Annotated in this window: 49 protein-coding genes (2 of these 49 cut by a window edge); 25 read left to right on the forward strand and 24 right to left on the reverse strand. The window is 65.1% G+C overall.

All coding sequences use genetic code 11. From position 1 onward, the window contains the following. From hglS to GFD32_RS14045, 3 genes are all read right to left on the reverse strand, one after another. A protein-coding gene (gene hglS, locus GFD32_RS14035) for a 2-oxoadipate dioxygenase/decarboxylase HglS (RefSeq protein WP_163577229.1) crosses the window boundary here: on the reverse strand, nt 1-208 show its start. 1,154 nt of this gene lie to the left of the window's left edge; the window shows 208 of its 1,362 coding nt (coding positions 1-208); its start codon is at nt 206-208; its stop codon lies beyond the left edge, outside the window. Between the two features lie 54 nt (nt 209-262). Then, nucleotides 263-1,567 (reverse strand): 2-aminoadipate transaminase, encoded by a 1,305-nt coding sequence (locus GFD32_RS14040; protein ID WP_163577230.1) that lies wholly within the window; start codon nt 1,565-1,567, stop codon nt 263-265. 162 nt (nt 1,568-1,729) lie between these two features. Then, nucleotides 1,730-2,689, reverse strand: coding sequence for a LysR family transcriptional regulator (locus GFD32_RS14045; protein ID WP_163577231.1), 960 nt, complete (start codon nt 2,687-2,689; stop codon nt 1,730-1,732). 121 nt (nt 2,690-2,810) lie between these two features. On the opposite strand from GFD32_RS14045, the gene amaB reads away from it, so the two are divergent. From amaB to GFD32_RS14090, 9 genes are all read left to right on the forward strand, one after another. After that, nucleotides 2,811-4,304, forward strand: a complete 1,494-nt coding sequence (gene amaB, locus GFD32_RS14050) for an L-piperidine-6-carboxylate dehydrogenase (RefSeq protein WP_163577232.1) — start codon at nt 2,811-2,813, stop codon at nt 4,302-4,304. A gap of 41 nt (nt 4,305-4,345) precedes the next feature. Next, nucleotides 4,346-5,626: an L-pipecolate oxidase gene (gene amaA / locus GFD32_RS14055; RefSeq protein WP_163577233.1), complete on the forward strand. Its 1,281-nt coding sequence runs from the start codon at nt 4,346-4,348 to the stop codon at nt 5,624-5,626. Between the two features lie 78 nt (nt 5,627-5,704). After that, a complete protein-coding gene (gene nhaC, locus GFD32_RS14060) occupies nt 5,705-7,261 on the forward strand; it encodes a Na+/H+ antiporter NhaC (protein ID WP_163577234.1) in 1,557 nt (518 codons plus the stop codon). Nucleotides 7,262-7,387: 126 nt separating this feature from the next. Further along, nucleotides 7,388-8,341, forward strand: a complete 954-nt coding sequence (locus tag GFD32_RS14065) for a LysR family transcriptional regulator (RefSeq protein WP_163577235.1) — start codon at nt 7,388-7,390, stop codon at nt 8,339-8,341. Nucleotides 8,342-8,444: 103 nt separating this feature from the next. Continuing rightward, complete coding sequence (gene dctP / locus GFD32_RS14070) at nt 8,445-9,476, forward strand: TRAP transporter substrate-binding protein DctP (protein WP_163577236.1); 1,032 nt, start codon at nt 8,445-8,447, stop codon at nt 9,474-9,476. A gap of 55 nt (nt 9,477-9,531) precedes the next feature. Further along, a complete protein-coding gene (locus tag GFD32_RS14075) occupies nt 9,532-10,023 on the forward strand; it encodes a TRAP transporter small permease (protein ID WP_163577237.1) in 492 nt (163 codons plus the stop codon). After that, a complete protein-coding gene (locus GFD32_RS14080) occupies nt 10,020-11,297 on the forward strand; it encodes a TRAP transporter large permease (RefSeq protein ID WP_163577238.1) in 1,278 nt (425 codons plus the stop codon). Before GFD32_RS14075 ends, GFD32_RS14080 begins: the two co-directional genes overlap by 4 nt. A 25-nt stretch (nt 11,298-11,322) precedes the next feature. Further along, nucleotides 11,323-12,090, forward strand: a complete 768-nt coding sequence (locus GFD32_RS14085) for a M15 family metallopeptidase (RefSeq protein WP_205599135.1) — start codon at nt 11,323-11,325, stop codon at nt 12,088-12,090. A gap of 39 nt (nt 12,091-12,129) precedes the next feature. Beyond that, nucleotides 12,130-13,101, forward strand: a complete 972-nt coding sequence (locus tag GFD32_RS14090; RefSeq protein ID WP_163577239.1) for a GlxA family transcriptional regulator — start codon at nt 12,130-12,132, stop codon at nt 13,099-13,101. Nucleotides 13,102-13,130: 29 nt separating this feature from the next. Here GFD32_RS14090 and GFD32_RS14095 read toward each other — a convergent pair whose 3' ends face one another. Beyond that, on the reverse strand, nt 13,131-14,051 hold the full coding sequence (locus tag GFD32_RS14095) for a LysR family transcriptional regulator (protein ID WP_163577240.1): 921 nt from the start codon (nt 14,049-14,051) through the stop codon (nt 13,131-13,133). 174 nt (nt 14,052-14,225) lie between these two features. Between GFD32_RS14095 and GFD32_RS14100 the strand changes: the two genes are divergently transcribed. From GFD32_RS14100 to GFD32_RS14135, 8 genes are all read left to right on the forward strand, one after another. Next, nucleotides 14,226-15,569, forward strand: coding sequence for an aspartate aminotransferase family protein (locus GFD32_RS14100; protein WP_163577327.1), 1,344 nt, complete (start codon nt 14,226-14,228; stop codon nt 15,567-15,569). A gap of 38 nt (nt 15,570-15,607) precedes the next feature. Continuing rightward, entirely contained in the window at nt 15,608-17,098 is a 1,491-nt protein-coding gene (locus GFD32_RS14105) for a CoA-acylating methylmalonate-semialdehyde dehydrogenase (RefSeq protein ID WP_163577241.1), read from the forward strand. Between the two features lie 738 nt (nt 17,099-17,836). Next, entirely contained in the window at nt 17,837-18,712 is an 876-nt protein-coding gene (locus GFD32_RS14110) for a nitrilase-related carbon-nitrogen hydrolase (RefSeq protein WP_163577242.1), read from the forward strand. A gap of 72 nt (nt 18,713-18,784) precedes the next feature. Further along, on the forward strand, nt 18,785-20,314 hold the full coding sequence (locus GFD32_RS14115; RefSeq protein WP_163577243.1) for an NCS1 family nucleobase:cation symporter-1: 1,530 nt from the start codon (nt 18,785-18,787) through the stop codon (nt 20,312-20,314). Between the two features lie 10 nt (nt 20,315-20,324). After that, nucleotides 20,325-21,764 (forward strand): dihydropyrimidinase, encoded by a 1,440-nt coding sequence (hydA, locus tag GFD32_RS14120; protein ID WP_163577244.1) that lies wholly within the window; start codon nt 20,325-20,327, stop codon nt 21,762-21,764. Nucleotides 21,765-21,911: 147 nt separating this feature from the next. Beyond that, nucleotides 21,912-23,174 (forward strand): cytosine permease, encoded by a 1,263-nt coding sequence (gene codB, locus GFD32_RS14125; RefSeq protein ID WP_163577245.1) that lies wholly within the window; start codon nt 21,912-21,914, stop codon nt 23,172-23,174. A gap of 88 nt (nt 23,175-23,262) precedes the next feature. Next, nucleotides 23,263-23,703 carry a DMT family transporter gene (locus tag GFD32_RS14130; protein ID WP_163577246.1) on the forward strand — a complete coding sequence of 147 codons (441 nt, stop codon included), beginning with the start codon at nt 23,263-23,265 and terminating at the stop codon, nt 23,701-23,703. A gap of 216 nt (nt 23,704-23,919) precedes the next feature. Then, nucleotides 23,920-24,570 carry a TetR/AcrR family transcriptional regulator gene (locus GFD32_RS14135; protein ID WP_163577247.1) on the forward strand — a complete coding sequence of 217 codons (651 nt, stop codon included), beginning with the start codon at nt 23,920-23,922 and terminating at the stop codon, nt 24,568-24,570. Nucleotides 24,571-24,616: 46 nt separating this feature from the next. Here GFD32_RS14135 and GFD32_RS14140 read toward each other — a convergent pair whose 3' ends face one another. The 11 genes from GFD32_RS14140 to cofG form a co-directional block, all read right to left on the reverse strand. Further along, entirely contained in the window at nt 24,617-26,011 is a 1,395-nt protein-coding gene (locus tag GFD32_RS14140; RefSeq protein ID WP_163577248.1) for an NAD(P)(+) transhydrogenase (Re/Si-specific) subunit beta, read from the reverse strand. Nucleotides 26,012-26,017: 6 nt separating this feature from the next. Then, on the reverse strand, nt 26,018-26,302 hold the full coding sequence (locus GFD32_RS14145; protein WP_163577249.1) for an NAD(P) transhydrogenase subunit alpha: 285 nt from the start codon (nt 26,300-26,302) through the stop codon (nt 26,018-26,020). Beyond that, entirely contained in the window at nt 26,302-27,465 is a 1,164-nt protein-coding gene (locus GFD32_RS14150; protein ID WP_163577250.1) for a Re/Si-specific NAD(P)(+) transhydrogenase subunit alpha, read from the reverse strand. The genes GFD32_RS14145 and GFD32_RS14150 overlap by 1 nt, the downstream gene beginning before the upstream one ends. Nucleotides 27,466-27,496: 31 nt before the next feature. Further along, the gene (locus tag GFD32_RS14155; protein WP_163577251.1) at nt 27,497-28,729 is read right to left on the reverse strand and encodes a Zn-dependent hydrolase; all 1,233 of its coding nucleotides are present in this window, start codon (nt 28,727-28,729) and stop codon (nt 27,497-27,499) included. Nucleotides 28,730-28,863: 134 nt separating this feature from the next. Further along, a complete protein-coding gene (locus GFD32_RS14160; RefSeq protein WP_163577252.1) occupies nt 28,864-29,868 on the reverse strand; it encodes a TIGR03842 family LLM class F420-dependent oxidoreductase in 1,005 nt (334 codons plus the stop codon). Between the two features lie 51 nt (nt 29,869-29,919). Beyond that, the gene (gene npdG, locus GFD32_RS14165) at nt 29,920-30,585 is read right to left on the reverse strand and encodes an NADPH-dependent F420 reductase (RefSeq protein WP_163577253.1); all 666 of its coding nucleotides are present in this window, start codon (nt 30,583-30,585) and stop codon (nt 29,920-29,922) included. Continuing rightward, entirely contained in the window at nt 30,582-31,418 is an 837-nt protein-coding gene (gene cofE / locus GFD32_RS14170; RefSeq protein ID WP_240455663.1) for a coenzyme F420-0:L-glutamate ligase, read from the reverse strand. Before cofE ends, npdG begins: the two co-directional genes overlap by 4 nt. Next, nucleotides 31,355-32,056 (reverse strand): 2-phospho-L-lactate guanylyltransferase, encoded by a 702-nt coding sequence (cofC, locus tag GFD32_RS14175; RefSeq protein WP_163577254.1) that lies wholly within the window; start codon nt 32,054-32,056, stop codon nt 31,355-31,357. Before cofC ends, cofE begins: the two co-directional genes overlap by 64 nt. Continuing rightward, complete coding sequence (gene cofD / locus GFD32_RS14180) at nt 32,053-33,012, reverse strand: 2-phospho-L-lactate transferase (RefSeq protein ID WP_163577255.1); 960 nt, start codon at nt 33,010-33,012, stop codon at nt 32,053-32,055. Before cofD ends, cofC begins: the two co-directional genes overlap by 4 nt. Beyond that, nucleotides 33,009-34,229, reverse strand: coding sequence for a 5-amino-6-(D-ribitylamino)uracil--L-tyrosine 4-hydroxyphenyl transferase CofH (gene cofH / locus GFD32_RS14185; RefSeq protein ID WP_163577256.1), 1,221 nt, complete (start codon nt 34,227-34,229; stop codon nt 33,009-33,011). Before cofH ends, cofD begins: the two co-directional genes overlap by 4 nt. Nucleotides 34,230-34,257: 28 nt before the next feature. Then, a complete protein-coding gene (gene cofG / locus GFD32_RS14190) occupies nt 34,258-35,385 on the reverse strand; it encodes a 7,8-didemethyl-8-hydroxy-5-deazariboflavin synthase CofG (RefSeq protein WP_163577257.1) in 1,128 nt (375 codons plus the stop codon). Nucleotides 35,386-35,615: 230 nt separating this feature from the next. On the opposite strand from cofG, the gene hutC reads away from it, so the two are divergent. Beyond that, nucleotides 35,616-36,332, forward strand: a complete 717-nt coding sequence (gene hutC / locus GFD32_RS14195) for a histidine utilization repressor (protein ID WP_163577258.1) — start codon at nt 35,616-35,618, stop codon at nt 36,330-36,332. Nucleotides 36,333-36,409: 77 nt separating this feature from the next. Here hutC and GFD32_RS14200 read toward each other — a convergent pair whose 3' ends face one another. Continuing rightward, nucleotides 36,410-37,732, reverse strand: coding sequence for a YjiH family protein (locus tag GFD32_RS14200; protein ID WP_163577259.1), 1,323 nt, complete (start codon nt 37,730-37,732; stop codon nt 36,410-36,412). A 315-nt stretch (nt 37,733-38,047) separates the two neighbouring features. Here GFD32_RS14200 and hutI point away from each other — a divergent pair, with 315 nt between their 5' ends. The 5 genes from hutI (at nt 38,048) to GFD32_RS14225 (ending at nt 45,078) form a co-directional block, all read left to right on the forward strand. After that, nucleotides 38,048-39,265 (forward strand): imidazolonepropionase, encoded by a 1,218-nt coding sequence (gene hutI / locus GFD32_RS14205; protein WP_163577260.1) that lies wholly within the window; start codon nt 38,048-38,050, stop codon nt 39,263-39,265. Then, complete coding sequence (hutG, locus tag GFD32_RS14210; RefSeq protein ID WP_163577261.1) at nt 39,255-40,205, forward strand: formimidoylglutamase; 951 nt, start codon at nt 39,255-39,257, stop codon at nt 40,203-40,205. Before hutI ends, hutG begins: the two co-directional genes overlap by 11 nt. 49 nt (nt 40,206-40,254) lie before the next feature. Next, the gene (hutU, locus tag GFD32_RS14215) at nt 40,255-41,949 is read left to right on the forward strand and encodes a urocanate hydratase (protein ID WP_163577262.1); all 1,695 of its coding nucleotides are present in this window, start codon (nt 40,255-40,257) and stop codon (nt 41,947-41,949) included. 174 nt (nt 41,950-42,123) lie between these two features. Then, nucleotides 42,124-43,656, forward strand: coding sequence for a histidine ammonia-lyase (hutH, locus tag GFD32_RS14220; RefSeq protein WP_163577263.1), 1,533 nt, complete (start codon nt 42,124-42,126; stop codon nt 43,654-43,656). 75 nt (nt 43,657-43,731) lie between these two features. Continuing rightward, nucleotides 43,732-45,078, forward strand: a complete 1,347-nt coding sequence (locus GFD32_RS14225) for a Na+/H+ antiporter family protein (protein ID WP_163577264.1) — start codon at nt 43,732-43,734, stop codon at nt 45,076-45,078. 72 nt (nt 45,079-45,150) lie between these two features. Here GFD32_RS14225 and GFD32_RS14230 read toward each other — a convergent pair whose 3' ends face one another. The 3 genes from GFD32_RS14230 to GFD32_RS14240 all read right to left on the reverse strand — a co-directional run bounded on the left by GFD32_RS14230 (nt 45,151) and on the right by GFD32_RS14240 (nt 49,739). Continuing rightward, the gene (locus tag GFD32_RS14230) at nt 45,151-46,059 is read right to left on the reverse strand and encodes a LysR substrate-binding domain-containing protein (RefSeq protein ID WP_163577265.1); all 909 of its coding nucleotides are present in this window, start codon (nt 46,057-46,059) and stop codon (nt 45,151-45,153) included. A gap of 94 nt (nt 46,060-46,153) precedes the next feature. Beyond that, nucleotides 46,154-48,172 carry a CocE/NonD family hydrolase gene (locus GFD32_RS14235; RefSeq protein WP_163577266.1) on the reverse strand — a complete coding sequence of 673 codons (2,019 nt, stop codon included), beginning with the start codon at nt 48,170-48,172 and terminating at the stop codon, nt 46,154-46,156. Nucleotide 48,173: 1 nt separating this feature from the next. Next, nucleotides 48,174-49,739, reverse strand: coding sequence for a BCCT family transporter (locus GFD32_RS14240; protein WP_163577267.1), 1,566 nt, complete (start codon nt 49,737-49,739; stop codon nt 48,174-48,176). Between the two features lie 290 nt (nt 49,740-50,029). Between GFD32_RS14240 and GFD32_RS14245 the strand changes: the two genes are divergently transcribed. Beyond that, nucleotides 50,030-50,965 carry an ABC transporter substrate-binding protein gene (locus GFD32_RS14245; RefSeq protein ID WP_163577268.1) on the forward strand — a complete coding sequence of 312 codons (936 nt, stop codon included), beginning with the start codon at nt 50,030-50,032 and terminating at the stop codon, nt 50,963-50,965. Between the two features lie 12 nt (nt 50,966-50,977). Here GFD32_RS14245 and GFD32_RS14250 read toward each other — a convergent pair whose 3' ends face one another. The 5 genes from GFD32_RS14250 to GFD32_RS14270 all read right to left on the reverse strand — a co-directional run bounded on the left by GFD32_RS14250 (nt 50,978) and on the right by GFD32_RS14270 (nt 56,507). Next, complete coding sequence (locus tag GFD32_RS14250; protein WP_163577269.1) at nt 50,978-51,286, reverse strand: hypothetical protein; 309 nt, start codon at nt 51,284-51,286, stop codon at nt 50,978-50,980. Then, nucleotides 51,286-51,744, reverse strand: coding sequence for a thioesterase family protein (locus tag GFD32_RS14255; RefSeq protein ID WP_163577270.1), 459 nt, complete (start codon nt 51,742-51,744; stop codon nt 51,286-51,288). The genes GFD32_RS14250 and GFD32_RS14255 overlap by 1 nt, the downstream gene beginning before the upstream one ends. After that, nucleotides 51,744-52,700 carry an L-carnitine dehydrogenase gene (locus GFD32_RS14260; protein WP_163577271.1) on the reverse strand — a complete coding sequence of 319 codons (957 nt, stop codon included), beginning with the start codon at nt 52,698-52,700 and terminating at the stop codon, nt 51,744-51,746. Before GFD32_RS14260 ends, GFD32_RS14255 begins: the two co-directional genes overlap by 1 nt. Next, nucleotides 52,697-53,617, reverse strand: coding sequence for a BKACE family enzyme (locus GFD32_RS14265; protein ID WP_163577272.1), 921 nt, complete (start codon nt 53,615-53,617; stop codon nt 52,697-52,699). Before GFD32_RS14265 ends, GFD32_RS14260 begins: the two co-directional genes overlap by 4 nt. Nucleotides 53,618-53,708: 91 nt before the next feature. Further along, on the reverse strand, nt 53,709-56,507 hold the full coding sequence (locus GFD32_RS14270; protein ID WP_163577273.1) for an EAL domain-containing protein: 2,799 nt from the start codon (nt 56,505-56,507) through the stop codon (nt 53,709-53,711). 417 nt (nt 56,508-56,924) lie between these two features. On the opposite strand from GFD32_RS14270, the gene GFD32_RS14275 reads away from it, so the two are divergent. Then, nucleotides 56,925-57,078, forward strand: the start of a protein-coding gene (locus GFD32_RS14275) for a sulfite exporter TauE/SafE family protein (protein WP_240455664.1). It continues 617 nt past the right edge of the window; only the first 154 of its 771 coding nucleotides appear in the window; its start codon is at nt 56,925-56,927; the stop codon falls past the right edge of the window.

Raw genomic sequence — 57,078 nt, forward strand, 5'->3', positions numbered from 1 at the left:
GGCGCTCGACGCCGAGCCGCTCGAACTCGTCGTATCTGGCGAGTCGCTCGGCCAGGGCCGGGTCGTGTGCCAGGGTGTCCCGGTTCACTTGGTCGACCAGGTCGAGCAGCGTCTCGTACTGGGGGACCTCGGCCTGGTACATGGCCGACATGGCGCGTGAGAAGCGGTCGCGAATGACATCGGCCGAAACGTAGAGCGAGAGATTCATGCTTCCTTCCTCATAGCTGGAAAAGGTCGGTGGATGCGCTGAAACGCGGTGATTCTACTGGGGCCCGGCGCCTTCGCGTACGCTTGGCGGCAGGTCAGGGTCATGCCGGCTCGATGCCCACGGCATCTCCAGAGCCTGTTCGAGTCGCGCCAGGCCTTCGCGCATCACCTCGGGTTCCGTCGTCAGCGGTGCAAGCAGGCGCAGCACGTTGCGCCGGCGGCCGCTGGGCATCAGCAGGACCCCCGCCTCGCGAGCGGCACTCAGCAGGGCCGCAAGATGCTGGGTTCCACTGGCGCCGGCGCTGTCCTCGAAGACGATACCGCGCATGCAGCCCAGCCCGGTCAGCGCGCCGACCATCGGGAAGCGCTCGCGCAAGCGCTCATGGGCCTCGACGATGGCTGACTCCTGGGCCGCCCCCATGCGTTGCAGGCTGCCCTCGCTCATCAGGTCCATCACTGCCAGGGAGGCCGCGCAGGCTACGGGATTACCCGAATAGGTGCCGCCCAGGCCGCCCTTGGGCGGGGCATCCATCAGCTCGGCCCTACCCGCCACCGCCGCCAGCGGCAGCCCCGCCGCCATGCTCTTGCCCATCAGCAGCAGGTCGGGCTCGACGCCGAGGTGGGAAAAGGCGAATCGCTGGCCGGTACGCCCGAAGCCGGACTGGATCTCGTCGAGGATCAGTACGATGCCGTGAGCGTCGCACAGCGCCCGCAGGCGCCTGGCGAAATCGCTGCGCAGCCGACGAAAGCCCCCCTCGCCCTGCACCGGCTCGACGATGATGGCCGCCACCTCGTCGGCGGGAATCTCGACCTCGAACAGGCGCTCGAGCGCGGCCATGGCGTGGTCCGTTTCGACGCCGCCGTCGGGGCTGGGGAAGGGCAGGTGATGCACCGGGCCCGGCAGGGCACCGAGCCTCTCCTTGTAGGGCTTGACCTTGCCGTTGAGGTTCAAGGCAGCCAGGGTGCGGCCATGGAAGCCGTCGTCGAAGGCAATGATCGCCTGACGCCCGGTGGCGGCCCGGGCCACCTTGAGGGCGTTCTCGGTCGCTTCGGCGCCGCTGTTGGTCAGCATGCAGGCGAGCGGGTAGGTGACCGGCACGAAGGCATCCAGCGCCCTGGCGACCTCGAGGTAGCCGCGGTGTGGCAGGGCGTTGAAAGCGGAGTGCATCAGGCAGTCGATCTGCGCCTTGACCGCCTCGACGACCGCCGGATGGCCGTGGCCCAGGTTGAGCACGCCGATACCGCCGATGAAGTCGACATAGTGCCTGCCCTGTTCGTCCCAGACCTCGGCGTTGTATCCCCGCTCGATGCACAGCGGATGGACGACGTTCAGCGAGGCACTGATGTGCGGAAGATCCATGTCACGACCCCTTGCGTTCTCATTCGAGGAGAGCTCGTCAAGCATGTAAGCAGAGGCGAGCGACACGCCTCAAACGAAAAAAAGGGGCAAAAACATTCCAAAAAGTGATGCCTTCTCGTTTTAGGCGCTAGCCCTGTGCAAAGTGGTCGTAAATCATGCCTTTTAGGCATGAACTTCGGCGCTCGTGCCGGCCGTGGCGCCGCCTTGGTGCTGCGCCGCGTCATCCGTCGTGGGCCGTTCGAGGTGCTCGAGGATCCAGTCGACGAAGCCCTTCACCTTGGCCAGCTCCGCCTTGTATTCCGGGAAGGCCAGGTAATAGGCATCGCGGCTGGTCAGCGAGAGCGCCCAGGGAATTACCAGTTGCCCCGCCGCGAGTTCCTCCTCGGCAAGGAAGCGGGGTACCAGCGCCACGCCACAGCCCGCCCGGGCAGCACGCAGGGTCATGGAGTAGGTATCGAAGCGTGGACCGTGATAGCTGTGCTCGGTGTAGAGACCTTGGGCAGCGAACCAGTCGTGCCAGGCTTCCGGCCGAGTAGCGCTCTGCAGCAACACGAGTTGAGTCAGGGCCAAAGGATCGTCGACGCCGCCAGCCGGCATGACCGAGGGCGAACAGACCGCCACCACCTCCTCGTCCAGCAGCTTGATGCACTCGGCTTTCGGCCAGGCGCCGTGGCCGAAGAAAAAAGCCACGTCGACGTGCTGTTCTTCGAGATCGAAGGGCTCCACGCGGTTGCTGATGTTCAGATAGACGTCGGGATGACGAAAGCGAAAGCCCTTGAGCCGGGGAATCAGCCAGCGGGCGCCGAAGGTGGGCAGAGTGGTGATGTTGAGCACCTCGCTCTGGCCACCGTAGGACTGCATGTAGCGGGTGGACATCTCGACTTGGGCGAGGATCTTGCGCACTTCGGTCAGGTACAACGACCCCTCGGGGGTGACCTGGAGGCGCTTGCGCACCCGCCGGAACAGGGGGTGCTCGAGCACCGACTCCAGCTGAGCCACCTGTTTGCTGACGGCGCTTTGGGTCAGATTCAGCTCTTCGGCAGCGCGCGTGAAGCTGAGGTGGCGTGCCGAGGCCTCGAAGCACTGCATGGCGGTCAGGGTGGGCAAGTGACGACGGTTCATGGAATAGCCTTGCAAGAAAAAAAGGAATGATCTTCGTATAAAACGTCGTTTGAGGCGGGTCAAGTGCCGTAGCAATACTGCTTGTGTTCTCAACGCAGGTATATCAGCAGTCGGAGGAAGAATGATCGATTCCATCATGCAGCGGCTAGGCGTGGCCGAGTCCCAGTACCGCGGCGGCGATTATGCCGTGGCCTCTCCCACCGATGGCAACGCGATCGGCCAAGTTCGCCTGGAGAGCGGCAACGAGGTCAAGTCGCGCATCGATCGTGCCCAGGCGGCCTTCGAGGCCTGGCGTCGGGTACCGGCGCCGCGCCGCGGCGAGCTGGTGCGCCTGTTCGGCGAGCAGCTGCGCCGCCACAAGGAGGATCTCGGCACCCTGGTGACCCTGGAGTGCGGCAAGATCTACCAGGAGGGCCTCGGCGAAGTGCAGGAGATGATCGACATCTGCGATCTCGCCGTCGGCCAGTCGCGCCAGCTCTACGGCCTGACCATCGCCTCCGAGCGTCCCGGCCACCACATGCGCGAGAGCTGGCACCCGCTGGGGCCGATCGGCCTGATCACCGCGTTCAACTTCCCCGTAGCACCGTGGGCCTGGAACGCTGCCCTGGCGCTGGTGTGCGGCAACAGCCTGCTGTGGAAGCCCTCCGAGAAGACGCCGCTCTGCGCCCTGGCCTGCCAGGCACTGCTCGAGCGCGCCATGGATGAGTTCGGCGGCGAGGCGCCGCGAGACCTCAGTCAGGTCGTCATCGGCGAGCGCGAGGCCGGCGAGATGCTGGTCGACGATCCGCGCGTGCCGCTGATCAGCGCCACCGGCAGCACCCGCATGGGCCGCGAGGTCGCTCCCCGGGTGGCCGCGCGGTTCGGCCGTAGCATCCTCGAGCTGGGCGGCAACAACGCCATGATTCTCGCCCCCAGCGCCGACCTGGACATGGCGGTGCGCGCCATCCTGTTCTCTGCGGTGGGTACCGCCGGCCAGCGCTGCACCACCCTGCGCCGGCTGATCGTGCATGAATCCGTGCGCGACGAAGTCCTCGAGCGAGTCAAGAAGGCCTACGCCAACGTCAGCATCGGCGATCCCATGGCGGGCAATCTGGTCGGTCCGCTGATCGATGCGCAGGCCTACGGCCAGATGCAGTCCGTGCTCGACAAGGCGCGCAAGCAGGGCGCCAAGGTCTACGGCGGTGAGCGCCGTCTGGCCGAGGAGTATCCCAACGCCTACTACGTGGCGCCCGCCATCGTCGAAGTCGAGCAGCAGGACGAGCTGGTCGAACACGAGACCTTCGCGCCGATCCTCTACGTGATGACCTACCGCGACTTCGACGACGCCATGGCGCTGCAGAACGACGTGCCGCAAGGACTCTCCTCCTGCATCTTCACCACCGACGTGCGCGAGGCCGAGGCCTTCGTCTCGGACACCGGCAGCGACTGCGGCATCGCCAACGTCAACATCGGTCCCAGCGGCGCCGAGATCGGCGGTGCCTTCGGCGGCGAGAAGGAAACCGGTGGTGGCCGCGAGTCGGGGTCCGACGTGTGGAAGAGCTACATGCGGCGCCAGACCAATACCGTGAACTACTCCCGCGAGCTGCCGCTGGCGCAGGGCATTCGCTTCGATTGATGAGGGCCCCGTCGCGAGCTGCGCAGCCATGAGGAGGTGTCATGAAGGAACAGTGCCTGTGGCACGAGACGTCACCTGAGCCGGCGCCGGAGTTGCCTGCCCTGGAGGGTGCCCAGTCCGCCGAGGTGGTGGTGGTCGGCGGGGGTATCACCGGGCTGAGCACGGCGCTGCACCTCGCCGAGGCGGGCACCGTCGTGACGCTGATCGAGGCCGGCGAGGTCCCCAGCGGCGGCTCGGGCCGCAGCGTCGGCCTGGTCAACGCCGGGTTGTGGATTCCTCCGGATGACATCGCCGAGGCCTTGGGTAAGGAAGACGGCGAGCGGGCCAATGCCATCCTCGGCGCCGCGCCTGCCGAGGTCTTTGCGCTGATCGAGCGTCACGGCATCGAGTGTCAGGCCACCCGCAGCGGTACGCTGCACCTGGCGCATAACGCCAAGGGCGAACAGGAGCTGGCGCGGCGCGCCGAGCAGTTCCAACAGCGCGGCGCGCCGGTGGAACTGCTCGAGGACGATGCGTGCTGGCAGAAGGTGGGCACGCGGCGTATCCGTCGTGCGCTGCTGGATCGCCGGGCGGGTACGCTCAACCCTGCCGCTTATACCCGAGGCCTGGCCCGGGCGGCGGCCGGCGCCGGTGCGCTGCTCTACGCTCGCAGCCCCGCCCTGGGCGTGGCGCGCGAGGGGGAGGATTGGCGGGTCACGACGCCGCACGGCAGCGTTGTGGCGCCGCGCCTGGTGCTTGCCACCAATGCCTATACCGAGGAGGAGTGGAACCAGGTCCGCCAGCACTTCTTTCCCGGTCACTTCTTCCAGGTCGCTTCTCCCCCGCTGCCGGAGGAGGTCGCCGGCGACATTCTGCCCGAGCGGCAGGGAGCCTGGGACACCCGCATGGTGTTGAGCAGCATGCGGCGTGACGCCGAGGGTCGCTTGATCCTGGGCAGCCTGGGGCGTGGCGACGGGCGCCCGCAGGCCTACGTGCGCTGCTGGGCAGAGCGTATCCAGCGTCACTACTTTCCCCAACTGGGGCGTGTCGACTGGGCGTGCACCTGGACGGGGCGGATCGCCTTCACGCCCGACCACACGCTGCGCCTGTTCGAACCAGCCCCCGGCATTCTGGGTGCCACTGGCTACAACGGGCGCGGTATCACCACCGGCACGGTGGTGGGCAGCGGCCTTGCCCGTTATCTGACCCATGGCGACGACGCCCTGCTGCCGCTGCCGATCCGTTCGCCAAGGCCCATCCAGGCCAAGCCCCTGTGGAGTTCGTCCTACGAAGGCGGCTTCACCCTGTATCACACCGGCCAGTGCCTGCGGGTGCTGATCTGACGGGATTGCCCATAACTACCAACGATTCTCGAGCCAACGACAGCAAACAATGCCAATTACAGCGCTGAGGACCACAACATGACCGACCCAGCAGTATCCAAGCCATATCCCAAGCCGAGCCTTCTCCTTGCTCTGACACCTGTCGTGCTGACGCTTATCGCCATCGGCGTGCAGATCTTCTATTTTGGCGATTTCACGCCGCATATCCCTCTGGCCATCGGCCTGGCCATCACCTCGCTGGTGGGGCTCAAGCTCGGCTTTAGGTGGAAGCGCATCGAGGAGGGAGTCTTCCACGTCATCCACATCTCCCTGCCCTCGGTCTCGGTGCTGATCTGCGTTGGCATGATCATCGGCGTGTGGATCGCCAGCGGCACCGTACCGAGTCTCATCTACTATGGCCTGACCCTGCTCTCGCCGGCCTTCTTTCTTGCCGCCGCCATGCTGCTATGCTCGGTCGTTTCCCTGTCGCTGGGGACCTCCTGGGGCACCGTCGGCACGGTGGGCCTGGCGCTGATGGGGATCGGCGCAGGGTTCGACATCCCGATGTACTGGACGGCGGGTGCCGTGGTCTCTGGGGCCTTCTTCGGCGACAAGGTCTCGCCGTTGTCCGACACGACCAATCTGGCCCCGGCCGTGACGGGCACGGACGTGTTCTCGCACATCAAGAACCTGATGCCGACCACCATACCGGCGATGCTAATCGCCCTGGCCATCTATCTGGTGGCGGGCTTCACGCTGATCGACGACCAGGCGGCCTCCTTCGAGAGGATCAATGCCATCACGTCCTCGCTGAACGAGAACTTCACGATCTCCGGCTGGCTGCTGTTGCCGGCACTGCTGGTCATCGCGCTGGCCGTGAAACGCATGCCGCCCATTCCCTCGCTGTTTGCCGGCGTCCTGGCCGGTGCGGCGACCGCCATGCTCGTGCAGGGAGTCGGCCTGCATGAGGTAGTGACCTACGCCAACTACGGCTACACCATCGAGACTGGCGTCGAAGCGATGGACAGCCTGCTCAACCGCGGCGGAATCCAGTCGATGATGTGGACCATCTCGCTGATCCTGATTGCGCTGGGCTTCGGCGGCGCGCTGGAGAAGACCGGCTGCTTGGAGACCATCATCAAGGCGATCATGGCCAAGGTGACGAGCTTCCGGGGCGTGCAGACCTCGGCCATGCTGACGTCACTGTCCACCAACCTGGTCGCCGGCGACCCGTACCTCTCGATCGCCCTGCCGGGGCGCATGTATGCGCCGACGTATCGCGGCCTGGGCTATTCGACGCTGAACCTCTCCAGAGCCATCGAGGAGGGCGGTACGCTGATGTCGCCGCTGGTGCCCTGGAACGCCGGTGGTGCCTTCGTCATCAGCGCCCTGGGGCTCGGCATCGTCGAGGGCAATGTGGAAAACCTGCTCTACATCCCGCTGGCCTTTGCCTGCTGGATTTCACCGCTGATCGGCATCTTCTACGCCCAGTTCGGCCTATTTTCGCCCAAGGCCAGCGAGGCCGAGCAGCGGCTATGGCAAGAACAGCAGGAAGCCATTGCCACACGCGAGGATCTTGGCGCCGCCGCCGATGCCGCCGTTGTGGCCGAGGAGCCAGATTCTGGTTCGGCTCCTTCCGCGACGTTGGGCCGCTAGGCTGGTGTATTCACCACCGACGGCGATGCCCAGGAAGTGCGCTCCATGAACATGACCGGGGGTTGAGCTTGCCGCCATGACGAAATTTCCCGATTCTTGGGGCTTTGCGACCTGTCGGGAGAAACCATGCTCAACCCGCGTGCTCTGGCCTATCTGGGTGAGGTGATCCGGCGCGGTTCGCTGCGCAAGGCGGCGACCCACCTGGCCATCGACGCCTCGGCGATCAGTCGTCAGCTGAAGGGGCTCGAGGAGGAGCTCGGCGTGGCGGTGGTCGAGCGTCACGGCAGCGGCGTGCGCGCCACGCCGGCCGGTCGCCTGCTGGTCGATCACTACCATGCCCAGCGCACCGCCGAAGAGGCGGTGCTGTCTCAGCTCATGGCTCTGCAAGGGCTGGAGCGCGGTGAGGTGCGCATCGCCGTGGGCGAAGGCTTCATCAGCGATCTCATTTCGGCGCCCCTGCAATCCTTCATGGCGGCCTTTCCCGGCATCGAGCTCGAAGTGTTGATGGCCGGCGTCAACGAAGCCATGGCCCTGGTCAAGGAAGGGGAGGTGGAACTGGCGCTGCTCTACGCGCCCCCCGTCGATCCGCTGCTCCAGCCCCATGTCGAGACTCGTCAGCCATTGGACCTGATCGTCCCGCCGGCGCATCCACTGCTGGCGCTCGGGCGGCCAGTGGGGCTCGCCGACCTGGCCGAGTGGCCGCTGGGGCTCATGGACAACTGCTTCGGCATGCGCCAGATGGTCAACCAGGTGGCCCAGCAGGAGCGGGTGCACCTGCGCGCGCGGCTGCGCACCAATTCGGTGGCGGTGCTCAAGAATTTCGTGCGTTCCGGCATCGGCATCACCTTCATGCCGGAGCTGACGGTAATGGAAGAGGTGCGCCAGGGCGACATCCGGGTACTGCCGCTATCCCATCCGGCGCTCAGCGGCGCCCGGGCCCAGATCGTCAGCCGGGCCGGGCGTGAGTTGACGGTGGCCGCCCAGGCCTGCGTCGACCATCTGCGACGCGGCATGCGCTTTCTCAATGCCGATGCGCCGCGGCTGCTGGACGAGCAAGCGTTGTCGTCAATGCAACGCTAAGCGAATTGCATCGTCAACGGATCAATGGCTAGCCTGCACAAGGCGATATCTTCCACGGTCAGGCGCCCTGAGTGCGCCGCCCGACAACAACAAGGAGTTGCCGATGACCCGTTTCATGCCCAAGTCCCTCCCCGCTGCCTGCCTGCTCGGTGCCATGACCCTGGCCGCTCAGGCCCAGGCGGCGACCACCGTCAACCTCAGCTACAACGGCGCCCCCGACCCGGACAAGAACGCCGTTCACGTCTTCGCCACCAATCTCCAGGAGCTGGTGGCGGAAAAGACCGACGGCGAAATCGAGCTCGAGCTCTACCCCAACAGCCAACTGGGCGACGAGGAGGAGCGCATGGAGCAGACCATGAACTCTCCGAGTCTCAACGTGGCTTCCTTCGCTGGGATGTCGCCGCTGGTGCCGGAGATCTTCGTCAGCGCGATTCCCTTCCTGTTCGAGGATTTCGAGGACGCGCGCACTTTCTTCGACGAAGGCGAGTACTGGCAGGAGGTCGAGGCGGCCCTGCAGGAGCGCACCGGCATGCAGTTGCTGGCCGTGGTCGAAGAGGGCGGTTTCCTGGCCTTCACCAACGATGAGAAGCCCATTCACTCGCCGGCCGATTTCGAGGGGCTGCGCTTCCGCGCCATGGACCCCAGCCAGGTGGCGCTCTACGAGGCCTTCGGTGCCTCCGGCACGCCGATTCCCTGGACCGAGGTGTACATGGCCCTGCGCACCGGGGTCGCCGACGGCCAGATGAACCCGCCGATGTACATCATCCTCGGCAGCCTCTACGAGGTACAGGACTACCTGACGCTGGCCAACATCCAGTACTCCGATCAGTTCCTGGTCGGCAACGGCGCGATGATCGACGGCTGGGGCGAGGCGACCCGCGAGGCCTTCATGGAGGCGGTCGAGGAGGCCAACGTCATGGCCCGCGAGCACAACGAGGCGAGGGTGGACGAACGCATCGCCTACCTCGAGGAGCAGGGCATGGAGATCATCCGCCCATCCGAGGAAAACCTCGCGGCGTTCCGCGAGCAGGGCCAGCCGGCCTACCTGGAGTGGCTCGTCGAGGAGCAGGGCATCGAGCAGCGCTGGATCGACATGGCGCTGGAAGATGCCGGCATGACGCACCTCACCGAGTGATCCTGCCCGCCCGGCCCTTCGCGGCCGGGCACTTCCTACGAAGGGACAGCTTCCCATGACGCGATTTCGTCAACGGGTGCTGGCGGTCAGCCGTCCCGTGACGCTGACCTTGGCCAGCGCCCTGCTGCTGATCAACCTGGCGGTGATCCTGTATGGCGTCTTCATGCGCTATCTGGTCGGCGGTGCACCGATCTGGACCGATGAACTGTCGCGGTTTCTGATCATCGGCAGCGTGATGCTCGCCGCCGGCGCCGTGTGGGTGGAGGGCGGCCACATGCGCGTGGCACTGATCGAACGGTTGCTGCCGGCCCGGCTCACGCGCCTGCTACACCTCTACCAGTGGCTGCTGACCCTGTTGCTGGCGGTAGCCGGCGCGCTGTTCAGCTATCGCTACGCCCTGTCGGTGGCCATGTTCACCACCTCGGGGCTGGGCATCAGCCGCACCGCGCCCATGCTGTCGCTGCCCATCGGCTTTGCGCTGCTGGCCTGGCAGGCGCTGTGGTACGGCCCCGGCCCCTTGCCGTCCCAGGCGGAGGAGGCTGCATGACGTTCACCATGCTTGCCGTCTTTCTCGTGCACGTGCTGCTCGGCCTGCCGCTGTTCGTGTCGTTGCTGGCCACGGCAGTGGTGGGCTTTCTGTTCGTGGACCCGACCATGATCCCGCGCATGATGCCCCAGCAGTTCTTCGGCGGCATCAACGTCTTCTCGCTGATGGCGATACCGCTGTTCATCCTGGCCGGCAACCTGATGAACGCCAGCGGTTTGACCGACCGCCTGATGGGCCTGGCGCGGCTGCTGGTGGGCCACCTGCGCGGCGGCATGGGCCATGTCAACGTGGTCTCCAGCGTGTTCTTCGCCGGGGTCAATGGCTCGGCAGTGGCGGATACCTCGGCGCTGGGGTCGTTGCTGGTGCCTTCCATGCGCAAGGCGGGTTATTCGACGGCGTTCGCCGCCGGCCTGACCGCCGGCAGTTCGCTGATCGGGCCGATCATACCGCCCAGCATCTTCATGATTCTCTACGCTTCGCTGACCAATACCTCGGTGGGCGACCTGTTCCTGGCCGGCGTGGTGCCGGGGCTGATCCTCGGCGTGGCGTTCATGGCCATGAATGCCTGGTACGCCTGGCGCCAGGGCATGGCGACCACGGGGCGCTGGCCGCAGGCCGGCGAGCTGGCCTTGGCGGCGTTTGCCGCGCTGCCAGCGCTGGTCGCTCCGGTGATCATCGTTGCCGGCATCGTCATGGGCTTCGTCACGCCCACCGAGTCCGGTGCACTCACCGCCCTCTACGTGGCGCTGTGCGGCGTGGCGCTTGGCCAACTGCGGCTGGCCGATTTCTGGGATGCCATCGTCACCACCACGCGGCTGACTGCGGCGATCTTTCTGATCATGGCGGCGGCGGCCACCATCAGCTGGCTGCTCTCCTACGCTCAGGTGCCCGAGCGCTTCGTCGAGCTGCTGGCGCCCTATGTCGACCGGCCAGTGGTGATCCTGCTGCTGCTCAGCGCCATCACCTTCGTCACCGGCATGTTCATGGAGGAGGTCTCGGCGCTGATGCTGCTCACGCCAATCTTCTCGCCGGTGGCGATGATGGCGGGCATCGACCCGGTGCATCTCGGCATCATCATCACGCTGAACATCACCATCGCACTCATCACGCCGCCCATGGGGGCCTGCGTGTTCGTCGCTGCGGCGGTCAGCCGGCTCGAGATCACCGCGCTGTTTCGCACCATTTGGCCTTTCGTGCTGATGGCAGTGCTGGTGCTGCTGTTGCTGATCGCGTTTCCCGGCTTGACCCTGTGGCTGCCGGCGGCGCTCGGCTAGCCATGACTGAACGACTGGAATGCCCATGACGCTCGAATCCCCTTCCGACCCGCGGTGCCTGACACCGATTCCGTCCCTGGCCGAGCCGCCCTGGGAGGCGCTCTCCCGTCTGCCCATTGCGGTCGGCGACGAGCCCTTGCTGCCGTTGAGCCTGGCGCCCCAGCCGGTCAAGACGTTTCCCGCCTATGCACGCCTGGGAATTCCCGGCGCGGTGCTCGAGTGCTACGTGCGCGAAGGCGTCTATCGACGCTTGCTGGCCGCGGCTCGCTCATTGCCGGCCGGGCTGGGCCTGGTGGTGCTCGATGGCTGGCGACCCTGGCGGGTGCAGCAGTACCTATTCGATACCCTCTATGAAGCGCTGCAGAGCCGTTATGCCGATCTTGACGAGACGGCGTTGCTGGCGCGCACTCGTGAGTTCGTGGCCATGCCCAGCCGCGATCCGGTGGCTCCCAGCCCGCATCTCACCGGTGGGGCGGTGGATGTGACGCTGTGCGACGCCGATGGCGTGATGCTCGACATGGGTTCGCTGTTCGACGAAGCCAGTGCGGCCTCGCACAGCGATCACCTGGAGCGACTCGGCTCGCTCAGCGAAGCGCAGCGCCGGGCTCGCGACCGGCGGCGTCTGCTCTACCACGCCATGGCCGAGCAGGGCTTCACCAACCTGCCCAGCGAGTGGTGGCACTATGACTTCGGCGACCAGCTGTGGGCCCACTACGGTGGTCATGAGGGCGCTCGTTACGGGCCCACCGAGCCCGAAACCCTCGAGCATCGCTGGCGGCAGTCGTTGGCGTGAGGCATCGTGTATGCCCACGACGTTGAGCGAGGCGTTGCCATGCGATTGAAGCTTCAGGGGGCCTTTCCCGAATGCGTCGGCTTTCTGCTGCTGCCGCGTTTCTCGATGATGGCTTTCTTCTCGGCGGTGGAACCGCTGCGTATCGCCAACCGCATCAGCGGCCGCGAGCTGTTCGACTGGCAACTGATCAGCGAGGATGGTGGCCCGGTCACCGCCTCCAATGGCATGACGCTGCTTGCCGACCGTGCCATCGGCGACGTGCACTCGCTGCCTTCACTGGCGGTATGCAGCGGCTTCGCCCCGGAGGCACACCACAGCCGGCCGTTGATGGCCTGGCTACACCGGCTCGACCAGGCCGGCTGCGTGCTGGGCGGGCTCGATACCGGTGGGTTCGTGCTCGCCGCTGCGGGGCTGCTCGATGGCGAGCGGGTGACGCTGCACTGGGAGAGCCTGCCGGCCTTTCGCGAGCGTTTCCCCGCGATAGAGACCTCTGAAGAGCTCTTCGAGCTTGGCGAGCGCCGCTTCTCCTGTGCCGGTGGCGCGGCGGCCATGGACATGGCGCTGGAGGTGATCGCTCGGCGCCATGGGGCGCGCCTGGCGATCGACGTCTCGGAGCAGCTGATCCACGAGCGCCTGCGCAGCCGCAGCGATCGACAGCGCATGACGCTGGTGCGTCGTCTGGGCACGCACAACCCGCGCTTGATCGAGGCGGTGGCCACCATGGAGCGTCATCTGGAGGCGCCACTGTCGCTGGGCGAGCTGGCCCGGCGCAGCGGCGTATCGCTGCGCCAGCTGCAGCGCCTCTTCGAGGGGGAGCTGGGCGTCTCGCCGCAGCAGTGGTACCTGCGCCTGCGTCTGGAACGCGCCCGCCATCTGCTCGCCGAGACCGATCTCGATATCCTGGCCGTGGGCCTGGCCTGCGGCTTCGCCTCCAGCTCGAGCTTTTCCCGCGCCTTCCGCGCGTACTATGGCCACTCGCCGCGGGAGGAGCGTCGGCAGGCTGGCGGCTGACGGAACGAAGCGTCCGCGGCGTAACGGCTTCACGCCGTCACCAGCCGCTCCAGTTCCTCGAGATAGCTCTCCAGCACCAGATTGGGGGGTGCCCCCTTGCGGGTGATGGCGCTGTAGTGGGTGAAATAGTGCCAGCGCTGAGGGTTCAGGGCGCGCATCCGGCCGTCGCGGACCCATCGCTCGGCGTAGTGGGTCGGCAGGTAGCCGATATAGCGCCCAGACAGGATCAGGAAGGCGATGCCCTCGCGGTCGGTCGCCGAGGCCGAGGCTCTGAGCGGCTCGTGGACTGCTTTGATCTCCGGCGTCTGGGCGTAGGCGGGCACCACGGCGTCACAATCCGCGAGTTGCTCCTGTGTCACCGTTTCGGCATCGAACAACGGGTGGCCTGCGGCGCAATAGAGCTGCGAGGCCTCCTCGTATAGCGAAAGGTACTGCAATCCTGGCAAGGTCTTGAGCGCCGGAACCACTCCCGTGTGCAGGCGTGCATCCAGTACGGCCAGCTCGATGTCGCTGGGCGGAATCATGCGGATGTTGATGCGCACATCCGGCCCACGCTCCTTGAGCGCGCTGAGCGCATGGGTGATGTGCATCTCGGGCATGGTCACCAGGTTGTCGGTGATACCGATGTTGAGTTCGCCCTTGAGCCGGGCATGCAGGCCGTTGACCCGGGTGCGGAAGCCTTCCACCGCGGCCAGCAGTTGCAGCGTCGATTCGTAGACCTCAGCGCCTTCGTCGGTCAGGGCGAAACCGCTGCGGCCGCGCTGGCACAGGCGCAGGCCGAGGCGCGTCTCCAGGTCGTTCATCGCCATGCTGATGGCGGCCCGGCTGATGCCCAGCTCCACCTCGGCGGCAGAGAACCCGCCGCACTCCACGACCTTGCGATAGACCCGCAGCAGGCGCAGGTCGGCGTCGCTGGGCTGTCCCATCGGCGTGGCTTTGCGGTGTGACATGCGACTCCTCCTTGGCGGGCACCCCAGGCGGCAGCGAAAGAACCTGCGCAGGGCCCATAAAGTTAAGCAGGAGCTTGCCTGAAATTAAACACCTTTTGATTTAACTGATTGAAGGCGGGGACTAGCCTGAATCGAAAGAGATCGTCGATGGCCATAATAACGGAGGCCAATGCCATGACCGCTCAGGAATTCCCTCATGCCGCTGGGCTCAGCGCCGAGCAGCTCGATGCCTACTGGATGCCCTATACCGGCAACCGTCAATTCAAGCGCGACCCGCGTATCATCGTGGGCGCCAAAGGCAGTTACCTCACCGATGCCCAGGGGCGGCAGGTCTTCGATGGCCTCTCGGGCCTGTGGACCTGTGGCGCCGGACACTCCCGTCCGGAAATCGCCGATGCGGTCGGCAAGCAGCTGCGCGAGCTGGACTATGCCCCCGCCTTCCAGTTCGGTCATCCCAAGGCCTTCGAGCTGGCCCACCGGCTGCGTGAGCTGACGCCGGCCGGCCTGGACTACACCTTTTTCACCGGTTCCGGCTCCGAGAGCGCCGATACCTCTCTGAAGATCGCCCGCGCCTACTGGCGCAAGAAAGGCAAACCGACCAAGACCAAGCTGATCGGCCGTGCCAAGGGCTACCACGGCGTGAACTTCGGCGGTTTCAGTCTGGGCGGCATCGGGGCCAACCGTGCGCTGTACGGCCAAGGCGTGGATGCCGATCACCTGCCGCACACCCTGATGCCGGAGAATGCCTTCACTCGCGGCATGCCCGAGCGCGGTGCCGAGAAGGCCGATGAGCTACTGGAGCTGATCGCCCTGCACGATGCCTCCAACATCGCGGCGGTGATCGTCGAGCCGCTGGCCGGCTCCGCCGGGGTGATTCCGCCGCCCAAGGGGTACTTGAAGCGGCTGCGCGAGATCTGCGATGCACACGAGATCCTGCTGATCTTCGACGAGGTGATCACCGCCTTCGGCCGCATGGGGTCGATGACCGGCGCCGAGGAGTTCGGTGTCACCCCCGACATCATGAACTTCGCCAAGCAGCTGACCAACGGGGCCGTGCCCATGGGCGGCGTGACGGTCAAGCGCGATATCTACCACACCTTCATGGAGCAGGGCGGGCCCGATTACATGCTCGAGCTTCCCCACGGCTATACCTACTCTGGCCATCCGGCGGCCTGTGCCGCGGCCCTGGCCTCGCTGGACATCCTGGAGCAGGAGCGCCTGATCGAGCGCGTGCGCGAGATGAGCCCGATCTTCGAGGAGGCGCTGCACGGCCTCAAGGGCACCCGCTATGTCAGCGACATCCGCAACTACGGGCTCGCCGGGGCACTGACGATCGAACCCCATCCCGGCGAGCCGGCGCGGCGGCCCTACGAGATTGCCATGAAGTGCTGGGAGAAAGGCTTCTACGTGCGTTTCGGCGGCGACACCATCCAGCTTGGCCTGCCATTCATCGTCGAGCGCGAGGAGATCGATCGGGTCGTCAATGCACTTGGCGATGCGATCGGCGAACTGGACTGAACATCTCAACATCCGACAGACCCATCGAGAGGCGACACATGACAACACTCGGCCATCTGATCAACGGCGTGCGCGTCGCTCGCGAAGGGCGCACCCAGGCCATCTACAACCCCTCCGTCGGCGAGGTCGGCGGCCAGGTGAGCCTGGCCAGCAAGGCTACGGTCGAGAAGGCCATCACTGCCGCCCAGGCTGCCTTTCCGGCCTGGCGGAACACCCCGCCGGCCAAGCGTGCCCGCGTGATGTTCCGTTTCAAGCAGCTGCTGGAAGAACATGCCGACGAGATCGTCCGTCTGGTCGGCCAGGAGCATGGCAAGATCGTCCACGATGCCCAGGGCGAACTGGCGCGCGGCATCGAGAACGTGGAGTATGCCTGCGGCGCCCCCGAGCTGCTCAAGGGTGAGTACAGCAAGAACACCGGCCCCGGCATCGACTCCTGGAGCGATTTCCAGCCGCTGGGCGTGGTGGCCGGTATCACGCCGTTCAACTTCCCGGCCATGGTGCCGCTGTGGATGTACCCCATGGCCATCGCCTGCGGGAATACCTTCGTGCTCAAGCCCTCCGAGCGGGATCCGACCTCGGCGCTGTTCATTGCCGAGCTGGCGCTCGAAGCGGGTCTGCCCGCCGGTGTGCTCAACGTGGTCAATGGCGACAAGGAAGCCGTCGATACCCTGCTCGACGATGCTCGCGTCCAGGCCGTCAGCTTCGTCGGTTCCACGCCCATTGCCGAGGCCATCTACTCCCGCGCCAGCGCCAACGGCAAGCGCTGCCAGGCCCTGGGCGGGGCCAAGAACCATGCCATCGTGATGCCCGACGCCGACATGGACAACGTGGTCAATTCCCTGACCGGAGCGGCCTTCGGCTCCTCGGGCGAGCGCTGCATGGCACTTTCCGTGGCGGTGGCCGTGGGTGACGAGGCCGCCGATACCCTGATCGCCAAGATGCAGGAGTCGATGAAGTCCCTCAAGGTCGGCCCCTTCTCCGACAAGAGCAATGATTTCGGCCCGGTGATCACCAAGGCTCATCAGGAGAAGGTCTGCGGCTACATCGACAGCGCCGAGCGGCAGGGCGCCACCATCGTGGTGGACGGTCGCGACGTACAGGTACCGGGGCATGAGCACGGTTTCTACGTGGGCGGCACCCTGATCGACCGCGTGACGCCCGATATGACGTGCTACCGGGAAGAGATCTTCGGGCCGGTGCTGCTGGTGGTGCGTGCCGGCTCCATGGAAGAGGCCATGCAGCTGATCGACGATCACGAGTACGGCAATGGCACCTGCATCTATACCCGCGACGGTGAGGCTGCTCGCTACTTCAGCGACAACATTCAGGTCGGCATGGTGGGCATCAACGTGCCACTGCCGGTACCGGTCTCCTATCACAGCTTCGGTGGCTGGAAGCGTTCGCTGTTCGGCGACCTGGCCGCCTACGGGCCGGATGCCGTGCGCTTCTACACCAAGCGCAAGACCGTCACCCAGCGCTGGCCGTCGGCCGGGGTGCGCGAGGGCGCCCAGTTCTCGTTCCCGTCATGAGCGTACCGGGGGGACGTGGCCATCGTCCCCCCCCTCCCTTCTCAAGGCACCGACCGTGAGCATCGGGTGATCGGTGGCCGTATCCCTCTCAGCAAGTATCCCCGACTTCCCCTATCTAGTGTCTGGAGGCGTTCCGGCGTCTACGTGAAATGCATGACCGTGAGTGCCGACGCCGGTATCTTCACTATGCCTCGGAAAGCCAGAGAAAGAGCGCCCGTATTATGGCAACCATTGCCAACGATAGCGTCGTGCATGGACGGGTAAAGGTGTGGCATGGAAAGGCATGACGGACCGATCCTTCCTATCAGGAACGGCAGTTATCGGCCTGTGAATTCCTGCACTTTCCGAGTGCATGATCCAGCATTATGAAGCATTGCAGTGCAGCGTAAATCGACTTTACCGGATGGCAAAAAAGTCCTTGACCAACCCGGGCATGGCTTTTACCTTTACCAGTAGGTAAAAAATAAACACAATATGGCTGATACCTGATATGTCAATCAATGTCGATTTAATTCAGTTTTTTACAGGCATTAGGCATGGCTGGCAGCCGTGATGGTCGTGCGGCGAACCGCCATGCCTGGTAGGGCTTGATCCCCAGTCCGGCATTCGCTCTATTCATCAAGTCGACTTGTCCGAATGATTCGATTTCGGGCGATAGGGCGATGTCGTGCCCGGAATAAACGGGGGTTATCGATAGCGCGATAATTGAACTCAACAACACAACAATGAGGTTGCGATATGTCGAATAAAGTGAAATGCGGTCTGATTCAAATGTCGCTAAAGGGCGATACGTCGATGAGCCCGGAGGAGATTCGGGAAAAGATGATAGAAGCGCATCTTCCCTTGGTTGACGATGCGGCGAATCAGGGCGTGCAGGTGCTCTGTTTCCAAGAGGTGTTCACACAACCCTATTTCTGTCCGAGCCAAGACAAGAAGTGGTATGACTCGGCGGAAAAGATTCCCGACGGGCCGACCACCAAGTTGATGCAGGAGTATGCCAAGAAGCATCGCATGGTCATCGTGGTGCCGATCTACGAAGAAGACATGCCGGGCGTTTTCTACAACACCGCCGCGGTCATCGATGCGGACGGCAGCTATCTCGGAAAATATCGCAAGAATCACATTCCGGACACTGCGCCGGGTTTCTGGGAAAAGCTCTACTTCAAGCCAGGAAACTGCGGCTACCCCGTCTTCGATACCGCTTACTGCAAACTTGGCGTCTATATCTGCTACGACCGGCATTTCCCGGAAGGGTGGCGCGCGCTTGCACTCAATGGCGCGGAGTACATCGTCAACCCCTCTGCCACCGTAAAGGGCAAGAGTCGTTATCTCTGGGAGCTGGAACAGCCGGCATCGGCCGCCGCCAATGCCGTGTTCATCGGCGCGATCAATCGCGTGGGGCGCGAAGCGCCATGGGACGAGCAAATGGGTGACTTCTACGGTTCCAGCTACATCGTCAATCCCATGGGGAAGATCGAAGCGCAGGCCAGCGAGGACAAGGACGAACTTCTCGTTCACGAGATCGATCTGGACATGATTCGCGAGGTTCGCAAGGGCTGGCAGTTCTTCCGGGATCGGCGGCCTGAGTCCTATGACGAATTGGTGGACTATTGATACCGCCTGCGAGTCGAGGGCGGGGCTGGAGATTGCCCCGGAAATCACAATAACAATACAGCGAGCTGAGTCATGAGCGAAACGACACAAAAAACCAAGATGAAAGCCGGTTATAGCGCCGAGCTATGGAATGCCGACCTGGCACCGGTCGAGCGAGAAGAACGTACCTGGTCCTGGTTGAACATTGCCAGCCTGTGGGTATCGATGGTGGTCTGCGTTCCGGCCTACATGCTGGCAGCGAGCCTGATACCCGAGGGGATGTCGTGGTGGCAGGCGGTGCTCACCGTCTTCCTGGCCAACACCATCATTCTCATACCCATGCTGTTGCTGGGCCATGCCGGTGCCAAACACGGCATTCCGTTTCCCGTTCTGCTGAGGGCCTCCTTCGGTACCTCCGGTGCCAAGCTGGCGGCCATGATGCGCGGCGTCGTCGGCTGTGGCTGGTTCGGCATCCAGACGTGGATAGGCGGCTCGGCCATCTACGCGATTCTCAACATTCTCACCGATCGAGCCCTGGTGGGAGAGCCGATACCGGCGCTGGGCATCGACCTGGCGCAGCTTCTCTGCTTCCTGGCTTCCTGGGGCATGCATGTCTACTTCATTGCACGCGGTACCGAGTCCATTCGTTTCCTGGAGACCTATGCGGCTCCCTTCCTGATCGCCATGTGTTTCGGCCTGCTGATCTGGGCGGTCACGAGGGCCGGTGGCTTCGGCCCCATGCTGTCGACGCCTTCCGAGTTCGTAGAAGGCGGGGCCCGAGAAGGCGAATTCTGGCAAGCCTTCTGGCCGGGCCTGACCGCCATGGTCGGTTTCTGGGCAACCTTGGCATTGAACATTCCCGACTTCACCCGGTTCGCCAAGAGCCAGCGCCATCAGCTCGTCGGCCAGGCGCTGGGGCTGCCGATCCCCATGGGGATTCTGGCCTTCATCGCCGTGGCCGTGGCCTCTGCCACCATCGTGATCTATGGCGAGGCGCTGTGGGATCCGGTGGCGATTACCGAGCGCATGGGCGGCTTCGCCGTCGTCATTGCTCTGCTGGCGCTGGTCATCGCCACGGTGACCACCAACCTGGCGGCCAACGTCGTCGCCCCCGCCAATGGCTTCGCCAACCTGGTGCCGGGCAAGATCTCCTTCCGCATGGGCGGCTACATCACGGCCGGCCTGGGCATTGCCATCATGCCCTGGAAACTGCTCGAAACCACCGGCGCCTACATCTTCACCTGGCTGATCGGCTATTCGGCCCTGCTGGGCCCGCTGGCGGGGATCATGCTGGCCGACTATCTGCTGCTGCGAAAGACCGATCTGTCTCACGACGATCTGTTCAAGAGCAATGGCAGGTACAGCTACGGCAATGGCTGGAATCCCATGGCCTGGATCGCTTTCGTCATTGCGGTATTGCCCAACCTCCCCGGTTTCCTGGCGGCGGCAGGCCTGCTGGACAGCGTGCCTGGCATCTTCTCGGCCCTCTACAACTATGCCTGGTTCGTCGGGGTCGCCATCGGGGCCATCGTCTACCTGGCATTGATGCGCATGACGAGTCCCGTGCCAGCCGGTGTGACGCCGGAATTGCAACCGCAAAGCAACAATCCACAAGAAAGGTAAGGAGAGATCCATGTCCGTCTTGATCAAGGGTGGCACCGTCGTCACCGCCGACCATACCTTCCAAGCCGATGTCTACTGTGAGAATGGCAAGATCGCCGCCATCGGCGAGAACCTGGAGGTTCCCTCCTCCGCGGAAGTGGTGGATGCCAGTGGCCAGTACGTGATGCCGGGAGGCATCGATCCGCATACGCACATGCAGTTCCCCTTCATGGGTACCGTGGCCAGTGATGACTTCTACACCGGCACCGCTGCTGCCCTGGCGGGCGGTACTACCAGCATCATCGACTTCGTGATTCCCCAGCCGGGTCAGCGTCTCCTGGACGCTTACAATCAGTGGCGCGAATGGGCCGAGAAAGCGGCGGCCGACTACACCTTCCATGTGGCGATCACCTGGTGGAACGACTCCGTCCATGAAGACATGCAGACCCTGGTGCACGAGCATGGCGTGAACAGCTTCAAGCACTTCATGGCCTACAAGAACGCCATCATGGCCGACGACGAGACGCTGGTGAAAAGCTTCCGGCGCTGCGTGGAACTGGGGGCCATGCCTACCGTTCATGCGGAAAACGGTGAGCTGGTCTACCAGCTGCAGCAGGAGATGCTGGAAAAGGGCCTGACCGGCCCCGAGGCCCACCCCCTGTCGCGTCCCCCCTTCGTCGAGGGAGAAGCGGCCAACCGGGCGATCCAGGTTGCCCAGGCCATGCACACGCCCATCTATATCGTGCATGTCTCCTGCAAGGACTCGCTGGATGCCATCACCAGGGCCCGCTCGGCAGGACAGCGGGTCTACGGTGAGGTGCTGGCGGGGCATCTGGTCATCGACGACAGCGTCTACCGCAGCGAGGACTTCGACGTCGCGGCAGGCCACGTCATGAGCCCTCCCTTCCGCTCCAAGGAACACCAGGCAGCGCTGTGGAACGGTCTGCAGGGCGGTAACCTGCATACCACGGCGACGGATCACTGCTGCTTCTGCCGGGATCAGAAGGCCGCCGGGAAAGACGACTTCACGAAGATTCCCAACGGTACCGCCGGGGTGGAGGATCGTCTGGCGATTCTCTGGGACGAGGGGGTCAACAACGGAAAGTTGACCCTGAACGAATTCGTGGCGATCACCTCGACCAATACCGCGAAACTGTTCAACATCTATCCGCGCAAAGGCAGCATCTCGGAGGGTGCCGATGCCGATATCGTCGTCTGGGATCCGCAGGGCACCCGGACGATTTCCGCCGACACCCATCACATGAACGTCGACTTCAACATCTTCGAAGGCCGAACCGTGAAGGGTATTCCCACCCATACCCTGAGTCACGGAAAGGTGGTGTGGAGAAACGGCGAGCTGAACGCGGAACGTGGCGCCGGCCGCTACGTCAAGCGGCCAGCCTTCGCCCCGGTTCTGGAGGCCGTGGCCCGCCAAACGGCGCTCAACGAGCCACAACCGGTAAAACGCTGAGTGCAGAGAGCCAAGCTGGCGGGACGAGGTCCCGCCAGCTTGCTTTATGCCGGTGTGATACGGTCTCGTCTTGCCGTCCGGCGGCGGCACCTTACCCTGACTCGCCGAGAACCGGATCGATAACAACAACGACAGGAGATGACAGTCATGAAGCATTCCGATTACCCGCTGAGCGAGGTGCCCTGGGAGTCACGCAAGGGGCTCCTTTCCACCTCGGTCGTGCTGCTCGGTTTTACCTTCTTCACGGCCACCATGTGGGCCGGTGGCAGCATCGGAACCGCCTTTCCTTTCGACGAGCTGCTATGGGCGATCGTGGTGGGCAATCTGCTGCTGGGGGCCTATGCCTCGGCACTGGCCTACATCGCCTGCAAGAGTGGACTCAATTCCGTGCTGATGGGGCGCTTCTGCTTCGGTGAGCTCGGCAGCAAGCTCTCGGACATCCTGCTGGGCTTCACCCAGATCGGCTGGTATGCGTGGGGCACCGCCACGATCGCCATCGTGCTGGTCAAGACCACCGGCCTGCCCGCCTGGTCCGAAACGCCGCTGATGGTCTTCTTCGGCATCGCCTTCTGCCTGACCGCCATGATCGGCTATCGCGGCCTCGACTGGCTGTCACGCTTCGCCGTGCCCGCCATGCTGCTCTTCATCCTGATCAGCCTCTACACCGGTCTCGCCGATGCGGGCGGCTTCGCCGGCCTGCTGGGGCAGACGCCGAGCGAAGAGATGACCTTTGCCGCTGCGGTGACGGTGATCATCGGTACCTTCGTCAGCGGCGGAACCCAGGCGACCAACTGGAGCCGTTTCGCCAAATCTCCCGCCACTGCGGTGATCGCCACCATGCTGGCCTTCTGCGTCGGCAATGGTCTGATGGTGGTCACCGGGGCCTTCGGGGCGCTCGTCTATCAGCAGGCCGACATCGTCGACATCATGCTCGCGCAAGGGTTCGTCGTGCTGGCCGTGCTGATGCTGTTTCTCAACATCTGGACGACCCAGGACAACACCATCTACAACTTCGCGGTAGCGGGCTGCAATCTGGTCAGAACCCGGCATCGCCGCCTGGTGACCCTGCTGGGGGCCGCGATCGGGACGCTTCTGGCCGTGTTCGGCATGTACGACATGCTGATCCCTTTCCTGGTGTTGCTGGGCACCTTCATCCCGCCCTTCGGTGGCGTCATCATGGCCGACTTCTGGCTGCGTCATCGCGGCCATTATCCACCCATCGCGGAAGTGCAGTTGCCGAACTTCAATCGGATCGGTCTGGGCGCCTATGCGTTGGGGTCGGGCGCGGCGTACTTTTCGCCGGTGCTGCCGCCGGTGGTGGGCGTGGGGGTTGCCGTTCTTGGTTATGCCGTGCTGTTGGCCAGCTTCGACAAGGCGGCCGTCGCTCAAGCTGCCAGAAGGACGGGATGATCGCTTCACCATGAACCGGGGCTGAAGGGTGCCAGGTGGAGCGACACCTGGCATCCCCCCGAGACGAGGCTTCAAGGGAGTGAGTCGCATGTGGTTCCACTTCATCATCGTGCTGGCGGCCGGGGCCATGCTGCCCATGCAGGCCGGGATCAACGCCGGTCTGGCACGTGGCTGGGGGCATCCGCTGTGGGCGGCGGCCATCTCCTTCGGGGTGGGAACCCTGGCACTGCTGGGGGCGGCCGTGACGGCTCGTCTCGCCGTGCCCAACTGGCAGCAGCTTGCCGACATTCCTGCCTGGAGCTGGTCCGGCGGCGTACTGGGGGCCTTTTACGTCACCGTCATGGTGATCTTCGCGCCCAAGCTGGGTGCTGCCACCCTGCTGGCGCTCGTCGTGGCCGGACAGATGCTGGCGTCCACGCTGCTCGATCACTTCGGTGCGCTGGGCTTTCCCCAGCACTCCATCTCCCTGCCCAGGCTGTTGGGCGTGGTGCTCCTGTTCCTGGGAGTGCTTCTCATCCGCCGCTACTAGGGTTGTCGCCAGATCAGCTCATGACTGCGAAGCCCTGCCGCCGCTACTGAGCGGCTGGACGCGGCGCTAGGGCGACGGTATCCTGTCGGCCGTTTCAGCCCCCCTGGTGTGCCCCTCCTTGCGGAACTCTGGCAGAGTCGTGAGCGGCGATCCGTGCTTGCGATGGCGTCTCGTCCGCTGGGTGCGATGGCACACGACAACCCGGTCGAGAGCCACATGAGTCAACCAGCCGACGGGCGCAAGCCGCCTCGCCGTTCCGCCAATCGCAAGGCCCTCGAGCAGCGCATTCTCGATGCCGCAGAGGTCGTTTTTGCGGAACAGGGTTTCAGTGGAGCCTCGCTGGAAGCGATTGCCGAAAGGGCCGGTCTCTCCAAGCAGAACATGCTGTATTACTTTCCCTCCAAGGAAAGTCTCTACCAGAACGTCTTGAAGCACGTGCTCGATCTATGGATCGAGAAGATGGCCCTGATGGAGCAGGCCGGCGACACGCCCGCCGTGATGCTGGAGAACTACATACGGGGCAAGCTCGAACTGTCCCGCACACGCCCCTACGGCTCCAAGGTGTTCGCCAACGAAGTGATCAGTGGCGCCACGCACCTGCAGGTCTATCTCGAGGAGGATCTGCTGCCCCAACTGGAGGCCGATCTGGCCCTGGTGCGGCAATGGATCGCCGATGGGCGGATGGATGAGGTCGACCCGGAGCATCTCTTCTTTACCATCTGGGCGTCCACCCAGACCTACGCCGACTTCTCGTCCCAGGTCAGCCTGGCGCTGGGAAAGCGGGAGCTCGACGAGGAAGACTTCCAGCGTGCCGGAGACTTCCTGACCCACGTCTTCCTGAAAGGGCTGGGGCTGGAGAAGCGCTGAGAGGGGGCGCTTCAACGCCCCCTTTCGACGCTTTGGCTGCCGACGATCAGGCGGCTTCGTTCAGAGAGCCGGTCAGGTCGAGGATCGCCTGCTTGCCGTCGCCGAACAGCATCAAGGTGTTGTCCTTGGCGAACAGCGGGTTGGGCAACCCGGCGAAGCCGGGACTCAGGCTGCGCTTCACCACCACCACGGTGCGCGCCTGGTCGACATCCAGGATCGGCATGCCGTAGATCGGGCTGCCCTTGTCCTCCCGCGCCATCGGGTTGGTGACGTCGTTGGCGCCGATGACGATGACCACGTCGGTCTGGGCGAAGTGCGGGTTCACCTGTTCCATGGGTTGCATCTTGTCGTAATCCACCTCGGCCTCGGCGAGCAGCACGTTCATGTGTCCCGGCATGCGGCCGGCCACGGGGTGCAGGCCATAGATCACTTCCACGCCGCGCCGCTCCAGGGTATCGGCCAGGTCTCTCACCGCATGCTGGGCCTGGGCCATGGCCAGTCCGAAGCCCGGCACGATCACCACCCGCTGGGCGGTCTCCAGCAGCATGCCGATCTCCTCGGCGGAAGAGGACTTCACCTTGCCGGCGTAGACTTCGTCGGCATCCATGCCCTCGCCGCTCTCCTCGGATAGCGAACCGAACAACACGCCGGCCAGGGAGCGATTCATGGCCACGCACATGATCCGGGTCAGGATCAGCCCCGAGGCCCCGACCAGAGCGCCGGAGACGATCAGCACGGTATTGCCCATGATGAAGCCGGCGGCGGCGGCGGCGACGCCGGAGTAGGCGTTGAGCAGGGCGATGACGACGGGCATGTCGGCGCCGCCGATGGGGATGACCAGCGTCACGCCCAGCACCAGAGCGATGGTCGCCAGCAGCAAGAGCGAGCCGATGCCGCCGTTGCCGCCGGCCAGGGTGGCCACGATCACCACGGCTAGGGCCAGCAGGGCGGCATTGAACAGCGTAATGCCCTTGAACCCCATGGGATTGCCGGGCAGCAGTTCCTGCAGCTTGCCGAAAGCCACCGCGCTGCCGGTCAGAGTGACCGCGCCGACCAGTACGGTCAGGCCGATGGCCAGCAGGCCGATGGTGCCCGTGGCGGCAACGGGGCCGCTCGTCGACAGGAAGCTTGCCATGGCCACGGCCAGCGAGGCGCCGCCACCGAAGCCGTTGAGCAGGGCGACCATCTGCGGCATGGCGGTCATCTGGATGCGCGTGGCCAGCAGCGCCCCGATGGTGCCGCCGAGGATGACTCCGGCAAGAATCCAGCCGTAGGAGAGGATCGACCGATCCAGCAGGGTCACCACGACCGCGACCAGCATGCCGATGGCGGCCAGCAGATTGCCGCGCACCGCCGTGCGCGGCCGGGTCAACCCCTTGATGCCGGTGACGAACAGCACCGCGGAAGCCAGATAGAACAGATTGACGAATGATAGGCTCATCGCGCATCACCTCTTGTGGAACATGCGGAGCATGCGGTTGGTGACCAGGAAACCACCCACGACATTGATGGTGGCCAGGGTGACCGCCACCATGCCGAGGACGGAGACCCACAGGCCGCCGACGTCGCCGGAACCGGCGGCCAGCAGGGCCCCGACCAGGGTGATGCCGGAGATGGCGTTGCTGCCCGACATCAACGGCGTGTGCAGCGTGGCCGGTACCTTGGTGATCAGCTCGACCCCCAGGATGACGGCCAGCACGAAGAGCGATATCTGCATGATCAGCATGTCCATCAGGCCGTCTCCTCTTCGCGCGTGGGGGCCGGAGCCAGACGCTCGCGGATGCGCGCCGCGCGCACGTCCCCGCCATGGGTCACCACCGTTTCGTCGAGAATCTCGTCCTCGAAGTCGAGCGCCAGCCTGCCTTCCTCGTCGAGCAGATGGCGCAGCAGGTTCTCCATGTTGCGGCCATACATCTGGCTGGCATGGTGAGGCAGGCTGGCCGCGATGTTGGTCGGGCCGATGAGGGTGACGCCGTAGGCCTCGAGCATTTCGCCGGCCTGGGTCAGCTCGCAGTTGCCGCCCCGCTCGGCGGCGAGGTCGACGATGACCGCCCCCGGCTTCATCCGTTTCACCATCGCTTCGGTGATCAGTATCGGGGCCTTGGCACCGGGGATGGCCGCCGTGGTCACCACCACGTCCTGCTGGGCGAGGACGTCGGCCATCTGCTCGCGCTGGCGTCTCAGGAAGTCGTCGTCCTGCTCGCTGGCGTAGCCGCCCTGGCCCTCGCTCGAAGAGGTGTCCAGATCGAGCTCGATGGGCTTGGCGCCCACGGACAGGATCTGGTCGCGCGCGGCGGGGCGCACGTCGTAGGCTTCCACCACGGCGCCCAGACGCTTGGCGGTGGCGGCCGCCTGCAGACCGGCCACCCCGGCCCCCATGATGAAGACGCGCGACGGATTCAACGTGCCCGCCGCCGTCATCATCATGGGAAAGAGCCGCGGAGCCTGGCAGGCCGCGAGCAGCACGGCCTTGTAGCCGGCCAGGGTGGCGATGGAGGAGAGTGCGTCCATGCTCTGGGCGCGACTGATGCGTGGCACCAGCTCCAGCGCCAGGCTGGTGATGCCGCGTTCGGCCAGCCCGCGAAAACGCTCGGGGCGGCTCAGGGGGTCCAGCATGCCGATGCCGATGTGGCCCGCGCGCAGGTCGGCGAAGGCCTCCTCGTGGGCACCGTCGACGCACAGGACGATCTCGCCCGCGTCGAGCAGCTGGGCGCGCGTTTCGAGAATCTCGGCGCCCGCCTCGCGATAGCCGTCGTTGGCGAAGCCGGCGGCGTCGCCGGCGCCGGTTTCCACGAACACCGCGCAGCCGAGGCCGGTGAGGGTCGATACGTTGGCGGGGGTCAGGGCCACCCGGGTCTCCCCGGGGTGGCGTTCCCGCATCACCGCTAGTCGCATTGTCGTTCTCCTGGGCTCGATCGAGTGGCCATCACGCCTGGGCACGTTCCAGCACCGCCTGGAGCAGGACGTTGCAGCCGGCGGCCAGATCGTCGGCGTCGGCGCGTTCCAGCTCGTTGTGGCTGATGCCCTTTTCGCAGGGGACGAAGATCATCGAGGTGGGGGCCACCCGGGCGATGTAGCAGGCATCGTGGCCGGCGCCGCTGACCATCTCGCGATGGCTGAGTCCGAGCGCCTCCGCCGCCTTGCGCACCGAGGCCACGCAGTCCTCAGCGAAGGGCACGGGCGGCGAGTACCAGATCTGCTCGAAGTCCATCTCCAGCCCGATGTCCTCGGCGATGCGCACCGCTCCCTCGCGCAGCGCGGCGTCCATGGCCTCCAGCACCTCGGCATCGGGGTGGCGGAAGTCCACGGTGAAGAACACCTGCCCGGGAATGACGTTGCGCGAGTTGGGGAAGACCTGCATCAGGCCCACCGTGGCGCAGGCGTTGGGCTGGTTGTCCATGCCGATACGGTTGACCATGTCGACGATGCGCGCGGCGCCCAGCAGGGCATCGCGGCGGCTGGGCATCGGCGTGGGACCGGCATGCGATTCCTGACCGGTGAGGGTGATCTCGTACCAGCGCTGACCCTGGGCGTCGGTGACGACACCGATCTGCTTGCCTTCGTCCTCGAGGATCGGCCCCTGCTCGATGTGCGCCTCGAAGAAGGCCTTGAAGGGGCGTCCGCCCACCTCGGCGCTGCCGGCGTAGCCGATGCGCTCGAGTTCCTCGCCCATGGTCTTGCCGTCGAGGTCGGCGCGGCTCAGGCCGTACTCCAGATCGAAGGCGCCGGCGAACACGCCAGAAGAGACCATGGCGGGCGGGAAACGCGAGCCCTCTTCGTTGGTCCACATCACCGTCTCCAGCGGCGTCCGGGTCTCGATGCCCCGTTCGTTGAGGGTGCGGAAGATCTCCAGGCCGGCCAGCACGCCGAAGACGCCGTCGAACTTGCCGCCGGTGGGCTGGGTGTCCAGGTGGCTGCCCACGGCCACCGGGGGCAGCGAATCGTCCTGACCGGGACGGCGGGCGAAGATGTTGCCCATCTTGTCCACGGTGATGCTGCAGCCGGCGTCTTCGCACCATTTCACGAAGAGATCGCGGCCCTGCTTGTCCAGGTCGGTCAGCGCCAGGCGGCAACAGCCGCCCTTTTCGGTGCCGCCGATCTCGCCCATTTCCATCAGGCTGTCCCACAAACGCTGTTTGTCGATGCGGATGTCGTTCATGTCGTCCTCGTCTGCGTCATTAGCGTGCCGGAGTGACGTGATGGGTACACAGGGGCCCTGAGGGGCTCACGCTGGGTAGCCCGTGCACGTCGTCTTGGAAGGGGAGCCGGTGGCGCAGCCACCGGCTCGGTGGATCAGCGGCGGAAGCGCGGAATCACATGCTCGCCGTACTGGGCGATGATGTTCTCCTCGTCGCCGTTATCCAGGTAGATGTTGAAGTGGGTCATGCCCGCTTCTTGAAGCTTCTGCAGCTTGGCCACATGGTCTTCGGGCTGGCCCAGGACACAGAAACTCTCCACGATCTCGGGGGTGATGAAGTCGAGATAGGGGTTGTCGCTCTGGCCATGCTTGGAGTAGTCGTAGCCCTTGCGCTTCTCGATGTAGTCGGTGAGGCTCTTGGGCACCAGGCCGCTGTCGGTGCCGTACTTCTCGACGATATCGGCCACGTGGTTGCCGACCATGGCCGGGAACCACTTGGTGGCCTCGATGCAGCTCTCCTTGTCGCCGAAGTACGCGGGAGCCGCGACGACGACCTTGTAGTCCGACATGTCGCGACCGGCTTCCTTGCCCGCCTTGAGCGCCTGGTTGCCCAGCCATTCGACCAGGTAGGTGTCGCCGATCTGCAGGATGACGCCGTCGCCCACTTCGCCGGCCGTCTTCAGGGCCTTGGGGCCGTAGGCGCCGATGTGCACGGGCAGCTCGTAGCCCTCGGCCCAGGGGAACTTGACCGGTTCCGGGCACTCGCCGTAGATCACTTCCTCGCCGCGCACCATCGCCTTGACCTTGTGGGTGAACTCGGCGACGCGCGCCAGCGGGGCGGGTTTCTTGCCCATGACGCGCACCGAGCTGTCGCCGCGCCCCAGGCCGATATCGAAGCGGCCGCCGCTCTGCTTGGCCAGGCTGCCGAACAGGCTGGCCGCCAGCGACCAGTCCCGAGCATTGGGATTGGTGACGCAGGGCGCGAAACGCATCTTCGTGGTGTGCTCCATGCACATGGCGATGGCCGGATAGCACTCCCGCCACAGGATGTGCGAGTCGTAGAACCAGCAGTAGTCGAAACCGACCTCCTCGGCCTGCTTGACCAGCTTGCGGGCGCGATCGGGGCTGACGAAGCCCTTGAAACAGATGCCGAATTCCATGGTTGTCTCCTCGTGTTGTGCTTGTTGGATGTTGCCGTTTCGAGGGGTATCTCAGGCGCTGGGCGCCCAGATACGGATACCCGCATGGGTAAAGGGAACCTTCTTGGAGATGTTGAGGCGGATCAGGATCGGGGTGATCGCTTCGATGCAGCGCGCGTTGACGGCAGGGCCGGCGTTGTAGGCGGCGACATCGAGCTGGCGGATCAGCTCGATCACCTTTTCCTTGGCTGCCAGGTCGTTGCCGCACACCAGGACGTCGCAGTTGATGGGGTGATCCAGTTGATTGAGGGTCGCCGCCGAGACGTTGTGCAGGGCGCCGACCACGGGGATCGCCTCGCCGAGCAGGGCCTGGGCGGCCTCGGTGGCCGAACCGGCGTCGGGCATGTTCACCTTCTTCGGGTCGCCATCGGCCAGTGGCACCACGATGTCGATCAGGATCTTGCCGGGCAGCAGGTCGCGGATCGCCTCGAGGGTGGCATCGTGGGCGGCGTAGGGAACGGCCAGGATCACCATCTCATCGGCGGCCGCTACCGCGTCGCGTAGTGCCTTGCCGCTGATGCCGGCCCCTCCGTCGAGCTGCACATTGAGCTCGTCGGCAATGCCCTGAGCGCGAGCCGCATCGCGGGAACCGAGCACCACCGGCGTGCCGGCACGGGCGAAACGCAGGGCGAGCCCTCGGCCCTGGGGGCCGGTACCGCCAAGAATTGCAATGCTCATCGAAACAGATCCTCTTGTTTTGGTCTGATCAGTTCGTTTGCCGAACTCTCTTCGGGTTGCCAGTCGATGCCGCGGAACAGCACGACCGGGGTCTTGTCGCTCTTGCCCATCGCCAGGCCCGAGGCGGCGGCCAGCTCGTCGGCCAGGGCCGGCATGGTCACCGAGAGCACGCGGCCGAAGGCATCGCGCTCGCCCACCATGTCGATGCGGGCGGGGACCCGGGCCAGGCCAATGGCCACGTTGACCAGCCCCATGCGCCAGGGGCGGCCGAAGGTGTCGGTGACCACGATGCCCAGGCGTACCCCGAAGGCGGCCTCCAGGCGTTCGCACAGCCGGCGCGCACTGGCGTCGGGATCCTCGGGCAGCAGAATGACGGTGTCCGCGGCGCCGACGTTGGATTCATCCACGGCGGCGTTGGCGCAGATGAAGCCCAGGCGGTGTTCGGCGATCAGGGTGCCCTCCTCCTGATCGGGACGTTTCATGGCGCGCACCACGCGCGTCGATTCGCCGAGGATGGCCTGCACCTTGCGCGGATCCTTGTTGACCCGCTCGGCAAGCTCGTGGGCCTCGGCGCTCGGGGTGATGTCGGCCAGGGCCACGACGCGCCCTTCGGCCTTGGAGATCACCTTGTGGGCGACGGCGAGGATGTCCCCGTCGCGCAGGGTCATGGCGCGGCGCCGCAGGCTCTCGATCAGCACCTCGGCCAGGTCATCGCCCGGCTGGATGTCGGGAATGCCCGGCAGCGCACGGAGGGCGATGCCGCCGTCCATCAAAGCGTCGTCGGCCAGGCCGGCCATGACGTCGTCCCGGTGGGTGTCGTGCACAGTTTCCATAGCGTCTTGAGCTCCTGCGGCGTCTCGCCGCCGTGATGCCGGATCAAGGTGTCCAGGGTGTCGAGGTCCGTGGGGGTATCCAGATCGAAGCGCAGGTGGGGCAGTGTCAGTACCCGACAGTCCAGCCCCCGACGCAGGGCCGCCTCGCGATGCGCCTCGGCGGAGCGGGGGCCGAAACGGAACGGCAGGGCATCCGGCGGCGAGGTCAGCAGGGCATTGGTGCCGCCGTCGCTGGCCGGGCAGATCACCGCGTACGGGCGCACCTGGTGGGCCGCCAGCAGCCGACGGATTTCCCGCGCGTCGAGTTGGACGATGTCGGCGGGGATCAGCAGCTGGGCCGCATAGCCGCGCCGGCGGGCCCATTCGGCAGCACGACCTGCCGCCCGGGAGAGTCCATCGGCTGCCGGTTCCTCGAGGACCATGGCGCCGTGGTGCTTCGCCAGTCGGCCGATCGCTGCTGAGGCCGTGACCACCAGCCGGTCGTGTTCGGGGAAGTGCCGGGCGAAAAAGGACAGGGTGCGTTGGCACAGACGCTGCGCCAGGGCCGAGCGGCGGTCCGGTGACAGGGTGTCCCCCAGTCGGCTCTTGGCCAGGCCGAAGGCTTTGACCGGAATGACGATCAGCGGTTTCGTGGTCATGCCTCGACCTCCTCGCGGCGCAGAGCGGCGGCGAAGGCGAGGGTTTCCTCGGCCAGGCGCGCCTTCTCGTCGGCGTGGGTCATCAGCGTGTCCGTGGTCAACACCGTCACTCCCTCGGTCTCCAGGGCGGTGCGGTCGGCGCGGTCGCTTTCGTCGATCACCAGGCCGTCGATCAGTCCCGCGTAACAGGCGGCAACGCCCCGGTTGCTGCAGGCATGGCCCATGGCGGTCAGCATGCGGTCCGCCGGTCCCTTGACGGTGCGTCCGCCGATCAGCGGCGAGACCGCGAGCCGCAGTGCGCGCGAGGTTTCGACGGCACGCCGGATGCCCGGCACGGCGAGGATGGGGGCGATGCTGACCACGGGGTTGCTGGGGGCGATCAGCAGTACCTCGGCCGTCTCGATGGCTGCCAGGGCCTCGGGGGTCGGGCGTGCCGCGGCGGCACCCTCGAAACGCACCTCGAGAACCTCGGGCTGGCAGCGCTCCCTGACGAAGTACTCCTGAAACGCCAGCCAGCCCTGCTGCGTTTTCACCGTCGTCTGCAGCGGATCGTCCGTGGGCAGCAGCAGGTCGATGCCCACGCCCAGCGACTCGGCGATGCGCTGGGCGATGGCGCTGGGGCGAACGCCCTGGCGTCGCAGCTGGGTGCGGAAGATGTGGGTCGCCATGTCCCGGTCGCCCAGCGACATCCAGGTTTCGCAGCCGAGGCGCTCGAGACCCGCCAGCACCCGGTGGCTCTCGTCGGCCAAGCCCCAGCCCTGCCGTCGGTCGATCAGGTTCGCCAGGCTGTAGGTCAGGGTGTCGATGTCCGGCGATACCCACAGGCCGTGGAACTCCTGGTCGTCGGCCACGTTGCCGATGATCGACAGCCGCTCGGGCGAGCAGACGGCCGCCAGCCCTTCGGCCAGCTTGGCGCCGCCCACGCCGCCGGCCAGCAGGGTGACGCGGGGCGTCATGCCAGGCCTCCAACGGCGCGGCGAAGGGGTGGCGTGGCGGCGAGTTCGTCGAAGGTCTCTACCGTCTGGTAGAGGGTGTTGCGGCGAACCGGGCGGCGACCCATCTCGCGGATCATGTCGGCCATCTCCTCGGGCAGCATCTCCTGGCCGTGCTGGCCGCCGGCGGCTCGCGAAATGCTCTCGTTCATCAGGGTGCCGCCCAGGTCGTTGACCCCGGCCGCCAGCATCTGGCGGGCGAGCTCCGGGCCCAGCTTCACCCAGGAGGCCTGGATGTTGTCGATCCAGCCGTCGAGCATCAGGCGTGCCACTGCATGCATGCGAATGTGCTCGAGCCGTGTCGGGCCCGGGCGCACGCCCTCGTGCTCGAGGAACAGGGCCGTCTTGTAGTGCACGAATCCGAGCGGCACGAATTCGGTGAATCCACCGGTGCGCTTCTGGATGTCGCGGAGCAGGGCGATGTGCGCCGCCCAGTGCTCGGGACCGTCGATATGGCCGTACATGATGGTGGAGGTGGTGGGCAGGCCTTCCTCGTGGGCCGTGGAGATGATCTCCACCCACTGGTCGGTGGTCAGCTTGTCGCGGGTCAGCTGCTTGCGTACCTCGGTATCGAGGATCTCGGCGGCAGTACCCGGCATCGAGCCCAGGCCGTTGTCCACCAGATCGCGAATGAAATCGCGGTAGGAGAGACGGCTCTTGTGCGCGCCGAACCAGATCTCGAAGGGCGAGAAGGCGTGGATGTGCATGTCCGGCAAGGCTCGCTTGATGGCCTTGAGCATGTCCCGGTAGAAGTGGCCCGGCACGTTCGGATGCAGGCCGCCCTGGATGCACACTTCGGTGGCGCCCCGGTCCCAGGCCTCCTGAGCGCGGCGCACGATCTCGTCGAGGTCGAAGAACTCCGCCTCGGGGTCGTCCTTGCGCTTGGCGAAGTTGCAGAAACGACACCCCATGTAGCAGACGTTGGTGTAGTTGATGTTGCGGGTGATGACGAAGGTCGCATCGTCGCCCACCCGGCGCCGGCGAATCTCGTCGGCGGTGGCCGTCAGGGCGTCCAGGTCGGCTCCTTCGGCCCGGAAGAGGTGTACCGCGTCAGCCTCGCTGAGCTCCTGCCCCGCCAGAACGCTCTCCAGCATGTGCCGCGTCTGGCGACTCACTCGGTGGCTGGCCAGTTCTGCCGGTTGGCGATCGAACGCTCGGAGCTGTGCTGTCGTTGTCGTCATTGGGTGTCTCCTGTTCTGGGTCGCGGTCTTAGACGCACTGCTGCAGTGCCAGGCCGTCGTCGCGAGCGATGTCGTCGAGCCGTTCGGCGAGGGGGGCGGCCAGGAAGCGCTGCGGCTCCTTCAGGTAGCGCGGATAGACGGCCAGGCGCTCCTCGAGGTCGTAGCCGCAGCGCGCGGTGGCCTGGCGCAGAGCCTCGATCTGGGGCCAGGCGCGTTCCGGGTTGATGTGGTCGATGGTCACCGGCGAGATGCCGCCCCAGTCGTTGATGCCGGCACCGATGTAGGCGGCGAACCGCGACTCGAGATTGGGAGGCGCCTGCAGGCTGATGGCGGGGTCCAGCATCAGGCGGGCCAGAACCAGGGTGCGCACCATGTCATCCAGGTCGGGCTCGGGATGATTGGCCATGGCCGTTCCCGGCTTGGCGCGGAAGTTCTGCACGATCACTTCCTGGACATGGCCGTAATGGCGATGAAGGGAGTGGATGGCTTGCAGGCTGTCCACGCGCTCTTCCCAGGTCTCGCCGATGCCGATGAGGATGCCGGTGGTGAAGGGGACGTCGTGCTGGCCGGCCCGCTCCAGCGTGCGCAGGCGCTGGGTCGGCACCTTGTCGGGGCAGGCGTAATGGGCCTGGCCGCGCTGCAGAAGTCGGCGGCTGACGTTCTCCAGCATCATGCCCATGCTGACGCTGACCGGCTTGAGACGGGCGACCTCTTCATCGGAGAGCGTGCCGGCGTTGACATGGGGAAGCAGCGAAGTCTCGTCCAGCACGCGCCGGCACATCTCGATCAGGTAGTCGATCATGCTCACGTGGCCGAGCCTGGCCAGGGCCTCGCGGGCCTCCGGATAGCGCAGCTCCGGCTTTTCGCCGAGGCTGAACAGCACCTCCTTGCAGCCCAGCCGCTCGCCTTTCCTGACCACGGCCATGACCTCATCCGGGGTCATGAGCCGCGCGTTGGGCGAACCCGGTTTCTGGACGAAGGTGCAGTAGCCGCAATCATCGCGGCACATGTTGGTGAGGGGAACGAAGACCTTGCGCGAGTAGGTCAGCGTCTTGCCCCAGTGCTCGTCGCGCACTAGGGCGGCACGCCGGGAGAATTCGTCCAGCTCTTGCGGCGACGCTGTTTTCAGCGCCAGGGCTTCCGGGCGGGTCAGCATATCGATCAGCGCTCCTGTTGTTGTTGTGCGCTTCTGGCTGTGTTTTACCAGTCGGTAAAGTAGACCCTAGACCATGTTTTTCCGGATGGTCAAATTTTTGTGCGGCGTCAGTTCGGTGTGGTGGAAAGGCGTGAAGGCTCTCAATGCCACCCTCTGGCCGGGGTGGCTGGACGTCGTGGGCCAGGTACACTGGCTGTATAGACAATCAACTCACCGCGACAGGATGCCCCATGGCGAGTGCACCCCCGCTTTATCAGCAGATACAGCAGCACCTGTTGGAGAAGATTCAGAGCGGCGACTGGCCGGCCCATCACCAAATTCCACCGGAGGAACAGTTGGCCCGCGATTTCGGGGTCAGCCGCATGACCGCCAACAAGGCGATTCGCGACCTCGTGCAGAAGGGCTACCTGACGCGCCAGCCGGGGTTGGGGACCTTCGTGACCGATCGCAAGGCGGAATCGTCACTGGTCGAGGTGTACAACATCGCCGAAGAGGTGCGCTCGAGGGGGCATCGCTACGGTAACGAGGTACTGACCCGCGAAGCCATCGAGGCGGATGATGAGGTGGCGCTTCGTCTGGGCGTGCGCCTCGGTAGCCGCGTCTTCCACACCTTGCTGGTGCACCGGGAGGACGACACGCCTATCCAGCTTGAGAATCGCTACGTCAACCCGCGCTGGGTGCCGGACTATCTGGAAACCGACTTCTCGCGGCACACCCCTAACGAGGTACTGGTGAAGGCCTGTCCGATCACCGATGTCGAGCATATCGTCGAGGCGGTGCTGGTCGATGCCCGGACTGCCGAGTGGCTGGCCATCGACACCGTCACGCCCTGCTTGAGCATGGTCCGGCGCACCTGGTCAGGCGAGCAGCTGATCAGCTACGCCCGGCTTCTGCACCCCGGCAACCGCTACAAGCTGCGCTCTTCGGTGCATCGCCAGTCCTCCTGAGTGCGTGAAGCCCGTGTGCAAGAGCGCGAGGCCAGGAACCCCCGGTCTCGCGCTCTTTTTTTCCGCCGGAGGACGGCTCAGCCGGCCAGTGCCTGAATCAAATGGCCGGTGGGCACAGCGAGCAGCAGGCTCAGCGCTACGCGAATGAACCACACCGCCAGCATGCGTCCCACCGACAGCGGGATGCTGGTGGAGAGGATGCAGGGAATGGAGGCCGAAAAGAACAGTACGGCGGAAACCGACACGACCCCAGCGGCGAAGCGTGCCGCGAACTCGGCCTCTGCCATCAGCAATGCCGGCAGGAACATCTCGGCCAGCCCTGCGGCGGATGCCTGGGCAAGTGCCGCGGCGTCAGCTACGCCCCACACGGCTACGAATGGATAGAAGAACCAGCCCAGCCACTCGAACAGCGGCGTGTACTTGGCGACTAGCAGTCCCAGCAGGCCCACCGACATGATCGACGGCAAGATGCTGATGGCCATCAGCAGCCCTTCCTTGAAATTGAGCGCCACGCTGCGCTGCAGCGAGGGAGCTTTGGCGGCCACTTCCAGGCCCGTCTGCCAGGCCGTGGTCAGCCGCTTACCAGGGACCGCTTGCGGTTCGCCATCTTCCGCGCTGTCATCCATGCGAGAGAGCGGCGGAAGGCGCACGGTCACGGCGGTGACGACGAAGGTGATCAGCAGTGTTAGCCAGAAATAGAGGTTCCATACCGCCATCAAATCCAGAGTGCGTGCGACGATGATCATGAAGGTCGCCGAAACCGTGGAGAACCCGGTGGCAATGATGGCAGCCTCCCGCGCTGAGTACTGACCAGCCTGATAGACCCGGTTGGTGATCAGCAGTCCGATGGAATAGCTGCCCACGAAGGAGGCCACCGCATCGATGGCCGAGCGACCCGGGGTGCGCCAGATGGGCCGCATCACCGGCTGCACCAGAACGCCTATCAGCTCCAGCAGACCGTAGCTGATCAGCAGCGCTAGGAAGATTGCCCCGATGGGCACGATCAGCCCCACCGGAATTACCAACTTGTCGAACAGGAAGGGCAGCATGTCCGGCTCGTGCAGGAAGGCGGGCCCCCAGCCTGTCAAGGCCATCAGCGCGGCGGCCACCCCGGCTACCTTCAGTACGGTGAAGATGCGTTCGGTGAGGTTGCGGTTCCAGTAGCCCCGAAACAGAGGATAGGCCGCACCGGCTACGATCAGCGCCAGGGCGTAGAGCCCGCTGGCGTCACCCAGCAAGTTGCGAGCGCCGGTCACCATGTGATCGAGCAGAATGGTTCGGCGGTCGCCGAGTTCGACGGGGACGAAGAAGATCAGGATGCCCAGGGCACTAGGTAGGAAGAGCTTGAGAAACGTTGCAGTGCCAGGCTTCTGCCGTGTCTGAGCGTTCGGAGTGTTCATGGGCACGCCTCCGGTAGTGTGGTGACTGAATCGGGATCGGCGATCCGTTTACATATGTATATACATTAAGGTAAGCGTTCACATCGCCGCCGCCCAGCGTCGGCGACTAGACATTGGTCTAAACTGTAGAGGCGTGCCCATCGAGCCTGCATTGATGGTTTTTATATAATCTTTTGTTTTTTAGTAATTTTAAACAGAAGTTCGGGCTCGTTACGGAATGCCGAAAGCCAACTTCAGCGAATGCTGACGGCTTGACGACCTTCTCGGGGCTAGGCTTAATTGTATATACATTAAGCTTTTCCGGAGGAGTCCTCCATGCCGAACAGCACCTCCAAGCGTCGCTTGTGGCGAGATGTCCGGGTCTTCGATGGTCTGCGCACCTTGCCGGAACCGATGGCGGTGGTCACCGAGGGGACGCGGATCGCCTCCCTGGTGGCGATGCGTGACGCCGATGAGAACTTGGTCGAAGGCTGCAGTGACATGGGGCGCGGCGGCGTCATGACCCCCGGTCTGGTGGATTGCCACACCCATCTCGTCTTCGGCGGTGGACGTGCCGACGAGTTCGAGGCGCGTCTGGAAGGGGCCAGCTACGAGGAGATCGCTCGGCGCGGCGGCGGCATCCTCAGCACCGTGCGGGCGACCCGCGAGGCCAGCGAGGAGGAACTGCTGGCACTGGCCAGGCCGCGCCTGGAAGCGCTGATCGCCGATGGTGTGACCACCGTGGAGATCAAGTCCGGCTACGGCCTGGATGTGGCCAGCGAACTGAAGATGCTGCGCGTGGCGCGACGCCTCGGCGAGGAACTGCCGGTACGTGTGGTGACCACCCTGCTGGGGGCCCATGCTCTGCCGCCGGAATTCAAGGGGGATAGCGACGGTTACATCGATCTGGTATGCCGGGAGATGGTTCCGGCCGCCACCCAGGCGGGCCTGGCCGATGCCGTGGATGTGTTCTGCGAGAAGATCGCCTTCTCGGTAGCGCAGTGCGAGCGGGTTTTCGTAGCGGCAGAGGCCCATGGTCTGCCCATCAAGGCCCATGCCGAGCAGCTCTCCAACCTGGGCGGCACTGCCATGGCGGCCCGTCATGGGGCCCTGTCCGCCGATCATATCGAGTATCTCGACGCGGCCGGCATCGCTGCCATGCGCGAAGCCGGCAGCGTCGCCGTGATCCTGCCGGGCGCCTTCCATACCTTGCGCGAGACGCAGCAGCCGCCCATTGCGGCACTGCGTAAAGCCGGCGTCCCCATGGCGGTGGCGACCGATGCCAACCCGGGCAGTTCGCCGCTGTTCATGCCCACCCTGATGCTTAACCTCGCTTGCACCCTGTTCCGGCTGACACCGCAGGAAGCGCTGGCCGGCATGACCGCCCATGGCGCGACCGCGCTGGGACTTGCCGGGCAGGGGCGGATTCGCGAGGGCGCCGAGGCCGACCTGTGCCTCTGGAACGTCGAATCGCCGGCCGGGTTGGCCTATGCGGTACAGCCGGGTCGTCTGCGTCAGCGTCTGTTCCAGGGAGAGCTCACCCATGGCAACTGAAACCACCATCGACATGTCGCTCTGGCAGGGGCGCACCGACCCGGAGCCGGGCAGTGATCGCTGGCACCAGAAAATCCAGCCGCTGACCGAGGGGGCGGCACCGGGCTGTGTACTGCTGGGCTTCGAAAGCGATGCGGGCGTGGCGCGCAACCAGGGGCGCACCGGCGCCGCGGCGGGTCCAAATGCACTGCGTCGGGCCTTGGGGCCGCTGGCCTGGCATCGTACCGGCCCGGCCTATGAGGCGGGCAACGTGAGCTGCGAGGGCGATGCCCTGGAGGCCGCCCAGCAGCGTCTCGCCGACCGTTTGGCTCCACTGCTCGAGGCTGAGCATCTGCCCATCGTGCTGGGCGGTGGCCACGAGGTGGCCTATGCCAGCTGGTGCGGATTGGCCCGTCATCTGCAGGCCAGCCACGATCCGGCACCGCGCGTCGGCATCATCAACCTCGATGCCCACTTCGACCTGCGCGACCCGGCGCATGTGCGCTCCTCCGGCACCCCCTTTGCTCAGATCGCCGATGACTGCGCCCGGCGCGGTTGGCCGTTCCGCTATGCCTGCCTGGGGGTGAGCCGCGCCGCCAATACCCGGGCACTGTTCTCGCGTGCGACCGAGCTGGGGGCGCTGGTCCGCGAGGATCGTGACATCGATGCTCGGCGTCTCGAGCCGATCATCAGAGACGTGCAGCGCTTCATGATGCGCTGCGACCACCTCTACCTGACCATCGACCTGGACGTGCTGCCCGCTGCCGAGGCGCCTGGAGTCAGTGCGCCCGCCGCCCGCGGCGTCTCGCTCGCCTTGCTCGAGCCGCTGGTAGAGGCGGTGCGCGACAGCGGCAAGCTGCGCCTGGCCGACCTGGCAGAGCTCAACCCCGCCCTGGATATCGATGGCCGCACTGCCCGAGCGGCGGCCCGTCTGGTTCATCTGCTGACCCAGGACGATTGACGAGCTTCGTGCTCGACCCGATCAACACCGAACCGAGAGGAGACAGTCCATGTCGCCCAACGACACGCGTCGGCACGCCGGCCGCCACGATCCTTCCCGCAAGATTGCCGCTCCCACCGGGGTCGAGCGCAGTTGCAAGAGCTGGCTCACCGAGGCGCCGCTGCGCATGCTGATGAACAACCTCCACCCGGACGTGGCCGAACGCCCGGATGAGCTGGTGGTGTATGGCGGCATTGGCCGCGCCGCCCGCGACTGGGAGTGCTACGACACCATCGTCGAGACGCTCAGGCGCCTGGAGGATACCCAGACCCTGCTGGTGCAGTCCGGCAAGCCGGTGGGGGTCTTCGAGACCCACAAGGATGCCCCGCGGGTGCTGATCGCCAACTCCAACCTGGTGCCGGCCTGGGCCAACTGGGAGCACTTCAACGAGCTGGATAAGAAAGGCCTGATGATGTACGGCCAGATGACGGCCGGCTCGTGGATCTACATCGGCTCCCAGGGCATCGTTCAGGGTACCTACGAAACCTTCGTCGAGGCGGGCCGCCAGCACTACGACGGCGATCTCAAGGGTCGCTGGATTCTCACCGCCGGCCTCGGCGGCATGGGCGGTGCCCAGCCGCTGGCCGCCAGCCTGGCGGGTGCCTGCTCGCTCAACGTCGAGTGCCAGCAATCGCGCCTCGACTTCCGTCTGCGTACCCGCTATCTGGACGAGCAGGCCGACGACCTCGACGATGCCCTGGCCCGTATCCAGCGCTATACCGCCGAGGGCAAGGCGGTCTCCATCGGCTTGTGCGCCAATGCTGCCGATATCCTGCCCGAACTCGTGAGCCGCGGAGTGAAGCCGGACATGGTCACCGACCAGACCAGCGCCCACGACCCGCTGCATGGCTACCTGCCCGCCGGCTGGTCCTGGGCGGAATACGTCGAGCGCGGTCAGCGCGAGCCCGAGGTCGTGGTCGAGGCCGCCAAGCAGTCCATGGCGGTACACGTGCAGGCCATGCTCGACTTCCAGACGATGGGTGTGCCCACCTTCGACTACGGCAACAACATCCGTCAGATGGCCATGGAAAAGGGCGTCGAAAACGCCTTCGACTTTCCCGGCTTCGTGCCGGCCTACATTCGGCCGCTGTTCTGCCAGGGCATTGGCCCCTTCCGTTGGGCGGCGCTTTCCGGCGATCCGGAGGACATCTACAAGACCGATCGGAAGGTCAAGGAACTGATTCCCGACGAACCGCATCTGCACAACTGGCTGGACATGGCCCGAGAGCGCATCAGCTTCCAGGGGTTGCCGGCGCGTATCTGCTGGGTGGGTCTCAAGGACCGCGCTCGCCTCGGCCAGGCCTTCAACGAAATGGTCGCCAACGGTGAGCTCAAGGCGCCGGTGGTGATCGGCCGCGACCATCTGGACTCCGGCTCGGTCGCCAGCCCCAATCGCGAGACCGAAAGCATGCAGGACGGCTCGGATGCCGTTTCCGACTGGCCGTTGCTCAACGCCCTGCTCAATACCGCCGGCGGCGCCACCTGGGTCTCCCTGCATCATGGCGGCGGCGTGGGCATGGGCTACTCCCAGCACGCCGGGGTGGTGATCGTCGCCGACGGTACGGACGACGCCCACGTCCGCCTGGGCCGGGTGCTGCGCAACGATCCGGGGACCGGGGTGATGCGTCACGCCGACGCCGGCTACGACATCGCCAAGCAGTGCGCTCGCGAGAACGGCCTCGACCTGCCGATGCTCGATAAGTAAAAGCCTCTGCATCCACCACCATGATTCTCGCCGGTACAAGGAGCACCGGTGGCAGGTCGAAGCGAAGGTCCGATTCCAGGGAAGGAATCGGTAGCGCCCAGGGAGGGGTTCACAGCGCCTTCGCGTAGTACCTGCCACCGGCAAGTTCCGGCCCGGCGAGATGAGGAACTCTCTATGAACCATCTCGAGATCCAACCCGGCAAGATGACCCTGGCGCAGGCGCGCCAGGTTTACCAGGCCCATGTGCCGGTCAGCCTGCCCGCAAGTGCCGACGCCGATATCACCAAGGCCGTCGACTGCGTGAATCGCGTGATCGCCGAAGACCGCACCGTCTACGGCATCAATACCGGCTTCGGTCTGCTCGCCCAGACCCGCATCGAGCAGGACCAGCTCGAGGATCTGCAACGCTCGCTGGTGCTGTCTCACGCCACGGGTGTCGGCGCGGCCATGGAGGACGATCTGGTACGCCTGATCATGGTGCTCAAGGTCAACAGCCTGGCCAGGGGATTTTCCGGTATCCGCCGTGAGGTGCTCGATGCTCTAACCGCGCTGATCAACGCGGAGATCTATCCACACATTCCGCTCAAGGGCTCCGTCGGTGCCTCTGGCGATCTGGCGCCGCTGGCCCACATGAGCGTGGTGCTGCTCGGTGAGGGCAAGGCTCGTTTCCGTGGCGAGTGGCTGCCGGCCGCCGAAGCGCTGAAGATAGCCGGACTCGAGCCGCTGGCCCTGGCCCCCAAGGAGGGACTGGCACTGCTCAACGGCACGCAGGTTTCCACCGCCTACGCCCTACGCGGTCTGTTCGAGGCGGAAGACCTCTATGCCGCGGCCACCGTGTGCGGTGCGCTGACCGTGGAGGCGACGCTGAGCTCCCGAGCGCCCTTCGATGCGCGTATCCATGACGCGCGTGGCCAGCGCGGTCAGATCGATGCCGCTGCCGGCTACCGTCACCTGCTCGGAGAACGTAGCCAGGTGAGCGATTCCCATATTGACTGCGGCAAGGTGCAGGATCCTTATTCCCTGCGCTGCCAACCCCAGGTGATGGGAGCCGCTCTTACGCAGATCCGCCAGGCCGCCGAAGTGCTGGGCACCGAGGTCAACGCGGTATCCGACAATCCCTTGGTGTTCGCTGCGGAGGGTGACGTCATTTCCGGCGGCAACTTCCATGCCGAACCGGTGGCCATGGCCGCCGATAACCTGGCGCTCGCCATTGCCGAGATCGGTTCGCTCACCGAGCGGCGCGTCTCGCTGATGATGGACAAGCACATGTCCCAGCTCCCGCCCTTCCTGGTGGAAAATGGCGGTGTCAATTCCGGGTTCATGATCGCACAGGTCACCGCAGCGGCACTGGCCAGCGAAAACAAGGCATTGGCCCATCCGCACAGCGTCGACAGCCTGCCCACCTCGGCCAACCAGGAAGATCACGTTTCCATGGCGCCGGCTGCCGGCAAGCGACTGTGGGAAATGGCCGATAACGTACGGGGCATACTCGCCATCGAGTGGCTGGCCGCCTGCCAGGGGCTGGACTTCCGCGACGGTCTCAAGACCACCGAATCGCTGGAGCGAGCTCGCCAGCTCCTGCGCGAGCGGGTCGCCTATTACGCCCGGGACCGCTTCTTCGGTCCGGATATCGAGGCTGCCACGGCCCTGCTGGCCAAGCGGTCACTGAACGCGCTGGTGCCCACTGGGCTACTGCCCAGCCATTGAGGTCATCGTGGTCGCCCACGATGGGCGACCCATGGCGCATCTCCAATAACAACGTCATACGTCCAAGGATATTTCATGAATGCAGTCGTTCTGGCCATCCTGGTGATGGTTACCCTCAGTCTCGCCCGCGTTTCCGTGGTCTTTGCACTGATTGCGGCTACCCTGGTCGGCGGTCTCTATGCCGGCATGCCGGTAGGCGACATCATGGAAGCCTTCAACGACGGCTTGGGTAACGGGGCCACCGTGGCCATTTCCTACGCCGTGCTGGGGGCCTTTGCCGTGGCGCTGTCGCGTTCCGGCATCACTCAGCTTCTTTCGCAGCGTGCCATTGCCCGGCTGCGGCTCGATGAAGGGATTCCCCATCGCCAGACCATCGTCTTCACGGTGCTGGGCATCCTCCTCGCCGCTGCGGTGAGCTCTCAGAACTTGATTCCGGTGCATATCGCCTTCATTCCGGTGCTGGTTCCGCCGCTGCTCAAGCTGATGAACCATCTCGAGCTCGACCGTCGAGCGGTGGCCTGCGTCATCACCTTCGGTATCACTGCCCCTTACATGCTCCTGCCGGTGGGTTTCGGTTCCATCTTCCTACACGACATTCTGTTGACCAACCTCAACGAGGCAGGCGAATCGTTGGGTTTGAGCGTGACGCCAGGCATGGTGCCAATGGCCATGATCGTGCCGATCGGTGGCATGGCGCTGGGGCTCATCGTGGCGGTACTGGTGAGCTATCGCGGCAAGCGCCGTTATGAAGATCGCGATCTGGCCCATGGCGATGAAACGCCGGCCGAGGCGGCCCAGCACCTGAGGCCCTGGCAGATGGGGGTGCTGGCCATTGCCTTGGTAGGGACCGTGGCGGTTCAGTTGCTCAGCGGTTCCATGGTATTGGGTGGCATCTTTGGCTTCGCGTTGCTATCGGTGAGTGGCGTATTCCATTGGCACGAGCAGGACGATATTTTCACCGAGGGTATGCGGATGATGGCCCTGGTTGGGTTCATCATGATCTCGGCAGCCGGTTTCGCCAGCGTGATGCAGGCCAGTGGCGAAGTCGAAACGCTGGTGGCCAGTTCTACCGAGATGATCGGCGACAACAAAGGGCTGGCCGCCTTGATCATGCTGCTGGTGGGGCTGTTCATCACCATGGGCATCGGCTCGTCCTTCTCGACCATTCCCATCATCGCTTCGCTCTACGTACCGCTGGCGCTGAACTTCGGGTTTTCCCCCATGGCCACCATTGCCTTGGTGGGCACCGCCGCGGCGCTGGGCGACGCAGGATCGCCGGCCTCCGATTCGACGCTCGGCCCCACGGCAGGCCTCAACGCCGACGGGCAGCACGACCATATCTGGGACAGCGTGGTACCCACCTTCCTGCACTACAACGTTCCGCTGATCGCCTTTGGATGGGTGGCTGCCATGGTGCTGTAATTTCAGCATTACTAGCTGGATCAACGTCTTCTGACTATGAGAGGCGTTGCCAGGCGGATGAGTCGGCCGGATCTAGGAATCCAATACCCACTGCCGAAACCGCTGTGCGGCCTGAGTCAGGTGACGATGTTCGGGTGTCAGCAACGACAGTTTGCCCTTGCTAGGCAGTGCGTTAGGCAGCGCCTGGACCAGATTTCCCTGAGACATGTCCTCCTGGAGCAGCCTCGCCCAACCCAGCGTCACGCCTTGGCTGGCTAGGGTGGCATGCATCAGCAGCTGATAGCTGTTGGCTCTGAGGGAATGGTTGGGCTCATGCCAGTGGAGTCCCAATGACCGGTACCAATCGTGCCAGGTCAGCCAGTCGTTGAAATGATCCTCCACGACCAGCAGAGTGTGCCGCTCCAGCAGGTCGGCCGCGTCTCGAATGGCTCCTCGATGGTCGAGATAGCGAGGACTGCACACCGCGATCACGTCCTCGCTGTCGAAGATCGGCTCGGCTCCCAGCCCCGGCGGATCGACCAGGTCCTTGACGTGGTAATAAAGGCCCAAGTCGAATTCCGAGAGATTCAGGCGATAAGGGTCCTCCACCGTGAGGATGCGGATCTCGATGTCCTCGTGTTCGCGCTGAAACTCGGGTAGCTGCCTCGCCAGCCAGATCGAGGCAATGGTGGGACTGGTGGCCAGCGTGAGCTGGCCATCCTGGCCGTGTCGTCGCAGGCGTGACGTTTCCTCGGCCAAATCGCGCAATACGCGGCGCACGACCCGGTAGTAGTGGTCACCCGCCGGGGTACGCCGCAATCCTTCTGGATCCCGCTCGAACAGCGGTCGCCCGAGATCGTCTTCCAGCCGCTTGATCCGACGACTGATGGCGCTTTGCGTCAGGCTCAGCTCACGCCCGGCTTGCGTGAAGCTGCCATGGCGTGCCGACGCCTCGAAGGCTTTGAGACACTGCAGCGGAGGGAGGGCGTCGGAAGCGGACATGAGAATTCTCGAAGCAGGTGCATACGAATCATCGCCGAGAATAGCATGTCGCTCCCTGTGGCTTGAGAGCATGGGCGAGGGAGCCAGTCGCTGCTCAGATGGCCACGCGCGGTACCGCCGTCTGCCAGTGCTTGCGATGCATCTCCTGGCCCTCGTCGTGCGCCACTTGCTCGGCCTCGATGAAGAAGGTGTGCTCGTTGCAACTGAGCCGATAGCGACTTTCCACGGAGACATCGAATTGCCCTGGGCCATCATCGCGACCTGCGTGGTAGTGCCAGACGATCTCGGCCCGTGCAAGCGTGGGGTCGTCCGGGTGAGCCGTATAACGCTCTTCGCAGTGTTGCTCGATTCGGTAACCATGATCGGCCAGGGTCAGCGCACCCAGGTCGTCCTCGACGATCACCGTGATCTCGCCAGTGGCGGCATCCTCCTGGACGGTTCGCCGCGGCTGCGCTCGGCGGCGTATCTCGACGTTGGCCGGCTGGGCCGACTCGGGAGCCTCGAAGGGGTTCGCCACTGGCTCGCCTTCGAATACCGGTAGTTCCAGGTGTTGTGGACCTGGCATCAGTGTCAGAGCCGCCCGCTTTGGGGTGGGCCAAAGGAGTGGGAAGTTGGCCGAGGCCACTGCGATGCGTAGGCGGTGCCCTTGGGGTAGCCGGTAGCCGATCATGTCCAGTTCGAGTTCGATTGCCATGGGTTCGCCCGGCACTGGCGGCTCCATTCGGTCGTGATCACGCAGTGACAGGTTGAGCACGCCGTAGGTGATGCGTGCCACCTGGCCATCCGGCTGCACGTCGCTCAAGCGCACCGTCAGTTGCCCACAGTCCCGATTGCTGGCCAGGGTCAGCCTGACCTTGGGCTTGCCCAGGATGCTGACGGTCTCCTCCAGCGGCTTGCTGTCGAAGCAAAGGGCGTGGGCATCGTCGCTGCGCTGGTCCCCCGGCAGATCGGGGCCGAACCAGATGGCGCAGTATTCGCCCTGATGGCTGCCCGCCGTCAGCGGTGAATCGATGACCTTCGACTCGGCCAGCGGTGCCTCGCCGTTCACCAGTCCTTGTTCAGTGAGCGATAAGGTGCGTGGCTTCACGTGCTGCGACGGCCATCCTTCGGTGCGCACCCAGACACCAGGACGTTCGCGGTACATTGGACTGGGTGGCAGTGAGTCCTGCAGATAGAAGGTGCCGGCTGGCTCATCCATGATCCCGGTGTCGATGTCCTTCAGCCAGTGATCCCACCAGCGCAGGGCTTCCTGCAGGAAGCCGATGGCCGGATCGGGGATCGCGAAGTGGGGATACTTGTGGATCCATGGGCCGATCAACCCCTTGCGTGGTCCGCTCAGGTGCTCCATCAGCCGCGGCACGCTGTTCTTGTAGGCATCTCCCCAGCCACCGATGGCATAGACGGCTGCCTGGATGTCGTCATAGGCCTGGTTGACCGAGCCATGCTTCCAGTAGTCGTCGCGATACTGATGGCTCAGCCATGTCTCCGCGAGTAGCGGCATGTTGTCCAGACGCGCCTTCCAGCGCTTGCGCCAGACGTCGCCGACCAGCGCCGGGTCGGGTGGGGCAGCGGAGAAGTTCAGCATGGTGGCCGACCAGCCCAGGTTCTCGTGCAGCAGGTTGCCGCCCTTGTAGTGGATGTCGTCGGTGTAGCGATCGTCGGTGGAGCACAATGTGATGATCGCCTTCAGAGGCTCCGGCTTCAGTGCCGCCAGCTGCAGGGAATTGAAGCCGCCCCATGAGATGCCCATCATCCCAACCCTGCCGGTACACCAGCTCTGACGGGTCAGCCACTCTATCACCTCCAGAGCATCGGCTTGCTCCTGCGGCAGGTACTCGTCGGCCATCAACCCTTCGGATTCACCGTTGCCACGCATGTCCACGCGCACCCCGGCATAGCCATGACCGGCGAAGTAGGGGTGGGTCAGTTCGTCACGTACCATGGTGCCATCCCGTTTGCGGTAAGGCAGGTACTCGAGGATCACCGGGACCGGCTTCTCCTCGGCATCCTCCGGCAACCAGACGCGTGCGGCCAGTCGGGTGCCGTCCGAGAGCGGGATCTCCAGGTGCTCGATCTCGCGAACGCGCCGGGGAAAGTCGGTCTTCACGCGCATGTCATTCGGCCTTCTGGTCTGTGTGGTGGGCGTGGTCGTTGCGGGGTGAGACGGGTAGCTCCAGCAGGCTGGGGTCGTTGAGCCAGCGCCACAGTGCGCTGCTGGCCAGCAGGATGATCATCATGGCCGGCAGGCCACCCAGGTTGGAAAGCATCTTGACGCCGTCGATGCCGACGAAGCTGGTCATGACCCAGGCGATGAGGCCGACCACGCTGCCCCAGACGATCTTCATCGGGATGCCGGCGCTGAAGTCGGAATCGGCGGTCAGCCCACGGGTGCACAGGTTGCCGATGGCGTCGGTATTGGAGTCGGCCGCGGTGACATAGGAGATGAAAGCGATGAACAGCAGCAGTGGGATCCAAACCTGTGATAGCGGCAGCTCGACGAACAGGCGATAGAGCACGTGCTCCACACCCTGATCGTTGAGCACCGCGTTCAAGTCCACTCCGGTCTGCCTCTGAAAGTAGAGCGTGCCGCCGGAGAAGATGGTGATCCACACCACCGCGAACAGTGCCGGGAAGAGCAGGTTGATGCGCAGGAACTCGCGCACGGTGTAACCGCGCGATATGCGGCCCAAGAACAATGCCGCCACCGGCGCCCAGGCGAACCAGATCGCCCAGTAGAAGATCGACCACCAGTAGGGCCATTGGTCATCACCGGCCGCCCCGGTGAACAGGCTCATGGTGAAGAAGTTGTCGAGATAGACCCCGAAGGATTCGGCACCGATCTTGAGCATGAAGACGGTGGGGCCAAAGACCAGAACGAACGCGCCGAGAGCCAGCAGCAGCCAGGCGTTGAGCGCCGAGAAGCGAGCGATGCCCTTCTGCAGGCCGCTGGCGGCCGAGAACACGAAGGTCGCCACGATCACCGAAATGATGATGCCGAGACGTATCGGGCTGGTTTCACCGTTGACGTACTGGCCGATACCGCCGGCCAGGGTGATGGCACCCGTACCCAGCGTCGAGGCCATGCCGGCGACCAGCGAGTAGAGAGCCAGGGCATCGATCAGACCGGCATAGCGGCCGACGCGTTGGCCGAACAGTGGCTCCAGCATGCTGGAGATCGAGAATTTCTGACGTCGATTGTAGAACGCCAGGGCGAAGATCAGGGCTGGCACCGCGTAGATGGCATAGGGCGTGAACGCCCAGTGCAGGAACATCGTCGACATGGCGAACAGTGCTGCATCGCTGGAGCCGGCTTCGAGCCCCAGCGATTCTGGCGGTCCCATCAAGTGATAGAGCGGCTCTGCTGTGGTCCAGAACAGCACGCCCACGGCCAGGGTGGTGCACAGCGTGATGGAGAACCAGCGGGCCCGAGAGAGCAGGGGGGTGGCCTGCTTGCCACCGATCCGAATCCTTCCCAGCGGCGAGAAGTAGACTACTACGGCCATGACCAGCAAGTAGAGGCTGCCGAGGCTGAAGAGCCAAGAGAAACGGTCGAGGACGGCGTCGTTGAGCTGGCTGGTGAAGGCGAGAAAGCCCTCGAGATCGATGAAGCTGCCGACCACGGCTGCCATCAGGATCAAGAAGGTTGGCCAGAAGACCAAAGGGCGCATGCTATGCGTCATACGGGGGAACTCCGCTCGTTATCGTTAGAAGTCGGATGCGTTCAGGACATGGCAAGCTACCTTACTGTCATGCACAGGGGCCGCCACAAGCGCTGATTGCGAATGGGGGTATGCGCAGAGAGCATGCATGCCACCTTGACTCATTGCCTCCCGGGCGTAGCAGGACAAGCACGACGGAGGGGCGTTGATAGACAACGTCGCTTATGGAGTTCTGAATGTCGTGTTACGTCGAGTCTGATCCGTTCGGTTGGGCACACTGGGAGCACACTTCCCGCAAGAGGCAAGACACCATGAATGACATCACTCGGGGTATCACGCGCGTTGCCGGCCTGGCACTGCCCCTGCTGCTGGCGGGCCCTGCCGCTGCCGACCTCGACGAAGTGCGCTTCGGCGTGCCGCCGTGGCCGGGCGTGACCGTCAAGTCGGAAGTGGCGGCCCAACTGATGGAGGCCATGGGCTACGAGACGCGTCAGCGTGAGCTTGCCGTGAGCGTGATTCTCGAGGGGCTGACTCGCGGCGATCTCGATGCATACCTCGGTGGCTGGTATCCGGTGCAGACCGAGATGGTCGAGCCGCTGGTTGCCGATGGCAAGGTGGAGAAGCTGGTCGCCAACATTCAGGGTGCCACCTCTGGCCTGGTCGTCCCGCAGTATGTCTACGATGCTGGCGTGACGTCGGTCGCCGAACTGAACGCCCACCGCGATCGTTTCGACGCTGAGATTCAGGGGATCGAAGCCGGTACGGGTATCAATACCGCCATCCTCGAGGCGATCGACGGCGATCTGGCCGGACTGGGCGACTGGACGCTGCGTGAGAGCTCCACGGCGGCGATGCTGGCTCAGGCCGAGCAGAAGATGGCCGACGAAGAGTGGGTCACCTTCGTGGGCTGGGAGCCCCACTGGATGAATGTCAGCTTCGATCTGGTCGATCTGGAAGACGCCGACGATGCCGGTATCGCCGAGATCGAGAGCACGGTGTGGACGGTGGTGCCGGCCAGCCTGGCCGAGGAGGATCCCCAACTGCATCGCTTCCTCTCCCAGTATGTGGTCGATATCGAGGACCAGAACGCCTGGGTGCACGGCTACAGCTACGACGACCGCCCCGCTGACGAGGTGGCTCGTGAGTGGATCGGCGACAACCTCGATACCGTGGCCGAGTGGCTGGATGGTGTCGAGGCCCGCGACGGTGTGCCCGCCATCGAGGCCGTGCATGCCGAGTCCCCCTGAACCGCCAGGAGCCTAAGCCGCTATCTGTGCCTGCAACGCCTGGCAGAAATCCTGCCAGGCGTTCTGCATCTCGGGCAGCAGAGTGTGGGCGTGAAGGGCACCGTGCACGAAGAGCACGCGGCCGGGCGCACGATGACGTGGCGAATAGCGCCGCACCGCCACGCCGGCGACCCGCTCATCGGAGACGCCCAGTGCCGCCGGGTCGGGCGGGGCAAAGTGTTGACACAGTCGGTCGTAGCGGCGGCGCGCCTCGTGCCAGCCCACGCCGTCGAGGGTGTCCAGACCCGCTTCGAAACGGGCGATGAAAGCCGACAGTTCCACTACCGGCGCCGAATGCCGATGGTACGCCCGGCCAGTTCCGGCCAGGCACTGGTGTCGGCGTGGGGCAGCGCGGCGATGGCCGTCTCGATGGGGGCGGGAAACGGTGCCGGGCGGCCGGCCACGCTGTCGATACCCATCAGCATCTGCTCGCTGGCGGCCAGCAGGCTGTCTTCGGCGTCGAATAGCTCGAAGAAGACATGCAGCCGCTTGGCATCGCGATCCAGCAGGGTCAGCGTGACCGCAAGCGGCTCTCCCTCGAGGGTCTCGCGGCGATAGCAGAGATGGGTCTCCAGGGTGTAGATCGTGTAGCCGTGGCGTGCGCGACCGGCGGCGTTCAGGCCGATGCGCTCCATCAGCGCCTCTACCGCCAGGGAGAACACGCGGGCGTACTCGGCGTCGTTCATGTGGCCGTTGTAGTCGACCCATGCCGGGTCGACGCGGCTCTCGAGAATCACCATCAGAGTCGCCCCTCCAGACCTTCAGCTTCCGGCCAGTATTTCTTGACCAGGTCGAGCAGTTCAACCAGAAAGTCGTCGCGACGGCGGTCCAGCTCGGCGACCGGGCGGCCGGCGGCCTGGTGCTCGCAGCCTGCGACGACCTTGTCGATCAGCTCGTCGGTCAGCTCCGGGGCCTCGAGCTTGGTCCAGGGCAGCTTCAGCGCCGGGCCGAACTGCTCCAGCATGTGGCGCATGCCCTGCTCGCCGCCGGCCAGGTGGAAGGTCAGGAAGGTGCCCATCAGCGACCAGCGCAGGCCGCAGCCGTAGACCACTGCCGCGTCCACCTCCTCGGTGGTGGCCACGCCGTCGTTGACCAGGTGCAGGGCTTCGCGCCATAGCGCCTCCATCAGGCGGTCGGCGATATGCCCCTCGATCTCGCGGCGCACGACCAGAGGGCGCATGGCCAGGGATCGGTAATGCGTCTGAGCCTTCTCGAGGTGCACCGGTCGTGTCGCCTCGCCGCCCACCAATTCCACCAGCGGCAGCAGGTAGACCGGATTGAAGGGGTGAGCGACGACCACCCGGCCCGGCGCCTTGGCACAGTCTTGCTGCAGGTCGCTGGACTTGAAGCCGGACGTCGACGAGCCGATGATCACCCACTCCTCGGCGGCAGCGTCCAGGGCGGCGAGAATCTCACGCTTGAGCGCCAGGCGCTCCGGGACGTTCTCCTGGATCAGGTCGGCGTCTTCCACGGCGTCTTCGAGACTATCCACGAAGCGCAGCCGCTCGGGACTGGCGCCTTCGGCCGGGCCCAGCCGCTCCAGCGACGACCAGGCGCCTGCCACGAAGTCGCGGGTGCGCGCCGGGGCCTGCGGGTCCGGATCGAAGGCCACTACGTCCCAGCCCCGGGCCAGGGCGCGGGCGATCCAGCCATTGCCGATCACCCCGGTGCCGATGACGGCGAGACGCTGGCTCATGCCTTACCTCCTTCGACGCTGTGGACGACCTTGCCAGTACGCGGATCGCGAAGCCCCAGGTGGGCGCGGGTCTCGGCGGGGCTCATGACGCGGGCGCCCAGATTTTCGATCAGGGTGGCGGCCTTCTCGACCAACTGACCGTTGGTGGCCAGTACGCCCTTCTTCAGATACAGATTGTCCTCCAGGCCGACCCGGGCGTGGCCGTCCAGCAGCACTGCCTGGGCCGCCATGGGCATCTGGTGGCGACCGATGCCGAAAGCCGCCCAGTGAGCGTTTTCCGGCAGCTTGTTGCGCATGGCCAGCAGGGTCTCGGTGTCGGCCTCGGCGCCCCAGGGGATGCCCAGGCAGAGCTGATAGAGGGGATCGCCGTCGAGCAGGCCCTCCTGCTGCAGCTGGCGGGCGAACCACACGTGGCCCAGGTCGAAGCACTCGAGCTCCGGCTTGACCCCGGCGGTCTGCACCAGACGGGCGTGCTCGCGCAGCCAGTCGGCAGGGTTCACGTAGACCATGTCGCCGAAGTTGAGACTGCCGCAGTCCAGGGTGCAGAGCTCCGGCAGCAGCTCGGCCACCGGCGCATGGCGCTCGGCCGGGGTCTGGATGTCGCTGCCCGGGCCGCCGCGGGTGGGGTCCTCGGCGTCGGGGATCCAGTCGCCGCCGCCGCCGGCGGTGATGTTCATAACGATGTCGGTGTCCGCTTCGCGGACGCGCTCCATCACCTCGCGGAAATGTTCCAGGGAGTGGCTGATGCCGCCGGTCTCCGGGTCGCGGACGTGGATGTGCGCTACGCTGGCACCGGCCTTGGCGGCCGCAATGCAGTCGTCGGCGATCTGCTGCGGCGTGACGGGAACGTGGGGGTTCTTGCCGGTGGTGTCGCCAGCGCCGGTGACGGCACAGGTCAGGATGACGTTACGGTTCATGTCGCGCTCTTCATCGGTGCGTTGAGGTCGCGTCCAGTGTGACGGCCTGCCTCGAGCGCTATTTGCCGAAAGGCGTCGCAAGGTCGGCGAATTACGTCATTGGGTGTCGAGCGGAGCGCCAACTGGTGGGGGGCTGCCACTGGTGATGCCAATCCAGCAGTTCCGCGGCCGGCATGGGGCGGGCGATACCGAATCCCTGGGCTTCCGGGCAGCCCAGCTCAATGAGTCGGCGACCCTGGGCTTCCGTCTCCACGCCTTCCGCAATCACCTGGAAGTCGAAAGCCCGGGCCAGTCCGATGATGCCCTTGACGATGGCTTGATCGCCGCGGTCCTCGAGCATGTCGCGAATGAAGGTGCGATCGATCTTGAGCCGTTCGGCGGGCAGGTACTTGAGGTACTCCAGGGCGGCATAGCCGGTGCCGAAGTCGTCCAGCGAGACGCCCACTCCCAGCGCCCGACACTCGCGGATCACGTCGCCGGCACGCTGGATGTCGCCGATGGCGGCGCTTTCCAGGATTTCCAGCTCCAGGCTATTGGCCGGCAGTGCGGGGTGATGCGCCAGGTGGCGGCGCAAGGAGGCGACGAAGTTGGGCTGCTGTAGCTGCAGGGCGTTGATGTTGACGCTGATGGAGAGCGCAAGTCCCTGCCGGTGCCAGCGTTCGACCTGCTCCAGGGCGGTTTCGATCACCCAGTGGCCAATGGTGACCGAGATCGGATGCTGTTCGATGGTGGGTAGGAACTCGCCGGGGGGCACCATGCCCCGCTGAGGGTCCTGCCAGCGCAGCAGCGCCTCCACGCCGATGAGCCTGCCGCTGGCCAGGTCCACCTTGGGCTGATAGTGCAACTGGAGCTCGTGCTCGGCCAGGGCCGTTTCCAATCGCTGCACCAGGCGCGACAAGGCTACCTGGTGGCGATCCTGCTGAGGGTCGAACCACTGCAGGCGCTGGCGTCCATTGAGCTTGGCCTGGTGCAGCGCCTGGTGGGCGTGGCGCAGCAGCGTGTCGGCATCGGCGCCATCCTCGGGAAAGGCGGTGGCACCGAAGCTGGCCGAGCAGCACACGCGGATGTCGCCGATGCGCAGCGGTGTGGTCGTTTCCAGCTGCAGGCGCTGGAGAATGGCATCGGCCTCCTGCACCGAGCTCAGTTCGTCGATGACGGCGACGAATTCGTCGCCGCCCAGGCGGGCCAGGGTGTCGCCGTCGCGAAGTGCGGCATGCAGGCGCTTGGCTAGCAGCTCCAGTACGCGATCGCCCAGCGCATGGCCGTGACGCTCGTTGAGTGTCTTGAAGTCGTCGAGGTCGATGGCCACCACGACGATCACCTTGTCGGAACGACGGCTCACGCCGATGGCGTGTTGCAGGCGATCGCTGAGCAGCATGCGGTTGGGCAGACCCGTCAGCGGATCGTGGTAGGCGCTGTGCTCCAGCTGCCGTTGGTGCTCGCTGGCGCGGTCGGTGATGTCGGTGAAGACCGCCACGTAGTTCTGCAGCTTGCCGCGTTCGTCGTGAACGGCGTTGATGGTCAACAGCTCGGCATACACTTCGCCGTTCTTGCGGCGGTTCCAGATCTCGCCCTGCCAGGAGCCGGCGCTGGTCAGCTGTCGCCACAGCGCCTGGTAGAAGGCGTGGTCCTGACGGCCCGACTGCAGGATGCGCGGGTTCTTGCCGATGGCTTCGTCGCGGGAATAGCCGGTGATGCGCGTGAAGGCGTCGTTGAGGTCGAGGATCGTGGCGCTGGGATCGGTGACCGTGATGCCGTCCTGGGTGTGCTGGAAGACATTGGCGGCCAACTGCAGCCGGGCCTGTATGTGACGCAGAATCAAGAACGACAGGCCCACCGTGGCCAGCGCCACCAGCAGCGTCACGGCCAGATACTTCGCCAGGTCGATGCGGGCCGTCTCCTGCAGGCGCTGAGCGGTGGCGAGGATGTCGCTGGCCAGCCCATCCTCCACCGCTTTGATGCTTTCGATCTTGGCGGTCTGCCAGGTGAACCACCGCTCGGGAGTGATTGCCGGCAAAGCGGAGCCCGGTTGCTCCAGCAGTTGCTCGCGGAAGGTTTCCAGAGGTTTCAGTTCGGGCTGGTTCAGTGCCGAGGCGAGCCGCTCCCGGGGAGAGCGACCGGCGAGGCCGTGGAACGTGGCCAGATAGGCAGCCTGCTGGCCGGCCAGTTCCACCGTGCGCCGGTACACGGCCGGCGAGAGCGTCTCCTCGGTCAGGCCGTCGGAGAGCGTCGCGCGTTCGAGGCCGGCGAGCTCCTTGGCCATCAGCAGGGCATGGTAGGCACCCAGGCGACGATTGATGGTGCCCTTGTCGGTCAGGTGCGTGAGCCGACCGACCAGGATATTGAGCTCCCGGGTGATGCGTGTGTAGTGGCTTACGGCATCCTCGCTGGCGATGGCCAGCTCATCGGTGCGTTGGCGCAGCGTGTCGAGGCTTCGAAACAGCGCAGTGACGGATTCGAGGTCGCGCAGGAAGCTCAGATAGCGGCTTTCGGCCAGTGGCGTGTTCTGGGGCAGGGAATAGTGGCTGGTCCTTTCCGTCAGCTGCGACTGGGCGCTGAGGGCATCGATATCGACCGCTTCCAGGTGCTCCATGAACCGTGAGATCTGCTGGTCGACGCTGTCGCGTGCGGCGACGATCCGCTCGCTGAAATGGCGCCCAGCGCTGCCGAGCAGACCGGCGCTCATGCCACGCTCTACCTGGAGGACATGAACGAGTTCACCGGCTTCGACGGCCAGGTGGGTGAGCGACTCGAGTTCCGCCATGTTGACGGCCAGTTTCTGGCGCTCGATGGCCCCCGAGAAGGCGAGCCAGAACAGGGCTGCCAGCGGCAGGCCGAGAGCGATGACGAAGCGGGCCTCCAGGGAGAGACGATTGAAGAACGACAGCATGTGACGAGATTCTCTGGGCCGGACGCGCAGCGCTCGGCGGTGGGATTGGGCACAAGGCGTTGTCTCGTCGTCAGGAAGGGGGAGCCCGTCGCTATCGAGCGGGCATGTTCGGCGTGTGGTTGGCGTTATGGCCGAACGCGGTAGCTTTCCGCAAAGGTCGGTCAAGTCCGACGGGTTGCCAGGATAGCCGATTCCGGAGGCGTTGACTGCACCTGGCGGGCTGTCGACGGGCGACATCGACAAGCAGAGCCGCGCAGATGGAGTGGAGTGTCGCGTATGGAGAGCAGAAGGAGAAGTGGCGTATCCTGTCGATGGGGCGCACCAGACCACAGCTCACGGCTAGCGAGGTGCCGCCGCTGATCGTGTGCAGCGACGGCCGTGAGGCGGTCTGCCACGCTTTGGAGAGGAGCGTATCGAGTGATACTAACGGCCATGGAAGCGCTTTCGCCGCTCTCGGGCGGTGCCAACCTGGTGCTGCTGGCGCTGTCCACCCTCACCTCGGCCATTACCGCGGCGCTGGGCGTGGGGGGCGGCGTGCTGATGATCATGGCGCTGGCTCAGGTGATGCCGG

Source organism: Halomonas faecis (genome assembly GCF_010993975.1).
Classification (GTDB): Bacteria; Pseudomonadota; Gammaproteobacteria; order Pseudomonadales; family Halomonadaceae; genus Halomonas; species Halomonas faecis.

Excerpts from the sequence above, each read along its gene's own strand:
- amaA (WP_163577233.1), top strand. The coding sequence starts at position 4,346 with ATGAAGGAACAGTGCCTGTGGCACGAGACGTCACCTGAGCCGGCGCCG.
- GFD32_RS14270 (WP_163577273.1), bottom strand. The coding sequence starts at position 56,507 with ATGCTGTCGTTCTTCAATCGTCTCTCCCTGGAGGCCCGCTTCGTCATC.
- GFD32_RS14160 (WP_163577252.1), bottom strand. The coding sequence starts at position 29,868 with ATGGAATTCGGCATCTGTTTCAAGGGCTTCGTCAGCCCCGATCGCGCC.
- GFD32_RS14135 (WP_163577247.1), top strand. The coding sequence starts at position 23,920 with ATGAGTCAACCAGCCGACGGGCGCAAGCCGCCTCGCCGTTCCGCCAAT.
- cofD (WP_163577255.1), bottom strand. The coding sequence starts at position 33,012 with ATGACGCCCCGCGTCACCCTGCTGGCCGGCGGCGTGGGCGGCGCCAAG.
- hutH (WP_163577263.1), top strand. The coding sequence starts at position 42,124 with ATGAACCATCTCGAGATCCAACCCGGCAAGATGACCCTGGCGCAGGCG.
- GFD32_RS14240 (WP_163577267.1), bottom strand. The coding sequence starts at position 49,739 with ATGACGCATAGCATGCGCCCTTTGGTCTTCTGGCCAACCTTCTTGATC.
- GFD32_RS14155 (WP_163577251.1), bottom strand. The coding sequence starts at position 28,729 with ATGAACGACATCCGCATCGACAAACAGCGTTTGTGGGACAGCCTGATG.
- hydA (WP_163577244.1), top strand. The coding sequence starts at position 20,325 with ATGTCCGTCTTGATCAAGGGTGGCACCGTCGTCACCGCCGACCATACC.
- cofE (WP_240455663.1), bottom strand. The coding sequence starts at position 31,418 with ATGGAAACTGTGCACGACACCCACCGGGACGACGTCATGGCCGGCCTG.
- GFD32_RS14200 (WP_163577259.1), bottom strand. The coding sequence starts at position 37,732 with ATGAACACTCCGAACGCTCAGACACGGCAGAAGCCTGGCACTGCAACG.
- GFD32_RS14145 (WP_163577249.1), bottom strand. The coding sequence starts at position 26,302 with ATGGACATGCTGATCATGCAGATATCGCTCTTCGTGCTGGCCGTCATC.
- GFD32_RS14095 (WP_163577240.1), bottom strand. The coding sequence starts at position 14,051 with ATGTCACACCGCAAAGCCACGCCGATGGGACAGCCCAGCGACGCCGAC.
- GFD32_RS14260 (WP_163577271.1), bottom strand. The coding sequence starts at position 52,700 with ATGAGCCAGCGTCTCGCCGTCATCGGCACCGGGGTGATCGGCAATGGC.
- GFD32_RS14265 (WP_163577272.1), bottom strand. The coding sequence starts at position 53,617 with ATGAACCGTAACGTCATCCTGACCTGTGCCGTCACCGGCGCTGGCGAC.
- GFD32_RS14100 (WP_163577327.1), top strand. The coding sequence starts at position 14,226 with ATGACCGCTCAGGAATTCCCTCATGCCGCTGGGCTCAGCGCCGAGCAG.
- GFD32_RS14150 (WP_163577250.1), bottom strand. The coding sequence starts at position 27,465 with ATGCGACTAGCGGTGATGCGGGAACGCCACCCCGGGGAGACCCGGGTG.
- GFD32_RS14255 (WP_163577270.1), bottom strand. The coding sequence starts at position 51,744 with ATGGTGATTCTCGAGAGCCGCGTCGACCCGGCATGGGTCGACTACAAC.
- hutU (WP_163577262.1), top strand. The coding sequence starts at position 40,255 with ATGTCGCCCAACGACACGCGTCGGCACGCCGGCCGCCACGATCCTTCC.
- npdG (WP_163577253.1), bottom strand. The coding sequence starts at position 30,585 with ATGAGCATTGCAATTCTTGGCGGTACCGGCCCCCAGGGCCGAGGGCTC.
- GFD32_RS14065 (WP_163577235.1), top strand. The coding sequence starts at position 7,388 with ATGCTCAACCCGCGTGCTCTGGCCTATCTGGGTGAGGTGATCCGGCGC.
- cofH (WP_163577256.1), bottom strand. The coding sequence starts at position 34,229 with ATGACGACAACGACAGCACAGCTCCGAGCGTTCGATCGCCAACCGGCA.
- dctP (WP_163577236.1), top strand. The coding sequence starts at position 8,445 with ATGACCCGTTTCATGCCCAAGTCCCTCCCCGCTGCCTGCCTGCTCGGT.
- GFD32_RS14230 (WP_163577265.1), bottom strand. The coding sequence starts at position 46,059 with ATGTCCGCTTCCGACGCCCTCCCTCCGCTGCAGTGTCTCAAAGCCTTC.
- hutI (WP_163577260.1), top strand. The coding sequence starts at position 38,048 with ATGCCGAACAGCACCTCCAAGCGTCGCTTGTGGCGAGATGTCCGGGTC.
- hutC (WP_163577258.1), top strand. The coding sequence starts at position 35,616 with ATGGCGAGTGCACCCCCGCTTTATCAGCAGATACAGCAGCACCTGTTG.
- GFD32_RS14085 (WP_205599135.1), top strand. The coding sequence starts at position 11,323 with ATGACGCTCGAATCCCCTTCCGACCCGCGGTGCCTGACACCGATTCCG.
- GFD32_RS14225 (WP_163577264.1), top strand. The coding sequence starts at position 43,732 with ATGAATGCAGTCGTTCTGGCCATCCTGGTGATGGTTACCCTCAGTCTC.
- GFD32_RS14105 (WP_163577241.1), top strand. The coding sequence starts at position 15,608 with ATGACAACACTCGGCCATCTGATCAACGGCGTGCGCGTCGCTCGCGAA.
- GFD32_RS14235 (WP_163577266.1), bottom strand. The coding sequence starts at position 48,172 with ATGCGCGTGAAGACCGACTTTCCCCGGCGCGTTCGCGAGATCGAGCAC.
- GFD32_RS14110 (WP_163577242.1), top strand. The coding sequence starts at position 17,837 with ATGTCGAATAAAGTGAAATGCGGTCTGATTCAAATGTCGCTAAAGGGC.
- GFD32_RS14115 (WP_163577243.1), top strand. The coding sequence starts at position 18,785 with ATGAGCGAAACGACACAAAAAACCAAGATGAAAGCCGGTTATAGCGCC.
- GFD32_RS14245 (WP_163577268.1), top strand. The coding sequence starts at position 50,030 with ATGAATGACATCACTCGGGGTATCACGCGCGTTGCCGGCCTGGCACTG.
- codB (WP_163577245.1), top strand. The coding sequence starts at position 21,912 with ATGAAGCATTCCGATTACCCGCTGAGCGAGGTGCCCTGGGAGTCACGC.
- GFD32_RS14140 (WP_163577248.1), bottom strand. The coding sequence starts at position 26,011 with ATGAGCCTATCATTCGTCAATCTGTTCTATCTGGCTTCCGCGGTGCTG.
- GFD32_RS14045 (WP_163577231.1), bottom strand. The coding sequence starts at position 2,689 with ATGAACCGTCGTCACTTGCCCACCCTGACCGCCATGCAGTGCTTCGAG.
- GFD32_RS14040 (WP_163577230.1), bottom strand. The coding sequence starts at position 1,567 with ATGGATCTTCCGCACATCAGTGCCTCGCTGAACGTCGTCCATCCGCTG.
- cofC (WP_163577254.1), bottom strand. The coding sequence starts at position 32,056 with ATGACCACGAAACCGCTGATCGTCATTCCGGTCAAAGCCTTCGGCCTG.
- nhaC (WP_163577234.1), top strand. The coding sequence starts at position 5,705 with ATGACCGACCCAGCAGTATCCAAGCCATATCCCAAGCCGAGCCTTCTC.
- hutG (WP_163577261.1), top strand. The coding sequence starts at position 39,255 with ATGGCAACTGAAACCACCATCGACATGTCGCTCTGGCAGGGGCGCACC.
- GFD32_RS14130 (WP_163577246.1), top strand. The coding sequence starts at position 23,263 with ATGTGGTTCCACTTCATCATCGTGCTGGCGGCCGGGGCCATGCTGCCC.
- amaB (WP_163577232.1), top strand. The coding sequence starts at position 2,811 with ATGATCGATTCCATCATGCAGCGGCTAGGCGTGGCCGAGTCCCAGTAC.
- GFD32_RS14090 (WP_163577239.1), top strand. The coding sequence starts at position 12,130 with ATGCGATTGAAGCTTCAGGGGGCCTTTCCCGAATGCGTCGGCTTTCTG.
- cofG (WP_163577257.1), bottom strand. The coding sequence starts at position 35,385 with ATGCTGACCCGCCCGGAAGCCCTGGCGCTGAAAACAGCGTCGCCGCAA.
- GFD32_RS14075 (WP_163577237.1), top strand. The coding sequence starts at position 9,532 with ATGACGCGATTTCGTCAACGGGTGCTGGCGGTCAGCCGTCCCGTGACG.
- GFD32_RS14080 (WP_163577238.1), top strand. The coding sequence starts at position 10,020 with ATGACGTTCACCATGCTTGCCGTCTTTCTCGTGCACGTGCTGCTCGGC.